At 65.8% G+C, this 57,671-nt stretch carries 47 protein-coding genes and 1 riboswitch (1 of these 48 running past the window's edge); of the genes, 24 read left to right on the forward strand and 23 right to left on the reverse strand.

The window, feature by feature from the left end; all coding sequences use genetic code 11:
* Positions 1 to 296: 296 nt before the first annotated feature.
* Positions 297 to 755 (forward strand): DUF192 domain-containing protein, encoded by a 459-nt coding sequence (locus tag ACW7G1_RS11555; protein ID WP_456979913.1) that lies wholly within the window; start codon positions 297 to 299, stop codon positions 753 to 755.
* Between the two features lie 103 nt (positions 756 to 858).
* On the opposite strand, the gene ACW7G1_RS11560 is transcribed toward ACW7G1_RS11555, so the two are convergent.
* Positions 859 to 1,050: a rubredoxin gene (locus ACW7G1_RS11560; protein ID WP_456963401.1), complete on the reverse strand. Its 192-nt coding sequence runs from the start codon at positions 1,048 to 1,050 to the stop codon at positions 859 to 861.
* Positions 1,051 to 1,121: 71 nt separating this feature from the next.
* Between ACW7G1_RS11560 and thiE the strand changes: the two genes are divergently transcribed.
* Complete coding sequence (thiE, locus tag ACW7G1_RS11565; RefSeq protein ID WP_456979914.1) at positions 1,122 to 1,766, forward strand: thiamine phosphate synthase; 645 nt, start codon at positions 1,122 to 1,124, stop codon at positions 1,764 to 1,766.
* Entirely contained in the window at positions 1,763 to 3,052 is a 1,290-nt protein-coding gene (hemL, locus tag ACW7G1_RS11570) for a glutamate-1-semialdehyde 2,1-aminomutase (protein WP_456979915.1), read from the forward strand. Before thiE ends, hemL begins: the two co-directional genes overlap by 4 nt.
* 83 nt (positions 3,053 to 3,135) lie before the next feature.
* On the opposite strand, the gene ACW7G1_RS11575 is transcribed toward hemL, so the two are convergent.
* The 3 genes from ACW7G1_RS11575 to ACW7G1_RS11585 all read right to left on the reverse strand — a co-directional run bounded on the left by ACW7G1_RS11575 (position 3,136) and on the right by ACW7G1_RS11585 (position 5,122).
* A complete protein-coding gene (locus ACW7G1_RS11575) occupies positions 3,136 to 3,558 on the reverse strand; it encodes a VOC family protein (RefSeq protein ID WP_456979916.1) in 423 nt (140 codons plus the stop codon).
* A gap of 15 nt (positions 3,559 to 3,573) precedes the next feature.
* The gene (locus tag ACW7G1_RS11580) at positions 3,574 to 4,389 is read right to left on the reverse strand and encodes an SDR family oxidoreductase (RefSeq protein ID WP_456979917.1); all 816 of its coding nucleotides are present in this window, start codon (positions 4,387 to 4,389) and stop codon (positions 3,574 to 3,576) included.
* A gap of 61 nt (positions 4,390 to 4,450) precedes the next feature.
* A complete protein-coding gene (locus ACW7G1_RS11585) occupies positions 4,451 to 5,122 on the reverse strand; it encodes a serine/threonine protein kinase (RefSeq protein ID WP_456979918.1) in 672 nt (223 codons plus the stop codon).
* A 145-nt stretch (positions 5,123 to 5,267) separates the two neighbouring features.
* Between ACW7G1_RS11585 and ACW7G1_RS11590 the strand changes: the two genes are divergently transcribed.
* Positions 5,268 to 7,259, forward strand: coding sequence for a bifunctional DedA family/phosphatase PAP2 family protein (locus tag ACW7G1_RS11590; protein WP_456979919.1), 1,992 nt, complete (start codon positions 5,268 to 5,270; stop codon positions 7,257 to 7,259).
* 2 nt (positions 7,260 to 7,261) lie between these two features.
* On the opposite strand, the gene ACW7G1_RS11595 is transcribed toward ACW7G1_RS11590, so the two are convergent.
* The 3 genes from ACW7G1_RS11595 to ACW7G1_RS11605 are packed head-to-tail and all read right to left on the reverse strand — an operon-like array spanning position 7,262 to position 9,887.
* The gene (locus ACW7G1_RS11595; protein WP_456980139.1) at positions 7,262 to 7,855 is read right to left on the reverse strand and encodes an LON peptidase substrate-binding domain-containing protein; all 594 of its coding nucleotides are present in this window, start codon (positions 7,853 to 7,855) and stop codon (positions 7,262 to 7,264) included.
* Position 7,856: 1 nt separating this feature from the next.
* Entirely contained in the window at positions 7,857 to 9,287 is a 1,431-nt protein-coding gene (gene mpl, locus ACW7G1_RS11600) for a UDP-N-acetylmuramate:L-alanyl-gamma-D-glutamyl-meso-diaminopimelate ligase (protein ID WP_456979920.1), read from the reverse strand.
* A 21-nt stretch (positions 9,288 to 9,308) separates the two neighbouring features.
* Positions 9,309 to 9,887, reverse strand: coding sequence for an adenylate kinase (locus tag ACW7G1_RS11605; protein ID WP_456979921.1), 579 nt, complete (start codon positions 9,885 to 9,887; stop codon positions 9,309 to 9,311).
* Positions 9,888 to 10,016: 129 nt separating this feature from the next.
* On the opposite strand from ACW7G1_RS11605, the gene ACW7G1_RS11610 reads away from it, so the two are divergent.
* Positions 10,017 to 11,282, forward strand: coding sequence for a 6-phosphofructokinase (locus ACW7G1_RS11610; RefSeq protein ID WP_456979922.1), 1,266 nt, complete (start codon positions 10,017 to 10,019; stop codon positions 11,280 to 11,282).
* A gap of 21 nt (positions 11,283 to 11,303) precedes the next feature.
* On the opposite strand, the gene ACW7G1_RS11615 is transcribed toward ACW7G1_RS11610, so the two are convergent.
* Positions 11,304 to 11,810, reverse strand: a complete 507-nt coding sequence (locus ACW7G1_RS11615; RefSeq protein WP_456979923.1) for a hypothetical protein — start codon at positions 11,808 to 11,810, stop codon at positions 11,304 to 11,306.
* Between the two features lie 145 nt (positions 11,811 to 11,955).
* Here ACW7G1_RS11615 and ACW7G1_RS11620 point away from each other — a divergent pair, with 145 nt between their 5' ends.
* Positions 11,956 to 14,031 (forward strand): sodium-translocating pyrophosphatase, encoded by a 2,076-nt coding sequence (locus ACW7G1_RS11620; protein ID WP_456979924.1) that lies wholly within the window; start codon positions 11,956 to 11,958, stop codon positions 14,029 to 14,031.
* Between the two features lie 107 nt (positions 14,032 to 14,138).
* Here the strand turns inward: ACW7G1_RS11620 and ACW7G1_RS11625 are convergent, their stop codons facing one another.
* Positions 14,139 to 15,998 (reverse strand): tetratricopeptide repeat protein, encoded by a 1,860-nt coding sequence (locus ACW7G1_RS11625; RefSeq protein WP_456979925.1) that lies wholly within the window; start codon positions 15,996 to 15,998, stop codon positions 14,139 to 14,141.
* A gap of 267 nt (positions 15,999 to 16,265) precedes the next feature.
* On the opposite strand from ACW7G1_RS11625, the gene ppa reads away from it, so the two are divergent.
* On the forward strand, positions 16,266 to 16,814 hold the full coding sequence (gene ppa, locus ACW7G1_RS11630) for an inorganic diphosphatase (protein ID WP_456979926.1): 549 nt from the start codon (positions 16,266 to 16,268) through the stop codon (positions 16,812 to 16,814).
* Between the two features lie 173 nt (positions 16,815 to 16,987).
* Here ppa and ACW7G1_RS11635 read toward each other — a convergent pair whose 3' ends face one another.
* The 5 genes from ACW7G1_RS11635 to thiC all read right to left on the reverse strand — a co-directional run bounded on the left by ACW7G1_RS11635 (position 16,988) and on the right by thiC (position 26,271).
* Positions 16,988 to 19,852 carry a TonB-dependent receptor domain-containing protein gene (locus ACW7G1_RS11635; RefSeq protein WP_456979927.1) on the reverse strand — a complete coding sequence of 955 codons (2,865 nt, stop codon included), beginning with the start codon at positions 19,850 to 19,852 and terminating at the stop codon, positions 16,988 to 16,990.
* A gap of 114 nt (positions 19,853 to 19,966) precedes the next feature.
* Positions 19,967 to 20,842, reverse strand: coding sequence for a helix-turn-helix domain-containing protein (locus ACW7G1_RS11640; protein ID WP_456979928.1), 876 nt, complete (start codon positions 20,840 to 20,842; stop codon positions 19,967 to 19,969).
* Between the two features lie 129 nt (positions 20,843 to 20,971).
* On the reverse strand, positions 20,972 to 23,293 hold the full coding sequence (locus ACW7G1_RS11645; RefSeq protein WP_456979929.1) for a winged helix-turn-helix domain-containing protein: 2,322 nt from the start codon (positions 23,291 to 23,293) through the stop codon (positions 20,972 to 20,974).
* Between the two features lie 232 nt (positions 23,294 to 23,525).
* Complete coding sequence (locus ACW7G1_RS11650; RefSeq protein WP_456979930.1) at positions 23,526 to 24,245, reverse strand: ion channel; 720 nt, start codon at positions 24,243 to 24,245, stop codon at positions 23,526 to 23,528.
* Between the two features lie 100 nt (positions 24,246 to 24,345).
* Entirely contained in the window at positions 24,346 to 26,271 is a 1,926-nt protein-coding gene (thiC, locus tag ACW7G1_RS11655) for a phosphomethylpyrimidine synthase ThiC (RefSeq protein ID WP_456979931.1), read from the reverse strand.
* Between the two features lie 89 nt (positions 26,272 to 26,360).
* Positions 26,361 to 26,467: riboswitch (TPP riboswitch) on the reverse strand.
* A gap of 479 nt (positions 26,468 to 26,946) precedes the next feature.
* Here thiC and ilvD point away from each other — a divergent pair.
* The 13 genes from ilvD (at position 26,947) to ACW7G1_RS11720 (ending at position 43,216) form a co-directional block, all read left to right on the forward strand.
* Positions 26,947 to 28,674 (forward strand): dihydroxy-acid dehydratase, encoded by a 1,728-nt coding sequence (gene ilvD, locus ACW7G1_RS11660; RefSeq protein WP_456979932.1) that lies wholly within the window; start codon positions 26,947 to 26,949, stop codon positions 28,672 to 28,674.
* Between the two features lie 120 nt (positions 28,675 to 28,794).
* Positions 28,795 to 29,838, forward strand: a complete 1,044-nt coding sequence (gene ilvC / locus ACW7G1_RS11665; RefSeq protein ID WP_456979933.1) for a ketol-acid reductoisomerase — start codon at positions 28,795 to 28,797, stop codon at positions 29,836 to 29,838.
* The gene (gene ilvG, locus ACW7G1_RS11670; protein WP_456979934.1) at positions 29,835 to 31,514 is read left to right on the forward strand and encodes an acetolactate synthase 2 catalytic subunit; all 1,680 of its coding nucleotides are present in this window, start codon (positions 29,835 to 29,837) and stop codon (positions 31,512 to 31,514) included. Before ilvC ends, ilvG begins: the two co-directional genes overlap by 4 nt.
* A complete protein-coding gene (locus tag ACW7G1_RS11675) occupies positions 31,493 to 31,732 on the forward strand; it encodes an ACT domain-containing protein (protein ID WP_456979935.1) in 240 nt (79 codons plus the stop codon). Before ilvG ends, ACW7G1_RS11675 begins: the two co-directional genes overlap by 22 nt.
* Positions 31,733 to 31,777: 45 nt before the next feature.
* Entirely contained in the window at positions 31,778 to 32,890 is a 1,113-nt protein-coding gene (locus ACW7G1_RS11680) for a threonine dehydratase (protein WP_456979936.1), read from the forward strand.
* Positions 32,887 to 34,512, forward strand: coding sequence for a 2-isopropylmalate synthase (locus ACW7G1_RS11685; RefSeq protein WP_456979937.1), 1,626 nt, complete (start codon positions 32,887 to 32,889; stop codon positions 34,510 to 34,512). Before ACW7G1_RS11680 ends, ACW7G1_RS11685 begins: the two co-directional genes overlap by 4 nt.
* Positions 34,513 to 34,588: 76 nt before the next feature.
* Complete coding sequence (leuC, locus tag ACW7G1_RS11690) at positions 34,589 to 36,037, forward strand: 3-isopropylmalate dehydratase large subunit (protein WP_456979938.1); 1,449 nt, start codon at positions 34,589 to 34,591, stop codon at positions 36,035 to 36,037.
* A complete protein-coding gene (gene leuD / locus ACW7G1_RS11695) occupies positions 36,037 to 36,618 on the forward strand; it encodes a 3-isopropylmalate dehydratase small subunit (RefSeq protein WP_456979939.1) in 582 nt (193 codons plus the stop codon). The genes leuC and leuD overlap by 1 nt, the downstream gene beginning before the upstream one ends.
* Positions 36,608 to 37,696: a 3-isopropylmalate dehydrogenase gene (leuB, locus tag ACW7G1_RS11700; protein WP_456979940.1), complete on the forward strand. Its 1,089-nt coding sequence runs from the start codon at positions 36,608 to 36,610 to the stop codon at positions 37,694 to 37,696. Before leuD ends, leuB begins: the two co-directional genes overlap by 11 nt.
* A gap of 3 nt (positions 37,697 to 37,699) precedes the next feature.
* The gene (gene thrA, locus ACW7G1_RS11705) at positions 37,700 to 40,255 is read left to right on the forward strand and encodes a bifunctional aspartate kinase/homoserine dehydrogenase I (protein WP_456979941.1); all 2,556 of its coding nucleotides are present in this window, start codon (positions 37,700 to 37,702) and stop codon (positions 40,253 to 40,255) included.
* Positions 40,252 to 41,202 (forward strand): homoserine kinase, encoded by a 951-nt coding sequence (locus ACW7G1_RS11710; RefSeq protein WP_456979942.1) that lies wholly within the window; start codon positions 40,252 to 40,254, stop codon positions 41,200 to 41,202. The genes thrA and ACW7G1_RS11710 overlap by 4 nt, the downstream gene beginning before the upstream one ends.
* Positions 41,199 to 42,485, forward strand: a complete 1,287-nt coding sequence (gene thrC / locus ACW7G1_RS11715) for a threonine synthase (RefSeq protein WP_456979943.1) — start codon at positions 41,199 to 41,201, stop codon at positions 42,483 to 42,485. The genes ACW7G1_RS11710 and thrC overlap by 4 nt, the downstream gene beginning before the upstream one ends.
* Positions 42,486 to 42,568: 83 nt before the next feature.
* Entirely contained in the window at positions 42,569 to 43,216 is a 648-nt protein-coding gene (locus ACW7G1_RS11720) for a hypothetical protein (RefSeq protein WP_456979944.1), read from the forward strand.
* Between the two features lie 120 nt (positions 43,217 to 43,336).
* Here the strand turns inward: ACW7G1_RS11720 and ACW7G1_RS11725 are convergent, their stop codons facing one another.
* Together ACW7G1_RS11725 and ACW7G1_RS11730 are read right to left on the reverse strand one after the other, a co-directional pair.
* Positions 43,337 to 46,522, reverse strand: a complete 3,186-nt coding sequence (locus ACW7G1_RS11725; protein ID WP_456979945.1) for an efflux RND transporter permease subunit — start codon at positions 46,520 to 46,522, stop codon at positions 43,337 to 43,339.
* A 35-nt stretch (positions 46,523 to 46,557) separates the two neighbouring features.
* On the reverse strand, positions 46,558 to 47,688 hold the full coding sequence (locus tag ACW7G1_RS11730; protein ID WP_456979946.1) for an efflux RND transporter periplasmic adaptor subunit: 1,131 nt from the start codon (positions 47,686 to 47,688) through the stop codon (positions 46,558 to 46,560).
* Between the two features lie 78 nt (positions 47,689 to 47,766).
* Between ACW7G1_RS11730 and ACW7G1_RS11735 the strand changes: the two genes are divergently transcribed.
* The 3 genes from ACW7G1_RS11735 to ACW7G1_RS11745 all read left to right on the forward strand — a co-directional run bounded on the left by ACW7G1_RS11735 (position 47,767) and on the right by ACW7G1_RS11745 (position 50,734).
* Positions 47,767 to 48,486 (forward strand): TetR/AcrR family transcriptional regulator, encoded by a 720-nt coding sequence (locus ACW7G1_RS11735; RefSeq protein ID WP_456979947.1) that lies wholly within the window; start codon positions 47,767 to 47,769, stop codon positions 48,484 to 48,486.
* A 154-nt stretch (positions 48,487 to 48,640) separates the two neighbouring features.
* Positions 48,641 to 49,291 carry a protein-L-isoaspartate O-methyltransferase family protein gene (locus ACW7G1_RS11740; RefSeq protein ID WP_456980140.1) on the forward strand — a complete coding sequence of 217 codons (651 nt, stop codon included), beginning with the start codon at positions 48,641 to 48,643 and terminating at the stop codon, positions 49,289 to 49,291.
* Between the two features lie 15 nt (positions 49,292 to 49,306).
* Positions 49,307 to 50,734: a TolC family outer membrane protein gene (locus ACW7G1_RS11745; protein ID WP_456979948.1), complete on the forward strand. Its 1,428-nt coding sequence runs from the start codon at positions 49,307 to 49,309 to the stop codon at positions 50,732 to 50,734.
* Here ACW7G1_RS11745 and waaA read toward each other — a convergent pair.
* Positions 50,688 to 52,067 carry a lipid IV(A) 3-deoxy-D-manno-octulosonic acid transferase gene (gene waaA, locus ACW7G1_RS11750; protein ID WP_456979949.1) on the reverse strand — a complete coding sequence of 460 codons (1,380 nt, stop codon included), beginning with the start codon at positions 52,065 to 52,067 and terminating at the stop codon, positions 50,688 to 50,690. The genes ACW7G1_RS11745 and waaA overlap by 47 nt on opposite strands.
* Before the next feature lie 74 nt (positions 52,068 to 52,141).
* Here waaA and lpxL point away from each other — a divergent pair, with 74 nt between their 5' ends.
* On the forward strand, positions 52,142 to 53,080 hold the full coding sequence (gene lpxL / locus ACW7G1_RS11755) for an LpxL/LpxP family Kdo(2)-lipid IV(A) lauroyl/palmitoleoyl acyltransferase (protein ID WP_456980141.1): 939 nt from the start codon (positions 52,142 to 52,144) through the stop codon (positions 53,078 to 53,080).
* A gap of 44 nt (positions 53,081 to 53,124) precedes the next feature.
* Here the strand turns inward: lpxL and ACW7G1_RS11760 are convergent, their stop codons facing one another.
* The 6 genes from ACW7G1_RS11760 to ACW7G1_RS11785 all read right to left on the reverse strand — a co-directional run.
* A complete protein-coding gene (locus tag ACW7G1_RS11760) occupies positions 53,125 to 54,504 on the reverse strand; it encodes an O-antigen ligase family protein (RefSeq protein ID WP_456979950.1) in 1,380 nt (459 codons plus the stop codon).
* The gene (locus ACW7G1_RS11765; RefSeq protein ID WP_456979951.1) at positions 54,485 to 55,624 is read right to left on the reverse strand and encodes a glycosyltransferase; all 1,140 of its coding nucleotides are present in this window, start codon (positions 55,622 to 55,624) and stop codon (positions 54,485 to 54,487) included. The genes ACW7G1_RS11760 and ACW7G1_RS11765 overlap by 20 nt, the downstream gene beginning before the upstream one ends.
* Positions 55,625 to 55,631: 7 nt before the next feature.
* Positions 55,632 to 55,829 carry a zinc-finger domain-containing protein gene (locus ACW7G1_RS11770; protein ID WP_456979952.1) on the reverse strand — a complete coding sequence of 66 codons (198 nt, stop codon included), beginning with the start codon at positions 55,827 to 55,829 and terminating at the stop codon, positions 55,632 to 55,634.
* A 35-nt stretch (positions 55,830 to 55,864) separates the two neighbouring features.
* Positions 55,865 to 56,584, reverse strand: a complete 720-nt coding sequence (locus ACW7G1_RS11775) for a pirin family protein (RefSeq protein ID WP_456979953.1) — start codon at positions 56,582 to 56,584, stop codon at positions 55,865 to 55,867.
* A 9-nt stretch (positions 56,585 to 56,593) separates the two neighbouring features.
* Positions 56,594 to 57,181 (reverse strand): YceI family protein, encoded by a 588-nt coding sequence (locus tag ACW7G1_RS11780; RefSeq protein ID WP_456979954.1) that lies wholly within the window; start codon positions 57,179 to 57,181, stop codon positions 56,594 to 56,596.
* Positions 57,182 to 57,252: 71 nt separating this feature from the next.
* Positions 57,253 to 57,671, reverse strand: partial view of a malonic semialdehyde reductase gene (locus tag ACW7G1_RS11785; RefSeq protein ID WP_456979955.1) — the 3' portion only. It continues 181 nt past the right edge of the window; the window shows 419 of its 600 coding nt (coding positions 182–600); its start codon lies off the right edge, out of view — the gene reads right to left on this strand; it ends in the stop codon at positions 57,253 to 57,255.

Consider the following 57,671-nt stretch of genomic DNA (forward strand, 5'->3'; position numbering starts at 1 on the left):
GCGGATCCGGAGAACGTCAACACCTTGTTCGCCTGATTTTTTCCCGCTGCCCCGACCCGGTGTTGCTGCGTCGAGCCGACCATCTTAACCGGTTTTCAGGGCACGTCAACACCTCGTGAACCCCGAAACCCATCAACCCGCTCCGCCGTCCTGCTCATCCGGGTCGGCGCGGCCGCGTAGTCTGCACCAGTGGGGATGAACAGGGAAGACCCGGCGCAGCATTTCGGCAACTTCCGGCTTGACGCATCTCCGGTGGTGCAGGAAGGTTTGCCGGGTAGGAATCAAAAGGACTGGCAATGACCCCGATACGAGACATTTCCGCCGGCGCGCTGCTGCTTTGTGCGCTGTTTTTGTCCGGAAGCGCCTTGGGCAATGGCTTGTGGGTTGAAGTGGGCGACGCCCGCTACGCGGTGGAGATTGCCGACGACGACGCCGAACGCGCCCGCGGACTGATGTTCCGGGACCATATGGCCGATGACCGCGGCATGCTGTTCATCCATGAGCGGCAGGGACCGCAAGCGTACTGGATGAAGAACACCAGGATCGCGTTGGACATCCTGTACTTCGACGACGACCGTCGCCTGGTGTCACAGCAACGTGATGTCCCGCCGTGTTCGGCGGGCAACGCCTGTCCGCCCTACCCCAGTGATGCTCCGGCGCGATACGTGCTGGAACTCAATGCTGGCCAGGCTGCTCGACTGGGACTGCAGAACGGTGCCGAACTCCGACTAGGCCCGGATATCCCGACACTCTGACGAAAAGCCGGCCTGTCGGTTGTGGGCGCGCCGTTCCCCAATGGAGCGGGCCTGCGACATCAACCAGTACAACTTCGATCGCGACGATCACCGGGCCTCGGTGTCACAGCTCCATCATCTCGAAGTCATCCTTGGTGACACCGCAATCAGGACAGGTCCAGGTCTCTGGAACGTCGTCCCAGCGGGTGCCCGGCGCGATGCCCTCTTCCGGAAGACCGGATGCTTCGTCGTAGATGAAGCCGCACACCACACACATCCAGGTGCGGAACTCCACAATGGAGGCGATCTCGGACATGGTCGGATAATGCTCAATTGAAGGGTGACGACCTCATTATCCCATCCCCCTACCTCAGGTGAAAGCTTCCCATGAACCCAGCTTGGCCGCGCAAGGGCCTTTACGCGATCACGCCCGACGAACCGGACACCGCACGACTGCTTGCCCGGATCGAACCGGTCCTGCGCGCCGGCGCGGGTTGGCTGCAATACCGCAACAAGTCCGCCGACGCCGTCTTGCGGAAGCAACAAGTGCTTGCACTGAAGCCGCTGTGCCGGCAATACGGTGTGCCACTGATCATCAACGACGATTGGCAGCTTGCGGTCGCGCTGGGGGCGGACGGCGCGCACCTGGGCCAAGGCGACGGCGACCTCGCGGCTGCTCGTGCGGCGCTGGGAGCGCATGCCATCCTGGGCGCCACCTGTCAGGACAGCCTGGAATGGGCCGTTGACGCCATAGCGCAGGGCGCCAGTTACGTCGCCTTTGGCGCCTTCTTCGTCTCGACCACCAAGCCGTTGGCTCGCCGTGCCCCGCCGGAACTGCTGCGTCGCGCGGCCCGGCTGGGAGTGCCCGTGGTGGCCATCGGCGGGATCACGCCGGACAATGGACGGGTACTGGTCGAGTCCGGCGCCGACCTGCTGGCGGTCGTGGGCGGGATATTCGATGCCCCCGACCCGGTCGCCGCGACCCGCGCCTACCTTTCCTGTTTCACTGTTGCTGGAGCACTTCCCGAATGAACCACGACCACTCGCATGCCTTGTTCGCCCGCGCGAGCCAATTGCTGCCCGGCGGCGTCAATTCACCGGTACGCGCGTTCAAGTCGGTGGGCGGGGAGCCGTTCTTCGCCCAGCGCGCGCAAGGACCCTATCTGTTCGATGTCGACGGTAACCGCTACATCGACTACGTCGGCTCCTGGGGGCCGATGATCGCCGGCCATGCGCATCCACAGGTGCTCGACGCGGTTGCGCGAACCATGCGCGACGGCCTCAGCTTCGGGGTACCCAACGAGCTGGAAGTGACGATGGCCGAGACCATCACCCGGCTCATGCCCAGCTGCGAGATGGTGCGGATGGTCAACTCCGGTACCGAGGCGACGCTGTCCGCCATCCGGGTTGCGCGCGGCGCTACCGGACGGTCGCGGATCGTCAAGTTCGAAGGCTGCTACCACGGCCACGGTGACAGCTTCCTGGTCAAGGCCGGCAGCGGCGCGCTGACCCTGGGCCTGCCGAACTCGCCCGGTGTGCCCAAGGCGCTCGCGGACCTGACCTCGACCTTGCCATACAACGACTTCGACGCCGCGACCGCGATGTTCGAGGAGATCGGCGACGAGATCGCCGGCCTGATCATCGAGCCGATCGTCGGCAACGCCAATTGCATCCTGCCGCGCGCTGGCTACCTGCAGCACCTGCGCGACCTGTGCACCCAGCACGGTGCGCTGTTGATCTTTGACGAGGTGATGACCGGCTTCCGGGTCGCACTGGGCGGCGCGCAACAGCGCTATCAGGTCAGTCCGGACCTGAGCACGTTCGGCAAGATCATCGGCGGCGGCATGCCGGTTGGGGCTTTTGGCGGCCGGCGCGAGCTGATGAGCCAGGTCGCGCCAAGCGGACCGATTTACCAGGCCGGCACACTGAGCGGCAACCCGGTCGCGATGGCCGCGGGACTGGCAACGCTAGGCCTGATCCAGGCGCCTGGTTTCCATGATGCGCTGGAAGCCAGCACCAACACGTTGTGCGATGGGCTGGAATCGGCCGCCCGTGACGCTGGCGTACCGTTCCACACCACCCGCGCGCCGGGGATGTTCGGCTTGTATTTCCGCGAAGGCCCGGTGGAATCGTTCGCGGATGCCACCGCATCCGATGCCGCCCGGTTTGGCCGGTTCTTCCATGCGATGCTCGAACGAGGCGTGTATTTCGCCCCGTCGGCCTTCGAAGCCGGTTTCATGTCCAGTGCACACGAGCAAGCCGATATCGCCGTCACCGTGAGCGCCGCGCGCGAGGCGTTTGCGGCATGCAAGGATTGAAACCGGCTGCCTGACGGCGCTGGCACCGAACTGCCAGAACGGTTCGAGTAAACGACCACTTGCATGCGGGCGGCCGCCGTCGGTCACCACTGCCCGGTGTTTGGCATCGAGGCCCACGGCTCGGCCACGGGCAGCGCCTCGCCCTTTTGCAGCAACTCGATCGAGATCAGGTCCGGAGAGAGCACGAAAGCCATCCGGCCGTCGCGCGGCGGCCGGTTGATCGCAATACCCCGCGATTGCAGGTGGGCACAGGTCGCGTAGATATCGTCGACCTGGAACGCAAGGTGGCCAAAGTTGCGCGCGTTCCCGTAGTCCTCCTGCGAACCCCAGTTGTGGGTCAGCTCGATCTCGGCTTCGGGGTTTTCCGGGGCGCCGAAATAGACCAGGGAGAACTTGCCTTCGGCATTATCCATCCGGCGTGTCTGCACCAGCCCCAACCCTTCGGTGAAGAATCGGCTGGTGGCGTCCAGGTCATGGACCCGAATCATGGCGTGCAGGTATTTCATCAAGCGCTCCTCAAATCACAAAAAAAGGTCCGGCAGCAACGGTTGCGCCGGATCCATCGCGTAGACGGAAAAGTCCTCGACGCCCGCCTCGACCAGCACCTGCTCATCGATCAGGAACTGGCCGTGGAAGCCGGCGGCCGGCCGCACCAGCACCGCGTGCGCGGCATCGGCGACGATCTCCGGCTTGCGACAGCCGGCTACATCGATACCCGGGATCATGTTGAGCGCATCGGTGGCAATGATCGTGCGTGGCCATAGCGCGTTGACCGCGACCCCTTGCGGCCCGAACTCCGCCGCAACTCCAAGCGTCACGAAGCTCATCCCCATCTTGGCCAGGGTGTAGCCGGTATGCGGTCCCCACCACTTTGGATCCAGGCTGGGCGGCGGCGCCAAGGTGAGGATATGCGGGTTGGATGCCTTCTGCAGGTGCGGCAGGCAAGCTTGCGCGCACAGGAAGCTACCGCGTGCATTCACCTGGTGCATCAGGTCGAATCGCTTCATCGGCGTATCCAACACCCCCTGTAGCCAGATCGCGCTGGCATTGTTGACCAGGATATCGATCCCGCCGAACGTCTCGACCGCGGCGGCGACGGCCGCATCGACCTGCGCCTCATCACGGATATCGCATTGGACCGCCAACGCTTTTCCACCTGACTCCTCGACTTCCGCGGCGACCGTGTGGATGGTGCCAGGCAACTTGGAATGGGCAGACGACGAGCGGGCCGCGATGACGATATTGGCGCCGTCGCGCGCCGCCCGCAATGCGATGGCACGACCGATGCCACGCGAAGCACCGGTGATGAACAAGGTCTTGCCTGACAAGGTGGGCATGAATGCTCCAGTCGTGGGGTCGGCCCATTGTAGGCAGTGACTCCGTGCCTGCACCGCGATCTCAGGGCTTCGGACCCATGCCCTCGTTATCCTCCCAATGCAGCAGCCGGCGGGTGATGAAGCGATATACCGGCTTTCCGGTGGCGAACCACGCTTGGCGCACCCAGGAATGGCGCTTCAACACGCGCAGCTCGACCGGGGTCAGCATTTCCGGGCAATAAGTGCGCTTGTGCTTGAGCAGATGGCGCAGGTCTTCGCGTGCAAGCAGGCGCATCCAGCGCGAGCGCGGATGGCCACGAACGGCCAGCTGGAAATCAATGATCGCCGGGCTCCCATCGACCAGCACCAACCAGTTGGCCTCCTTGGCCAGGTCGTTGTGGACCAGCCCGTGCCGGTGGAGCTGCTGCAACAAATGGCGGGCACCCTGGAAATACGCCAGGTCACCATGCGGCGGAGCCTGGTACATCGCCGCGCCCTCCATGTAGCTGCGCTCCAGGCGTCGGCCGTCCCAGCGTAACAAGCGCGGCGTGGCCGGCATTCCATCAATACATTGCAAGGCACGCGCTTCGCGTCGGGCCAGCCACCATGCCGGTAGCCGCAGGCATGCCGGCACATGGGCGAGGTCACGACGTATGAATAACCCGCTGTGGTCGCGCATCAGCGAAATCCGGCCAAAGCTGTCGGCTTTCAGCGCGGTGACTTCCAATGCGACAGCGGAATGCGAAGTGCTCATCACGCCACTTTACCGGCAGCCGCCTGGTTCGGCAGCTCCCGCCCGCCGTTGTTGGCACACAGGCGGGCGGTTGGTTCCTGAATCCCGTAGCCGCAGGCTTGCCCAACAGGCATCAAAACCAGCATGACACTGACATAATGAGCCGATGAATCCGGCTTGGATCGACAGCGTCACCGCGTGGATTGGCACGCACCCCGTAGCGGCCGGCGCCTTGATCTTCCTGATCGCCTTCTGCGACGCGCTGGTGGTGATCGGTATCGTGGTCCCGGCATTGCCGTTGCTGTTTGCCGCCGGCGCGCTGGTCGGTCTGGGGCATGTCAACGGTCCCTATGCAGTGATGTGCGCGGCCAGCGGTGCATTCCTCGGCGACGCACTCAGCTACTGGTTTGGACGCCACCTCGGGCCGCGCCGGCTGCGCCAGCACTGGCCATTCGTTCGCTACCCGCAATGGCTGGATCGCGGCGAGACCCTGTTTCGTCGCCACGGAATCAAAAGCATCCTGATTGCCCGATTCGTGGGCGCGGTGCGGCCGTTCGTACCGGTGATCGCGGGCATGCTGCAGATGCCGCTGCGGCGATACGCCCTACCCAGCGCATTCGCCAGTCTGGCCTGGGCGGCAGTATTCCTGGCCCCGGGTTGGGTGTTGGGAGCCTCTTACGATGCCGCAGCGGCGGTTGCTGATCGACTCGCATTGGCACTGGGTGGTCTGGCGGTAGCCATTGCCCTGGTCTGGGCCGCGGTGCTCTACACCTGGCGCTGGTTTGCCAACAACGCCGACCATCTGTTGGCGCGCTTGTTGCGCTGGATCCATGCCCATCCCCTGCTCGGTCGTTACGCCGGCGCGTTGGTCGATCCGAACCGGCCCGGTTCTGCGTCGTTGCTGATGCTCGCGGCGTGTTTGCTGGCGATCAGCTGGATCTGCTTCACCTTGTTGGCGTTGCTGCTGGCCAGCGGCGGTCCACTGGCGGTGGACCATCACCTGCAGGACCTGATGTGGCGCTTGCGCAACCCGTTGGCCGATCACCTGATGGCGGGCCTGGCAAGCCTGGGCGACATCCAGGTGTTGGGTGTGGCGGCAAGCGTGGCGCTGGCCTACCTGTTGTGGCGACGGCGCTGGATGGCGGCCGCCCACTGGATCGCGGCGCTCGCGTTTGGCCTGGCACTGACCAGTCTGCTTGAGGCGGTGATCGACATGCCGCGGCCGCCAACCGCCCCCCCGGGGTTTGGCTTCCCGTCCGTGGCGGTGACCATGACCACGATCATCTTCGGTTTTTTCGCGGTGTTGATTGCGCGCGAGCTGCCTGGGCGTAAACGTGTCTGGCCATACCTGCTGGCCGGCGTCATCACCACCGTGGTCGGGTTCGCCCGGCTCTACCTGGGCGCGCACTGGTTGAGCGACCTGGTCGGCGGCACATTGTTCGGCCTGATCTGGCTGTTGATCCTGGGCATTTCCTACCGCAGCCACGTGGCACGCTCGTTCTGGATGCATCCGCTGTCGGCGCTGTTTTACGGCAGCTTCGCGATCGCCGCGGCATGGCACGCCCCGCACGCGGCCGACGCGCTGCTGAGCCGCTTCCCAACCGCACCACCCAGCGTGCAGGTCAGCAACGACGACTGGTGGCACGACGGCTGGGCCGGACTGCCCGCGCAACGCAACGAGCATGATGCACGCCGACGCTGGCCGCTGGACATGCAGGTAGCCGGCCCACTGGCACCGCTGCAGACGGCGATGGAAGCCGCCGGGTGGCGGGTGCAACCGCAGGCCGACTGGACCGGCACGATTACACTGCTCGATGACGACACGCCGATAACGGACCAGGTCGTGCTCCCGGCAACGCTGGATGCGCACGCCGAGACCCTGTTGATGCTGCACCCCGGAGCCGAGCCGGGCGAGCAGTACGCGTTGCGCTTGTGGCCGGCGCCAGCCGCGCTGGACGACGCCACCCCCTTGTGGATCGGCACCACCCAGACCTTGCAGGCCAGCAAGCCACTCGGAGCGGCGGTGCTGTGGCTGCCCGCCCCCCACAACGGTGAGGCGCATGGGCGAGTAGCCGATGCACTGAAAGGGTTCGACTCGATCCAGGCGCAACACCCGCACAATGGCGTACCGGTGCTCCGGGTACGCATCAACCCTTAGGCTCAGCTGTCCGGAAGCAACGAGAGCATTTGGTCCAGTCGCTCGTGTGGATCATCGGTCTGGAGCAGTTGCTGGCGCTGCGGGTCGGACAACGGCAACATCTCGGCCAGTCGCCAACCGACCCACGCCGCGTCGTCCAGGTGCGCATCAGCCAGCTTCGCGTACTCGCCGCCGACCTGCTCGACCACCCCTTTCAGCAAGGTCGACAGCAAGCCGTGTTGCGGACGCAACGGCTCGACCGGATCGGGATCGCACCAGTCCACCTGGGCCACCTGCAGGCCGTTGGCACGGACGGCGACCTGACGCACGTGGAAACGCCGCGCGCCGCGTACCTGCAAGGTCAACAACCCATCGTCACCGGTGTCGAAATCCTCGATCAGCGCCTCGGTGCCGTAAGCCGCCGCGGAACCCATGGCGTCCTCTTCCAGGATCAGGCAAATACCAAAGCCGCAGCTGTTGCGGCCGCACTCCCGTACCAGGTCCAGGTAACGCGGCTCGAATACCCGCAGTCCCAGCGTGCCGCCCGGGAACAGGACAGCCGGCAACGGAAACAATGACAACGATGGGGGATCGGTCTGGTTCGACATTGTCACCAGCCTAGCGCAGTCCAGGTTGGCCCTGCAGCATCGCCATGAAACGCCGCGGCGCTCCGTCAAAACCACCGTTGGACATGAATACCACGTGGTCGCCGGACCGCGTCTGCTGGCCCAGTAACGCGAGCAAGGCGTCTGTATCGGCCGCGGCAATGCCCTCGCCGCGCAGGGCGGCAATCACCTTGCCGGCATCCCACGCCAACTCCGGCCGGTGCAGGAATACCACCACGTCGGCCTCGTCCAGCGACGGTGCCAGCGCGTCGGCGTGTGCACCCAGCCGCATCGAATTGCTGCGCGGCTCCATCGCCACGATGACACGCGCCTTGCCGACCTTGGCCCGCAACCCGGCCAGGGTGGTGGCGATCGCGGTGGGATGGTGGGCGAAGTCGTCGTAAACGGTGATGTCGGCGTCCTGGCCAATCAACTCCATTCGCCGCTTGACGCTGTGGAAGCTGGTCAATGCCGGCAACACGGCGGCGACATCGCCGCCGACCGCGTCCACGGCAGCGAGCGCCGCCAATGCGTTCATCACGTTATGCCGGCCCAACAGCGACCAATGCACTTCGCCCAGCTCGACGCCGTCGTGGATGACCATGAAAGCGCTGCCGTCCTGCGCCAGCAAACGGGCGGTCCAGTGGAATGGCTGGTCCGGGGTGACCGGACTCACGGCCAGCGAAGCATCCAGGCCGAAGCTCACCACCGGCGTCCAGCAGCCCATTGCAAGCATCTCCGCCAGATGCCGGTCCTCACCATTGACGACCAACCGGCCGCGGCGTGGCACCGTGCGCACCAAGTGGTGGAACTGGCGCTGGATCGCGGCCACGTCCGGAAAGATGTCGGCGTGGTCGAATTCCAGGTTGTTGAGGATCGCCACCAGCGGCCGGTAATGCACGAACTTGCTGCGCTTGTCGAAGAACGCGGTGTCGTACTCGTCGGCCTCGACCACGAACAAGGAGCCCGGCGCCGTGGATGAGGGCGCGCCGCCACCCACCCGCGCCGAGACCCCGAAATCCTCGGCCACGCCGCCGATCAGGAAGCCCGGCGCGCGGCCGGCCGCCTCCAGCAACCAGGCCAATATCGAGGTCGTGGTGGTCTTGCCGTGGGTACCGGCGACGGCAAGCACGTCGCGACCCGGCAATACATTCTCGGCCAACCACTGGGCACCGGAGATGTACTTCTGGTTATCGTCCAGCACCTGCTCCACGGCCGGGTTGCCACGCGAGAGCGCATTGCCGATCACGATCTGGTCGCAGTCGGCGGAGATGTTGGCCGGGTCGTAGCCTTGGCGCAGCTCGATGCCCAGTTCCTCCAGCAAGGTCGACATCGGCGGATATACCGCCTGGTCGCTGCCCTCCACCTGGTGGCCAAGCTCGCGCGCCAGCGCCGCGACGCCGCCCATGAAGGTGCCGGCGATGCCGAGGATATGGAGTTTCATGCGTTTACCGGTTCTGCCGGGCTAGCCGACCTGCGGGACCGGTGCCAGCGCCTCGATCAGCCGCGCGAACACCTCGTCCAGCGAGCCCACCCCATCCACCACGCTGAGCTTGCCGCGCTGACGGAAGAAATTGACCACCGGCGCGGTCTGGTCGACGTAGACCTGCAGACGGGTACGGACCGATTCGGGTGTGTCGTCGGCGCGACCTTCAGCCTGGGCCCGGCCGGCGATCCGTTCGACCAGCAACTCGGTCGGCACCTCCAGTTGCACCGCCGCATCCATCGGCTGGCCGATGCGCTCGAGCAACGTGTTCAGTGCGTCGGCCTGGGCCAGATTGCGCGGATAGCCATCGAGGATGAAACCGCCACGGGTGTCGGCCCGCGAGAAGCGATCCTCGAGCATGCCCAGCAGGATCGCGTCGCTCACCAGCTCACCACGAGCCATCACCTCTTTTGCCTCAAGGCCAAGCGGGGTGCCGGCGGCAACTTCCGCACGCAGCAAATCGCCGGTGGAGATGTGCGGTACCTGCAAATGATCCTTGAGGCGGGTGGCCTGTGTGCCCTTGCCGGAACCGGGCGGGCCGAGAAGTACCAATCGCATCACTGTCTCCTGAATCTGGGCCTCACGGGGCCGGCGCTACAATTGCAGCGACCTGTCAACCTGCCGGGGCAAACGGCGCCCAGCTTACCGCATCCTGGGGCTATCCCGGCACCTACCTCTGGAAGCCCCATGCCCTCGGGAACCCTGCTCTATGCCCAGTCCGGCGGTGTCACCGCCGTTATCAACGCCACCGCTTCGGCGGTGATCCAGACCGCTCGCGCCCACAAGGTCAAGGTACTGGCCGCGCGCAACGGGATCCTGGGTGCATTGCGCGAGGAGCTGATCGACACCTCGAAAGAGTCGATCGCCGCGATTCGCGCCCTCGCCCACACGCCCGGCGGCGCGTTCGGATCATGCCGGTTCAAGCTCAAGTCACTGGACGAGGACCGAGCCAGGTACGAGCGCCTGCTGGACGTGCTGCGTGCCCATGACGTGCGCTGGTTCCTCTACAACGGCGGCAATGATTCGGCCGACACCGCATTGAAGATGTCGAAGCTGGCGGCCGAGTTCGACTACCCGCTGACGTGCATCGGCGTGCCCAAGACCATCGACAATGACCTCGCGCTGACCGATTGCAGCCCCGGCTTCGGCTCGGCGGCGAAGTACACCGCGGTATCCGTGCGCGAAGCGGCGCTGGATGTGGCTGCCATGGCCGAGACGTCGACCAAGGTGTTCGTGTACGAGGCGATGGGCCGGCATGCCGGTTGGTTGGCTGCGTCGGCCGGACTGGCGGGCAACGGACCCGACGAGGCACCGCACATCATCCTGTTCCCGGAACGCGTGTTCGACGAGGCGGTTTTTCTCGCCAAGGTGGAATCGGTCGTCAAGCGCGTCGGCTATTGCGTGGTGGTCGCCAGCGAAGGCATCCGCAACGCCGATGGTGCGTTTGTCGCCGATGCCGGCGGCGGCAAGGACTCCTTTGGCCACGCCCAACTTGGCGGCGTGGCTTCCCATCTCGCCGGCCGGGTCCAGCGCATGCTGGACTACAAGGTCCACTATGCGCTGCCCGACTACCTGCAGCGCTCGGCGCGGCACCTGGCCTCCAGGACCGATCTGGACCACGCGCAGGCGGTGGGCAAGGCAGCGGTCGAGTTCGCCCTGAAGGGCATGAATTCGGTGATGCCGGTGATCGTGCGCACCGGCGACGCGCCCTATCGCTGGAAGATCGAGCCGGCACCGCTGTCGAAGATCGCCAACAAGGAAAAGAAGATGCCAGCGGGATTCCTGCGCCGCGACGGCTACGGCATCACCGAAAAAGCCCGCACCTATCTGGAGCCGCTGATCCGGGGCGAAGCACCGCCGCCATACGGACGCGACGGCTTGCCCAGGTACGTCACGCTGAAAAATATCGCGGTAAAGGCGCAACTGCCGCCGTGGGATGTCGAAACGGGTTGAAACTCGCCCGGATGAGGCAGCTCAGTCGTTGCAGGTCTTGCCTTCCACCTTCATCACCGCCGCAAACACACTGGCGGCCGCTGGCTTGTCGGCGCTGGATGCGGGCTTGGAGCCATCGAGGTACACCCGGACGCGACCCTGTGCGTCCAGCTCCGGCGTGGCGCCTTCGGCGGCATTGCGCCACACCTGCACGATGGCCTGTTGCGATGGACAGGCGGCGTTGGGCACGCTGATCAGGTCGTTGAGTATCCATCCGCCGGCAAGCGAAGGCTTCGCCTTGGCGGCGTCCACGAAACGCGCGCGTGGCTGGCAGTTCGGGCTGGTGCGAACGACCGCGAACCGGTACGGATCGGCGGTCTCACCGGTAAACACGCCTTCCAGGCGGGCACAGGCCTCCGGGATTGTGCGCAGGGTATGCGCCACCCCAACGGCCTGGGCAGTGGCAGCCGGGCGGTCAATCTCCGGCTTGGGGTCGGCGGCCATTGCGGGCAGTGCCGCAACGAGAAGTAACAAGGGCATCAGGCGCATGGGCGCGCTCCGGTCAGCTACAGGTTGAAGCGCAGGCTGCCACGACGCGCCTGAACGGCCGCCGGAATGTGCCATAGTCGTGGCGTTGTAAGGCGCGTAATCCGAAATTCCATGTTGTTGTCCACTTTCTATTGGGGAGGGGTCCATGCTGGAGCAGTACGGTTTGACCTTGGCGCTCGTGTGCGCCGTTATCGCGATCCTGTACGGGATCATCTCGGCGCGCTGGATCAGCGCGCAGCCCGCCGGCAATGAACGCATGCAGGAGATCGCCGGCGCGATCCAGGAAGGCGCTCGCGCCTATCTCAATCGGCAGTACCTGACGATCTCGGTCGCCGGGGTGGTGTTATTCGTCGTCATCGGCATCTTCCTGGGTTGGCCGACCGCGATCGGGTTTGCACTCGGCGCGGTGTTGTCGGGTGCCGCCGGTTATATCGGCATGAATGTCTCGGTGCGCGCCAACGTGCGTACCGCCGAGGCGGCGCGGCGCGGCATCGGGCCGGCGATGGATGTTGCCTTCAGGGGCGGCGCGATCACCGGGATGCTGGTGGTCGGACTGGGCCTGCTGGGGGTCGCCGGTTACTGGTTGGTACTGGAGAAGATCGGCATCGTTGGCGAGCCTGCACTGCATGCATTGCTCGGACTGGCGTTCGGCAGCTCGCTGATTTCGATCTTCGCCCGTCTTGGCGGCGGTATCTTCACCAAGGGCGCCGACGTCGGTGCCGACCTGGTCGGCAAGGTCGAGGCCGGGATCCCCGAGGACGACCCGCGCAACCCGGCGGTGATTGCCGACAACGTCGGCGACAACGTCGGTGACTGTGCCGGCATGGCCGCGGACCTGTTCGAGACCTACGCGGTGACGATCATCGCCACCATGTTGCTGGGCGGGTTGATGTTCGCCGCCGACACCAACGCGGTGTTGTATCCGCTGATGCTGGGCGCAGTGTCGATCATCGCCTCGATCATCGGCGCGTTCTTCGTCAAGGTGAAGGCCGGTGGCTCGATCATGGGCGCGCTGTACAAGGGCGTGATCGTGTCTGCCGTGTTGTCGGCGGTGGCGTTCTGGTTCGTTACCGCCGACATGTTCCCGGACGGGCTGACCTCGCTGGATGGCACGCTGTCGGTGTCCTCGACCAACATCTTCTACTGCGGCCTGATCGGCCTGGTGCTGACGGGCTTGATCGTGTGGATCACCGAGTACTACACCGGCACGCAATTCAAGCCGGTGCAGCACATCGCCGCGGCGTCCACCACCGGGCATGGCACCAACATCATTGCGGGCCTGGGCATCTCGATGAAGTCGACCGCCTGGCCGGTGCTGGTGGTCTGTGCGGCAATCTGGGGCGCGCACGCGCTTGGAGGCCTGTACGGCATCGCCATCGCCGCAACCGCCATGTTGTCGATGGCCGGCATGATCGTCGCCCTTGATGCCTACGGCCCGATCACCGACAACGCCGGTGGCATCGCGGAGATGGCCGACCTGCCGCCGGAGGTGCGCGATATCACCGACCCGCTGGATGCAGTCGGCAACACCACCAAGGCCGTGACCAAGGGCTATGCGATCGGTTCGGCGGCACTGGCGGCACTGGTGCTGTTTGCCGATTACACCCACAACCTCAACACCGCCGGTGAAGCCAAGGCGGCCCTCACCGGCGTCGCCTACGAGGCCATGCGTTTCGATCTTTCCGACCACATGGTGATCATCGGCCTGTTGATCGGCGGATTGATTCCCTACCTGTTCGGCGCGATGGCGATGGAGGCGGTCGGCCGGGCTGCGGGCGCGGTGGTGGAGGAAGTACGCCGACAGTTCCGCGAGATCCCCGGGATCATGGAAGGCACCGGCAAGCCGGATTATTCGCGCGCGGTCGACATGCTGACCAAGTCGGCGATCAAGGAGATGATCCTGCCTTCACTGTTGCCGGTGGCCGTGCCGATCGTGGTCGGTCTGTTGCTGGGACCGAAGGCGCTGGGCGGATTGCTGATCGGCACGATCGTGACCGGGATTTTCGTGGCGATCTCGATGACGACCGGTGGCGGCGCGTGGGATAACGCGAAAAAGTACATCGAAGACGGTCATCACGGCGGCAAGGGCAGCGACGCGCACATGGCGGCGGTAACCGGCGATACCGTCGGCGATCCGTACAAGGACACCGCCGGCCCGGCAATCAACCCGCTGATCAAGATCATCAATATCGTCGCGCTGCTGATGGTGCCGCTGCTGTAGCCACACCGGCATCACGGATATCCAGGGCGGCCTTCGGGCCGCCCTTTTTTACAGGTGGGCCATGGATTCCGTGGCGCCGGCACCACCCCCGACGTGATGTTCACCTTTCAGTGCCCGGACCCCATTGATGCCGAAGTGGCGCCTGGCGTCGGCAATCCAATCTTGCGGGCAAACGCAGAAAAACGCGGGTCATCCCGGTAACGCAGGATGAAGGGATCGTAGAGCAGGTAGGCGACTCCCGGGTCGCGGTTGACCCACGCGCGATCCAGCCATTCAAAGACCTTGTCCGCGTCATTGCGCAGGGCATACACGTCGGCGATCTGATACGCGGCAACATCGGCCTGGGCGTCAACCAGGGCCTGCAATGCGGCATCGGCGGCCTCACGGTCATCACCGATCTGCAGTGCCAGCGCGAGTGCAATGTCGTGCCAGACCCCTGCCGGCTCCTGTCGCGCTGAGATCAGCGCGGCCTTGGCGTTGCCGCGCAGGATTTCGATGACGGCCAGTTGCTCGTAATAGACCGCCGCCTCGGGTTGCAGCTCGATTGCCTTGCGGATCGCCTGCTCCGCCTCGTCGAGACGCCCGACCGGCGCAAGATAGGTGGCGAGCCAGTAGTACCAGCTCGCATGCAACGGGTCGGCTGCCAACGCTTGCCGGGTCAGATCGACCGCCTGCCCGGGATTACCCAGGGTTGCCAGCAACACACCGAGTGAAAACTTGACGTCGCCATCGTTGGGGGCCAGCTGTACCGCGCGGCGGTACTCGGTTTCTGCCTGCGCCCAGTTGAAGTCCGCGGTGGACAGCAGGCGGCCGCGCGCCACATGCACCGCCGCCAGATCCGGATTCAGCGCCAACGCACTGGTAGCCGCCGCGCGCGCTTGTGCATACGCCTGCTGGGCCGGCGCACCGCCGAGAAACTGCGTCGCAAGATCCGTCCACGCGTGGGAAATCATGGCGTAGGCCTGTGCGTAGCGCGGATCGATCCGGGTCGCGGTGGTGTAGGCATCAATCGCCTTGCGCAGGTCGGCCTGGGTGCCGCGTGTACGGTAGAACTTGCCCTGCAGGTACGCGGTGTACGCATCCATATTGCCGCTGGGTGGGTGATCACTTTGCATCGCGGCGTCGGGCCCGGTCAGCAGTTGGGCCTTGAGTGCACTGGCGACCGCACTGGTGATCTCATCCTGCAGTGCAAACAGGTCCTTGAATGGCCGGTCAAAATGTTGCGACCACAGGGTGCTGCCATCGGCCGCCTCGACCAGCTGCGCGGTGATGCGCACGGTATCGCCAGCCCGGCGCACGCTGCCTTCCAGTAAATGGGCGACGCCAAGCTTGGCGCCGATCACCTTGCTGCTGTCCTTGCTGTTGCGGAACTGGAACGCGGAGTTCCGGCCGATGACCTTCAACCCATCAAACTGCGACAACGCCGTGATCAGGTCTTCGGAAAGACCGTCGGAAAAGTACTGCTGATCCTTGTCCCCACTGCCGTTCACCAACGGCAGTACCGCGATGGATTTGGCGGGGATGGCGGCGACGGCTTTCCCCGCGACCCGCTCGGTGGCACGCGCCGCGCCCTGCTTCTCGGCTTCCAGTTGCAGCGTTGCTTCGCGTTGCGGGGAAAACACGAACTTGTCGACCCCGAAATACGTGAGCGCGAGCAACAGCACGGCGACAATGGCCAGATTCATGCGTTGAGCCGTGCGTGACCCGATCGAGTCCGCCGCAGCAACCACAGCATCCAGCTTGAAACCATCCGGCGTGAATGCAAACACCCAGGCAAACACCAGTGCGGGTACAAACCCGATCGCGAGCACGATGACGATGCTCCGCATCAGCCAGTCCGGAGCACCGAACATCGGGAAGATGGTGTCCACCACCTGGGTGATCAACCAGGCTCCCACCAGATACAGGCCCGCCATGCGGATGACATTGCGGCGTTTGAGTTCGGCGAACAGGTTGCTTCCGCTCATCACGATCCCTTGGCTGGACGGCCCTGTGTCGAGGCACAGTGGTGCGGGTGTGCCGGCTGAACGGCCGGCATTCGCCGTCCTACCGACGCAGGCACCTTGATTGGCCCAACGCCAGTTGCTGGAAATACAGGACGCCCGCCCCGTCCGCGCGAGTTTGCCCAGGTGCGCGACCACGCCGATGGTGCGACGCAGCAGCCTACGAGGTAAAATCGTCGGCTTCACCCGGCCGCCGGTTGGCGCGCCCCTCACACCGCTTCGGAGCAAACCATGGGTCTGGATCATGTCACCACCGGCAAGAACCCGCCGGACGAGATCAACGTCATCATCGAGATCCCCAAGGATGCCGAGCCAGTAAAGTACGAGGTGGACAAGGAATCGGGCGCGATCTTCGTCGACCGCATCCTGTCCACCCCGATGCGCTATCCGTGCAACTACGGCTATGTTCCGCGCACCCTGTGCGGCGATGGCGACCCGGCCGATGTCATGGTGATCCTGCCGTTGCCGCTCATTCCCGGCTCAGTGATCCGTTGCCGTCCGGTCGGCGTACTCAGGATGAGTGACGAGGCCGGCAGCGACGAGAAGATCCTGGCCGTACCGTCCACCGATGTATTCAGCGGTTATGCCCATATCAACGACCTAGACCAGGTCAGCCCCCACTGGTGCGAGCGGATCGGGCATTTCTTCCAGCACTACAAGGATCTGGAAAAAGGCAAATGGGTCAAGCTCGACGGTTGGGGCGGCGCCGACGAGGCGAAGGCCTTGCTGGTCGATGCAATGAAGCGTCATGACGCTGAGGGGCATCAACCCGGGGCCTGATTGCCAGCCGGGCTGCTACGCAGAGAAAGAAGGCCGCCCTCGGGTGGCCTTCTTCATGTGTGCCTCCCAGTGGAATAAACCCAGCTGCCATGACCACACGGGCGCATCAAAAAAGCGGCCCCGTTCCCGGGGCCGCTTTGATGTTACTCAGTGCAATTTGATCGACGGATCGATCAGAAGCGCTGCTGGTACTTCATGTACATGAAGCGACCGATGTCGAAACCACCGTAGTACGAGTAGTTCGAGTTCGGCTGGCTGAACATCGCCTGGCCCTGGTGGTCGAACACGTTGTTCGCACCCACCGAGACGGTGGCATTCCACGGCGCATCCCAGCTTACTTGCAGGTCGTGGAAGGTGTTCGAACCGACCTTGTTCATCGGTGTGATCTCGCCATAGGTGTCAGGCGCGGCATAGTCGGGAAGGTTGCAGCGATCGTCGAAGTAGCACTGCTCCTTCATCGACGAGTAGTAGCGCATGCCCCAGTTGACGGCGAAATCAGCATAGGACCAGTTGAGGTTCATGTTGGAACGGATCCGGAAGTTGCCGCCGAAGCCGACCGACGGGGATTCCGGCGTGTCTGCATCGTTGGTGGTCTTCAGGTTGTTCTTGCTGACGTAGGTGGAGTCCCAGTTGATGCCGAACTGGCCCAGGCTCGCGGTATCGAACCGGTACGCCACGCCGAAGTCGAAGCCTTCGGTCTCGACGTAACCCGCATTGCGCAGACCGTAGGTCAACTCGTTGACGATGCCGGTGACCGGATCACGCGAGAAGCCCTGGCAACGTGCTTCGATGCCTCGGACGTAGCAATCTTCCAACATCAGGTTCGGGCTGTCCGAGACCATGGTGTTGTCGATCTGGATGCTCCACCAGTCGAGGGTCATGCTGAGGTTGTCGACGTAGCTTGGGCTGTACACCAGGCCCAGCGACTTGGACTCGGAGGTTTCCGGGGTCAGCAGCGGGTTGGAGCCCGAGTTGAACGGAACCGGGGTCTGGGCCGCGACACTGTCGGTCGGAACGAAGCCCTGCTGCAGCTGACGGTAATTCTGGCCGACATCCGCCACGCAAGCCGCGCTGCCGCCAACGACACCATAGACGCTGTCACACACGTCCCGGAAACCGGTGTAGAAGGTCTCGGAACTGCCACCGTACAGATCGTCGATGGTCGGAGCACGGAAACCGTCGGCGAGGGTACCGCGAACCATCAAGTCATCGAACGGCTTCCACTTGAAGCCAAACTTGTTGTTGGTGGTATCACCGAAGGTGGTGTAGTCCGAGTAACGGCTGGCGACGTTGAAGGTCAGCTCCTGCGCGAACGGCAGGTCGGCCAGGACCGGAATGTTCAACTCCAGGTAGAACTCGTCCACGGCGTACTGGCCCTGGGTCGGACCGGATGCCAGGTTGGTGGAATCGCCGGTCTGGGCAATGGCATCGGGGCTGAAGCGCCCCGATTCCTTGCGGTACTCGTAACCGGCCGCGAACGCCAGGTCACCGGCAGGCAACGCAAACAGGTTGCCGGCAACGTTGGCGAAGTAGCTGGTGGTCTCGGTCTCGCCCAGCGCGTGCTCGGTCTTGTACAGGTAGTCCTGCACGGCCTTGTCGCCCAGCGAGTGCGCTGCGTCGCCGGTGCCGAAGCCCGCAAACGGGTTCCACGGCACGCAACCGGCAATCTCGTTGCCCGGAGTACCGCAAACGATCTGGCCCTGGTCATTCTGGAACGACGGACCCACTGCGTTGCGCACATTCGGCTTGTAGAGGTTGCCGGTGGAGACCGCCTGCAGGTTGTTCTGGTTGAACAGATAGCCGGCATCCCAGTCCAGGTAACGGCTGCCGTAGTCGATCGAGCCTTCCAGCGCGGCGGTGATGCGCCAGGTGGTCAGGTCGCTCTGGGTGGTACGCGGCAATTCCCAGCCACGACGACGCCAGTCGATCTCGGTGCCGGCCAGCGGATTGAAGTAGCTGTCGCCCGACATCGCCGCATCAATCGCACTTGATTGCACCGGGTAGCCGGCAATCTGGCGCTCGGACATGCGCTTGTTGTACGACATGTCCGCCACCAGGCGAATGTTGTCGGTGATGTCGTGGTTGGCATTGACGAACAACGTGCGGCTTTCGGTCGGGTTGATCAAGTGCATCTGATCGGAACCCTTGCTGGTGTCGTCGGCGTTCTGCGGGTGGAAGTTGCCCAGGCCGATGGCGTTGCCGTCACGGTCCGGTGCGTACCACTCGGGATCCAGCGGCTTGCCATCCGGACCTTTCTTGCCGCTGTTGATGTTGAAGTTTCCCCACTGGCCGACCACCGTGGTGCTGTGCTGCGGGTAACCGGGGTAGGTGTCATCGCTGAACCAGCGATCCTTTGCCCAGACCGCTTCTTCCTTGTGCTGCGCCGCACCGATGGTGACAGAGCCGCGGTCACCGGCGAAGCCGACTACGAAATCGTAGTTCTGCTTGACGCCGTCACCTTCGCCGTACTGGCCGATATAGGCGTTGATTTCCGCGCCTTCGAAGTTCTTGCGGGTGATGATGTTGACCACGCCGGCAATGGCGTCGGAGCCGTACAGCGACGACGCGCCATCTTTCAGCACTTCGACGCGCTCAACCATGGCGGTCGGGATCTGCGAGATGTCCTGCAGGCCGCTGGTGGTGATACCAAGGCGCTTGCCATTGACCAGCACCAGGGTGCGCGATGCACCGAGGTTACGCAGGTCGATGTAGGAACCGCCCACGTTCTCGCCGGAGGACAGCGGCTCGGAGCGGCTGATCGGCGGGGTGCCGGCGGCAGTGATGTTCTGCAGGATGTCGGCAACGGAGCTGAAGCCCTGCTTCTGGATGTCTTCGCGGCTGATGGTCAACACCGGCTGCGAGGTTTCCAGATCGACCTGGCGGATACGCGAACCGGTGACTTCGATCCGGTCCAGGGTGGTTGCCTGCTCAGCGGGAGCGGCTTCCTGCGCGCCGGCAAAGGCCGGCACAAGTGCCATCGCGATACCAGCCGGCAGCAAGCCGAGCCGCATCGCGGGGCGCAAATTGCGGTAATTCATGGATCTCTCTCCAATAACGTTATGAGCGTGTTAAACGCGTCGTCAACGCTACGTCCCGAGAGCTTTTACTGCTTTGCCGCACCCGCCGCCTGACTTTGCCGAATCCGGCCTGAGTCACGCCGCCATCTTTTTCCGGTAGCTGGTCGCAGACATCTGGTAGCGAGCGCGAAACGCCCGTGCGAAGCTGCAGCAGTTTTCGAAACCACTGGCGGCGGCGATCTCGCCAATCATCATCTGGCTGCTGCCCAGTAACTCGGCCGCATGCTCGATCCGCATCCGTGCAGACGCGGACTGCGGGCTTTCGCCATATAGCGCGTGGTAGGTCTTGGAGAAGTACCAGCTGGAGTAGCTGGTCAACTCGGCCAGTTCGCTGATGCGCACGATCCGGTCGCGGTTGCCGTCCAGATACATATGGGCGCGCTGCAGCCGCCCGAACACCTGGCGCTTGCGCGCCCGGGAGCGGCCGGGGCAGCGCGGTATGCCGGCCGTCATTTCACTCTGGATCAGCGTCAACTGCAGCAGAAGCGGACGCAGTGCGGCCATCAAGGCGGTAGCGTCGTCACCATCGACTGTGGCCAGACGCCGGCTGGAGGCGCGCCATAACCGCAACGCCATCCGCGCATCGTGCAACTCGATATGCCCACGGCCGGCGTACAAGCCCGGTTGTGCCAGCGCACCGGCGGCGCGCAATGCGTCATCCCCCAGGCTCAAGCCAACACAAACGCCGTGCCGGTCTGCCTGGATCAGCGGTTTGGAGTCGCGGTCCAAGGCAATCCAGTCCCCCCGACGTACCCGGAACCGGCCTTCGCGCCCCTCCACCCAGGAGCTGCCGCGAAGCTGCAGCCAGATCGTCAGTGTGCCGGCCGGCATTTGCATGCTGCCCAGTCGCGAAACGCCGATACAACTCGCCTGGGAGCTGACCACCGGCGTATCAATCCGCAGCTGCTGGCCCCGATCGGCCCACGATGTGTTGTCCAAGGTCTTGCCCATGTGCCTGTAGAGGTCCACAGGTTTGCCGAATCTGCCCACGAACTCCTGAAGGTTTGCGGAAACCTGGCCGAAATTGTGCCGACTCTGGCGGCGAAAGATTTACGAAAGGCTGTTTCCCTTTCAAATCAACTACTTGATAACGCCGGGCCACATCGTCTCCGGCGGCGTCTCGAAGGTCGCGAAGCCGATGTTGCCGCCGTCGGATTCGGCAAGGGTGATATACAGCCGGCGGCCACTCCCATCAATGCTGAACCCGTGGGTCGCCGCGCGGCGGTCCCGGTCCAGGCAGCGCGACTGGACGATTGCGCCACCCGACTGCGGACCGTCTTGTTGTGTCGCTTGACCAAGCAAAAGCGCGGGACACCGCGCCGTGCGGCGACGAACATAGACCCCGCGATCGCCGGCCAGGGCCCAGGAGCGGTCGGATACGGCAAGCGAGCGTAGCGAGTCAACCGCCCTGACGCTATCCGCATCAAGGCGGAGATCAGCCTGCCATAAGCCTCTCTCGCCCGGCCGCGAAAACACCACCCGTTTATTCGCATTGTCGACCTGGACACTGGACACGCCATCCAGAAACGCCGTCAGCCGCCATGGCTGCTCGTCCCGGTCATACAGGTACAAGCCCAGATGGCCTTCACCACCATTGGCCAGCACCAATAACCGCTCGTCGTTATTCCCGCCCGACGCCGGCAGATATACGGCCTGCACTGGATGGGCCACAGGAACCGGGAGTCGTGTGACGGTGCCCCGTTTCGGAATTACCTCATACACCCCGTTTTCCTGGGGACGCTGGTCGTCGGAACGTCCGACTACCAGCACTCGCCGGTTGTCTGCATTCCATGATGGCAAATAGCGGGATTCCGGTTGCAAGCCTTCGATCAGGCGCAGGGAGTCAGGTTTATCCAACTCCGCCCACCACAGGCCGAACTTTCCGGATCGGTCAGAAGTAAACACCAATTGCCGCCCGTCCGGTGCGATCGCGGGCAACCGGTCACGACCGGAAGACGCGAACAAACGCTTGCCCGGGCTGCCTGCATCCAGGTCAAATTGGTAGATGCCAAAGTAGCTGCGTCGCACAACATAGGCCAATGACGACACGTTGGCCGCGGTCACTGGCTGCTCGCCATCCTCGACTCCCAGGCTGGTATGCGTTCCGGTGTCCAGGCCATAACGGTAGAGTCCGCTGCTGCTGTGATCGCGTCGCCCATAGATCAGTGCCCGACCGGTTGAGCTCCAGTCCCAACCGCGAATCTCGGCATTGATCCGGGTCAGTCGCTCGGCAATACCGCCGGTTGCCGACAAGCGCCAGAAATCACCCAACGGCGAATTGCGCACGAAGATGATCCAGCGTCCGTCAGGCGAGTAACGCGGGGCAAAGTCCTGATGGTCCGGGTCAGCATCGTATTCCAGCGCCTGAACCTCACCACTGGCGAGGTTCAGGACCTGCAATCCGGCTCCCCCATTGACCAGGCCCCGGCCACCGAAGATCAGGCCACGACCATCCGGGGTCCAGTCGAAACCGGGAGGATCGGACGGGTCGCACGTGCCCACGACGCGTTCCACACCGCCAGTGGCTGGCACCACGAGCACGTGACAGCTCTGTCCGGGCACGATTCGCAAAAACGCGATCTCGCGACCGCTGGGCGACCATTCTGGGCTGTGGTCGTCGGCCACGCCAACGGGATGGGTCAATTGGGTCGGCACCGTAGGCGCAGTGGGCTGGACCATGATCGCAATGTTGCGCTGCCCGGCAGGCACCGCGATATAGGCCACCATCCCTCCGTCCGGGCTGAGCGTAGGCGAGAACTCGAAGCCCGGCGCCGAGGTGATCAGTCGGGTGTCCAATTGGTACCGGGATGGTGATGGCTGCGTCGCGACAGAAGTCGCCACGTCACCGGAAGGCCAGGTCCACCACACCAGCGCCGTAACCAGGCTTGCCACCAGTATCAACACGCCAAGAATCACGCCCGGATTGCCGCGCACGGCCACAGGAGTACCGTCGGCGCGATCCCGCCGTGGCTCCCCGGCCGTGACCGCCACCGGCACAAGCAGACTGGGCACGGCAGGCGTCTTCGCCGCATCAACCTGGGAGAACTCCCGGGTGCTCGCGGCGTCCGGCGCCAGCCCAGGGGCTGGGACTGTGGCGGTTTCCACGCCGTCGTCCAGCCACTCCACTTCTGCCAGCAGCCGGTAACCGCTTTTTGCGATCGTCTCGATGTACTGGGGGCTTTCCCGAAGCTCGTTGAACGCCTTCCGCAGCAGGGTTATTGCCTGGGTGACCACGTCGTCACCGGGCAAGGTGTCCGGCCAGACCTGGGCCAGCAGGGCATCGCGGCTGACTACCTTGCCGGCGTTGGCAACCAGCACCAGCAGTACGCTCAGAGACTTGGGCGTGATCCTGCGTGGCCGGCGTGCTCCCGGCGCCGTCACCTCGCGCAGGGAGATATCCACCGTACATTGGCCTACGCGCAGTCGTTCAGACAAGGGTGCTGCCACAAGAAAAACATCAGAGCAGGCAAGTCTGACCTGCCGCGCCCCAACTGTCCCATGTCGAAAGTCGAATACCTGCCCGCTTGCGCAAAGCCATTCGCCCGTTAGCACCAAGCAACGCGGGTTGCAGCGTCCGTCGGCCCAGAAACCGATCCGCTTCGCGCTCAGGGATGGTTCAGTCCGGGGGCTCGGTTTAGTCCTCGGGGAACTCCTTGGCGACTGCGGCCATGTCTTCCCTGTGTCGCCTTACGGTCAGCGCGATCAACCGCGACACTACCACCGCGATATAAGCCAGTCCGACGAACTGCTCCAGCATCACCAGTACCCGCGCCCATGAACTGACCGGGGCGACGTCGCCCAGCCCGGTAGCGGTCAGGTTGGTGAAGCTCAGGAACAGCAGCTCGATCCATGGCCGCGACTGCGCCGGGTTGATGGAACTGCTGAAAGACCCCGGCGATACCGCTTGGCAGACCATGTAGGCGAAGGCGAAACCCCACGCGAGCAGGGTGAAAGTCGCCCCCGCGGCAAACAGCTCGTCGGCGCTGACCAGGTGATCGTTCATCATGTAGACGATCAGGCTGCCTGCGGTATAGAAATACAACACCGATTCCAGCGCCGATGAGATCACCAGCAAGTCGCTGCTGCCCAGCACGATCGAGGCCATCGAGATCCCAATCGCCGGCACCGCAACCAGCCACGCCACCCACTTGATGGCCGGACTGCGCCACACCACCCAGACCGCCAGCAGCGGCACCAGCACGCCGAACGCACCAAACAGCACCCGTTGGCTGTGGCGGCCGTCGAACACCGGATACAGCAACAGGCTGAGCAACTGGGCCGCCAGCAGGAATGCCGAAGGGTGGCGTTTGGCGATCAACTGCCAACGCCGATACAGATAGCCGTAATTTCCCATTGCGCGAGTGTGCCGCACCATCGACTCACCGCCAATCCCTGGCGTCTGGCAAGGTGCCCGGGCGATCGCGTATTCCGCGCGACCGTCCGGGCAGCGGTGATCAGCTCTTGCGGTAGACCTCGGCGCCGGCGGCCCGGAACTGGGCTGCCTTCTGCGCCATGCCGTCTTCGATTACCTGGTCCTGACCCGGCCCGGGTTCGGCGGTGCTACCGTCCCCGAACGTCGTGCGCACGTCGTGGCTGATTTTCATCGAACAGAACTGCGGGCCGCACATCGAGCAGAAATGCGCCGACTTGTGCGCGTCCTTGGGCATGGTTTCGTCGTGGTATTCGGTCGCACGTTCAGGGTCCAGGCCAAGGTTGAACTGGTCTTCCCAGCGGAACTCGAAGCGCGCCTTGCTCAGTGCGTTGTCGCGCGCCTGTGCACCGGGGTGGCCTTTGGCGAGGTCGGCGGCGTGGGCGGCGATCTTGTACGCCATCAGGCCTTCGCGCACATCGTTCTTGTTCGGCAGCCCGAGGTGTTCCTTGGGAGTCACGTAGCAGAGCATCGCGCAGCCGTACCAGCCGATCAGCGCCGCACCGATCGCGCTGGTGATGTGGTCGTAGCCCGGCGCGATGTCGGTGGTCAGCGGGCCCAGGGTGTAGAACGGCGCCTCGCCGCAGACTTCCAGCTGCTTGTCCATGTTCTCCCTGATCAGGTGCATCGGCACGTGGCCGGGGCCTTCGACCATGGTCTGGACGTCGTGCTTCCACGCGATCTTCGTCAGCTCACCCAAGGTTTCCAGCTCGGCGAACTGGGCGGCGTCGTTGGCGTCGGCAATGCTGCCCGGACGCAGGCCGTCGCCCAGCGAGAACGCCACGTCGTAGGCCTTCATGATGTCGCAGATGTCTTCGAAGTGCTCGTAAAGGAAGCTCTCCTTGTGATGCGCCAGGCACCACTTGGCCATGATCGACCCGCCGCGGCTGACGATGCCGGTCACGCGATTCGCGGTCAGCGGCACGTAGCGCAGCAACACCCCGGCGTGGATGGTGAAGTAGTCCACGCCCTGCTCGGCCTGCTCGATCAGCGTGTCGCGGAAGATCTCCCAGGTCAGCTCCTCGGCGCGGCCGTCGACCTTCTCCAGCGCCTGGTAGATCGGCACCGTGCCGATCGGGACCGGGCTGTTGCGGATGATCCACTCGCGGGTCTCGTGGATGTGCTTGCCGGTCGACAGGTCCATGACGTTGTCGGCGCCCCAGCGGATCGCCCAGACCAGCTTCTCGACTTCCTCGGCGATACCCGACGACACCGCCGAGTTGCCGATGTTGGCGTTGACCTTGGTCAGGAAATTGCGGCCGATGATCATCGGCTCGCTTTCGGGGTGGTTGATGTTGCACGGGATGATCGCGCGGCCGCGGGCAACCTCATCGCGCACGAACTCCGGTGTGATGAGCTTCTGGATGTTGGCGCCGAAGCCCTGCCCCGGATGCTGCTTGAGCAGGTGCGTCTCGGTGATTGCTTGCAGCCGCTGGTTCTCGCGGATCGCGATGTATTCCATCTCCGGAGTGATGATGCCGCGCCGCGCGTAATGCATCTGGGTGACGTTGGCGCCGGCGACAGCACGACGCGGCAACGGACGGGTGCCGAAGCGCACCGCGTCGAGCTTCGCGTCGCCTTCGCGTCCACGACCGAACTGCGATGACAGGCCATCCAGCGCTTCGGTATCGCCGCGCTCGGCGATCCAGGCGGCACGCAACGGTGCCAGCCCACGCGACAGGTCGATGGTGGCCGACGGATCGGTGTACGGCCCGGAGGTGTCGTAGACGGCGAGTGGCGCGTTGTCCTCGCCGCCAAACAGGGTCGGTGTGGCGGCGAGCACGACCTCGCGCATCGCGACCTGCAGGTCGGGGCGCGAACCGGGCATGTGGATCTTGCGCGAGCCCGGCATCGGCCGGGTCACGTCCGCTGACAACTTGTCGGTTTGCTGCACCAGCTCGCGCTGGTCGACAGCCTGGCCAGAGGGGCCAGTTCGGGGAAATGCATTCATGGGCTTCGTCCGCTTCATGTGGACAGCCCGCGCTGGGCGGACTGCTGCGAGGATTCGCTTTGGCGCACGAAGCGGCGGCGCACGGACGCAACACGTCCGGCGAAGCTTCCCTACGGCGGTATCAACCGCGTCAGGTTCGAAGGGACTATCTCAACCGTGCTCTGTCTTACGACACACGGTACCCCCGCTTCAGTCGCACATTGAAGCACGGACGCCGCGTCGCAACCACCGGTGGAGCTGCGAATCGGCGCACTCGGGACCAGTCAGGCTGTCCGGACAAAGGCGATGACCTCGGCGCCGGCCATGCGCATCAGGCAGTTACCGAGCCATGACAAAAATATAGTTGACGCCGCAATAGCGACTGTGCTTATGTCGGTCCATGACGCAGCGCACCATCACTTCGCCGTTCCAGCCGGAACTCCAGCCGGAATTCCAGCCGACCATTCCTACCGGATCGGTTGCCGGCCAGGCCGCGCTCGCAACCACCGTACTCGTACTTATTACCCTCCTTATTACCGTCCTTACAGGCGCGGGGTTCGGGTACGTGTAGACCAACACAAACCCAGGTAACAAGAACCGGACCCCGCGCCCCAAAAAGGCGCGGGGTTTTTCGTTCTTGCGACCCGGGTTTCCCTGATCAAGCCGGATTTTTCCGGATCCACAAGGAAGCCACTCGTGAGAAGCAACGCCATCAAGTCAGGTCCTGCCCACGCTCCCGCACGCGCCATGCTGCGGGCGACGGGAATGGACGATGCCGCTATCGCCAAGCCTCTGGTCGCGATCGTCCACACCTGGACCGACGTCTCACCTTGCAACATCAACTTGCGCGAGCTCGCCCAGCATGTGCGCGAAGGCATACGCAGCGGCGGCGGTACGCCGGTGGAGTTCAACACCATCGCCGTCACCGACGGCATTGCGATGGGCAGCGACGGGATGCGCGCGTCGCTGGCATCGCGCGAGACGATCGCCGACTCGATCGAACTGGCGGTCACCGGCCATTGCCTGGACGCGATGGTGCTGCTGGTGGGTTGCGACAAGACCATTCCCGCAGCGGCAATGGCGGCGGCACGGCTGGATATCCCGACCGTGATTCTTTACGGCGGCACGATCATGCCTGGCCACTGCCCCAGCGAGGACGGCAATGACCACCCGCTGACGGTGCAGGACGTGTTCGAGGCGGTGGGCGCGCATGCCGCTGGCCATATCGATGACGCGGCACTGTACGAGGTCGAGCGCCACGCCTGTCCCGGCGCCGGTGCCTGCGGTGGCCAGTACACCGCCAATACCATGGCGATGGTGCTGACGGTGCTGGGCCTGTCACCACTGCAACTCAACGACATTCCGGCAATCCACCCCGACAAGGCCGCCGCCGCGCGCACCTGTGGTGAGTTGGTGATGCGGCAGTTCCACGCTGGCGGTCCCACCCCACGCCAGATCCTGTCGGCGGTCGGGTTGCGCAATGCCGCACGTGCGGTATCGGCCACCGCCGGCTCGACCAACTGCGCGATGCACCTGTTGGCGATCGCGCATGAAGCCGGCATCCCGTTCACCCTGGAGGAGTTCCAACAAGCCTCGAGCACGCCGGTCATCGCCGACCTGAAACCCGGCGGTCGCTATACCGCAGCGGAGATGTTCACCGTCGGTGGCGTCGCGCTGGTGGCGCACGAGCTGCGCACCGCCGGCCTGATCGACGACATCCCGACGGTTACCGGCCGCAGCCTGTTCGAAGAGCTCGACGCACTGCCGGCACCCGGCCCGCAGGACGTGGTCCGGCCGGTGACGAACCCGATCAAGCCGGTGGGCGGGTTCTCGATCCTGTACGGGGATCTCGCCCCGGAAGGCTGCATCGTCAAGCTCGCTGGCCACGGCCACGCCCATTTCGAAGGCCCGGCGCGGGTATTCAATTCCGAACAGGCCTGCTTCGCGGCCGTGCAGGCGCGACAGATCAACGCCGGCGAAGTGATCGTGATCCGCTTCGAGGGACCGGCCGGCGGTCCCGGCATGCGCGAGATGCTGGCCGTCACCGCCGCGCTGGTCGGCCAGGGTCTGGGCGATGACGTGGCATTGATCACCGACGGTCGCTTCAGCGGCGCCACCCGTGGATTCATGGTCGGCCACGTCTGCCCCGAAGCCGCACGCGGCGGACCGATCGCGAAGCTGCGCGACGGCGATTTCGTTCGCATCGACGTGGCGACCCGCCGCATCGACGTGGACGCCGACCTGGCATCGCGGCCGGTGACGCGGATCGCACCGCGGGTAACCACCGGGGTGCTGGCCAAGTACGCGCGCGATGTCGGTTCGGCGTCGAAGGGCGCGGTGACGGCACCCGGCCCGCTGGATGCCGTGCCGGCACGCGCGATCGCCGCGACCCTGGTCGATGCACGCACGGCGGAACCCGCCTGACGCCACTGCCCCACCCACCTCATGGAAACGACGCAAGTCGCGACCTGCCACCACCAGGTCGCGACTTGCGTCGCCCCCCCCTGCAAACACCCCCTTCGATCACTCACAGGAACCATCGCAATGACCAGCTCCGATACCTCCACCCACCGCCCCCACGTCGCCGTCATCGGTTACGGCAGCCAGGGGCGCGCGCATGCACTGAACCTGCGCGACTCCGGCTTCGATGTGACCGTCGGCCTGCGTCCGGGCGGCCCTACTTCGATCAAGGCGACCGCTGACGGCTTCCACGTCAGCACTCCGGCCGAAGCGGTCGCGGGCGCCGAGATCGTCGCGGTCCTCACCCCGGACATGGTGCAACCGCAGCTGTATACGGAGGTCATCGAACCGAACATCACCCACGGCGCGTGCCTGCTGTTCGCACACGGCTTCAACGTGCATTACGGCCAGATCACCCCGCGCTCGGACCTCGATGTGGTGCTGGTCGCGCCGAAGGGGCCGGGTGCGCTGGTGCGCCGCGAATACGAGATCGGCCGTGGCGTGCCGGCGGTGTATGCCGTCCACCAGGACCGGAGCGGCAAGGCCGAAAAGTTCGCACTGACCTATTGCGCCGGCATCGGTGGTGCGCGCCAGAACGCGATCAGGACCACGTTCAAGGAAGAGACCGAAACCGACCTGTTCGGCGAGCAGGCGATTTTGTGCGGCGGCGCCACCAAGCTGGTGCAGGCCGGTTGGGAGACGCTGGTGGAGGCCGGTTACCAGCCCGAGGTCGCCTACTACGAATGCCTGCATGAGCTGAAATTGATCGTCGACCTGTTCTACGAGGGCGGCATCACCCGGATGCACGAATTCATCAGCGAGACGGCCCAATACGGCGCGTTGACCCGCGGCTCCTACGTGGTGGACGACAGCACCCGCACGCAGATGCGCAAGGTGCTGGCGGAGATCCAGGACGGTACGTTCGCGCGGCAGTGGATCGCCGAGTACCAGTCGGGCAATGCCAACTACCTGGCACTGAAGCAGGCCGATCTGGACCATCCGATCGAAGCCACCGGCCGCAAGCTGCGCGCCGCGATGCCGTGGCTGTCCACCGCCCCGCAGGCTGCCGCCGAGCCCGTCCCCCATCGCCCGGCCACCACCGCCAAGGCCGAGACGGCCGCGGCATGAACGCAGCCCGCTGGCTGGTGCAAGCCTTGGCGGCGGAAGGCGTGGACACGCTGTTCGGGTATCCCGGTGGCGCGATCATGCCGTTCTACGACGCCTTGTATGGCAGCGGACTCAAGCACGTGCTGGTCCGCCACGAGCAGGGTGCCGCATTCGCCGCCAATGGCTATGCACGTTCCAGCGGACGGGTCGGCGTATGCGTCGCGACCTCCGGTCCGGGCGCCACCAACCTGGTGACCGGCATCGCCGACGCGATGCTTGACTCGGTGCCGATGGTGGTGATCACCGGCCAGGTGGCCACCACGTTGATGGGCACCGACGCGTTCCAGGAACTCGATGTGTTCGGCATGACCTTGCCGGTGGTCAAACACAGTTTCATCCCGCGCGATGTCGACCAGTTGCCGGAGATGGTGCGCGAGGCGTTCCGGCTGGCGCGCAGCGGACGTCCCGGGCCGGTGCTGATCGACCTGCCCAAGGACGTCCAGTTGGCCGACGCGATGCACCTGCCTGCGCATGTTCCTGCGCCGGTGGATGTCTTGCCGGTTGCCGGCACCGTCGCCCTGGTCGCTGCGCTGGAACTGTTGTCGAAGGCACGCAAACCGGTGGTCTATGGCGGCGGCGGGATCGCGCTGGGCGACGCGGTGGCCGAGTTCCGTACCTTCGTCGAGTCGATCCAGGCACCCACTGTGCTGACCCTGCGTGGCCTGGGCGCGCTGCCGGACGGGCATCCGCTGAACCTGGGAATGCTGGGCATGCATGGCACCTTGGCTGCCAATCTGGCGGTGCAGGAGGCCGACCTGCTGGTGGTGGTGGGCGCACGTTTCGATGACCGCGCGACCGGTCGGCTGGACCAGTTCGCGCCCTTGGCCAAGGTAATCCATCTCGACCTGGACCCGGTGGAGTTCAACAAGCTGCGTCACGCCGAAGCGGTCCTGCATGGCGACCTGCACCACAGCCTCAACCACCTGGCCACGGCAATGCCGGAATGCTCCGCGTGGCGGGTCACCTGCCTGGCACGCAGGCAATCGCACGCGGCGCGTTACGACGCTCCCGGCCCAAACGTTTACGCCCCGGCGTTGCTGAGGCGATTGTCCGAACTCGCGCCGGCGGCGGTGGTCGCCTGCGATGTGGGCCAGCACCAGATGTGGGTGGCCCAGCACTGGGGTTTCAACGATCCACGCAAGCACCTGACCAGCGGCGGACTGGGCGCGATGGGGTTTGGCCTGCCGGCCGCGATCGGTGCGCAAATGGCCGACCCGCACGGACAGGTGATCTGCGTCAGCGGCGACGGCTCGTTCCTGATGAACGTGCAGGAGTTGGCAACGGTGGCGCGCTATCGCCTGCCGGTGAAGATCGTGCTGCTCGACAACCAGCGCCTGGGCATGGTCCGGCAGTGGCAGGAACTGTTCTTCGAGAACCGCTATTCGGAAACCGACCTGTCCGACAACCCGGACTTCGTCGCCGTCGCCACCGCCTTTGGAATCCCCGGCTTCCACCTGGACCGCGCCGACAACTGCGAAGACGCCCTGCGACGCCTGCTGGCAATGCCCGGCCCCGCGCTGCTGCACGTCTCCATCGACGCCCACGCCAACGTGTGGCCGCTGGTTCCGCCCAACCACAACAACGCCCAGATGCTCCATCCCGAGGAACGCCCGCAATGCGCCACGAATTTGAGCTGACCCTGCGCCAGGCCGAAGGCGCGCTGGCGCGTGTGATCGGCACGGCGGAGCGCCGCGGCTTCCGGCCGGTGAGCTTCAACGGCCACGCCACCGCCAACGGCGACCACTGGCGGATGCGCCTGGCGGTGGAAGGTGAGCGGCCGGCGGAGTCGCTGCGCGCACAGCTGGAGAAGCTGTACGACTGCCTGGCCGTGGAGGTATCGCCATGCCGGCAATAAACCTCCACTGGCGCGCGCCTGACTACCAACATGGGCGCGCACGCCATGCATGAATCCGCTCACGTGGATGCCAGCGCGGTGCTGGCAGCGCAGGCGCGCTTGCGTCCCTACCTGGCGGCGACGCCGCTGCATTACGCCGAACGTTTCGGTTGCTGGTTGAAGCTGGAGAACCTGCAGCGCACCGGTTCCTACAAGGTGCGCGGCGCAATGAACGCCCTACTGGCCGGACGCGAACGCGGCGACCTGCGCCCGGTGATCGCCGCCTCTGCCGGCAACCACGCGCAGGGCCTGGCCTGGGCCGGCTATCGCCTGCGGACGCCGGTCATAGCAGTGATGCCACGCAACGCGCCGCAGACCAAAATTGCCGGCGTTGCCCATTGGAGCGCGACGGTGCGTCTGCATGGCGACACCTACGACGAAGCCAAGGCATTCGCCAGCGAGCTGGCCGAGCAGAACGACTACCGGCTGCTGTCGGCCTTCGACGATCCCGACGTGATCGCCGGCCAGGGCACGGTCGGTCTGGAGATGGCCGCGCTGGCGCCCGACGTGGTGTTGGTGCCGATTGGCGGCGGCGGGCTGGCGTCCGGGGTCGCACTGGCGTTGAAGTCGGCGCGTTTGTCCGGGATGAAATCATCCCGGCGCGTGCGCATTGTCGGTGCGCAGGTCGAAGGCGTGGACTCGATGGCGCGCGCCTTGCGCGGCGACCTGGAACTGCGCGACACCGCCGCCACCCTGGCCGATGGCGTGCGGGTCAAGGAACCCGGAACGCTGACCCGTAAGCTGCTGGCCGAACTGCTCGACGACATCGTGATCGTGCGCGAGGCCGAGCTGCGCGAGACCCTGGTGCGGCTCGCGCTGGAAGAGCACGTGATCGCCGAAGGTGCCGGTGCGCTGGCCCTTGCGGCCGGTCGACGCGTGGCTGGACGCCGCAAGTGCGCGGTGGTCTCGGGCGGCAACATCGACGCGGCCGTCCTGGCGCAACTGCTGTCGGACGTGCGCCCACGCGCGCCGCGACGTCCCCGCCGACGCAGCCGTGAACTGGTGGTTCCCGTCGCCGACATCCACCCCCTTTCCAGCCCCGCCAATACGGCCGCCGCGCCGTCAACCCGCGTGGTCGCTTCCACATCCGCATCCATCAACGAGGACTTCCACCCATGAGTACTGTCGAACCCGAGGTAACCCCTGCAAGCACCGCTGACACCGGCGACCCGGCGCACGTGCGCATCTTCGATACCAGCCTGCGCGACGGCGAACAGTCCCCCGGCTGCAGCATGAGTGCGCCACAGAAGCTGCGCTTCGCCCACGCCTTGGCCGAACTTGGGGTCGATGTGATTGAAGTGGGCTTCCCGGCCAGCTCCGACGCTGAAGTCGAAGCCACCCGCGCGATCGTGCGGGAGGTGCGGGGCTCCACCCTGGCAGCCCTCGCTCGCTGCCACGTCGGCGATATCGAGGCCTGTGCACGGGCGCTGGAGCACGCTGACGACGCACGCCTGCACGTGTTCCTGTCCACCAGTCCATTGCACCGCGAGCACAAACTCGGCCTGAGCCGCGAGCAGGTGGTCGAGCGCGCGGTAATGGGTGTGGAGTTGGCGCGCCGCCACTTCGATGACGTTGAGTTCTCCGCCGAGGATGCGCTGCGCACCGAGCCCGAATTCCTGGTCGAGATCTGCAGCGCCGCGATCGCCGCGGGCGCGACCACGCTCAACATCCCCGACACCGTCGGCTACACCACTCCGGCGGAGATCCGCGCGCTGTTCGAGTACCTGCGTACCAACGTGCGCGACGCGGGGCGGGCGGTATTCAGCGCCCACTGCCACAACGACCTCGGCCTGGCCGTGGCCAACAGCCTGGCCGCCATCGAGGGCGGCGCGCGCCAGGTCGAATGCACCGTCAACGGCATCGGTGAGCGCGCGGGCAACTGCGCGCTGGAAGAGCTTGTCATGGCCCTGAACGTGCGCCGCAGCTACTTCAATGCCCGCACCCGCATCGACACCCGCCGGCTGGTGCCGACCTCGCGCCTGCTGTCGCGCATCACCGGCATGCAGGTGCAACGCAACAAGGCGATCGTCGGCCAGAACGCGTTCGCCCACGAATCCGGGATCCACCAGCACGGGATGCTCAAGCACCGCGGCACCTACGAGATCATGCATCCGCAGGATGTGGGCTGGGAGCAGTCGCAGATGGTGATGGGTCGCCACAGCGGCCGCGCCGCGCTGAGGGACCGTTTGCAGACGCTGGGACTGGCGGTGGACGAGGCCCGCTTGAACCAGGTCTTCGCCACCTTCAAGGCACTGGCGGAAAAGAAGCGCGAGGTGTTCGACGCCGACCTGGAGGCGCTGGTGCTGGGCGCGGATGCGCAGGCATCGCGCGGCTACCGGCTGGCGCATATCCACGCCAGCACCGGCGGTGGCGATGCCAACCTGCCGACCGCCAGCGTGCGGGTGATCGATCCCGACGGCGACGTGGTCGAGGAAGCCGCGGTCGGCGATGGCCCGGTGCACGCGTTGTTTGCCGCCTTGTCGCGTGCCACCGGCATCGCGCTGGCCATCGACAGCTACCAGGTCTCCAGTGTCACTACCGGCGACGACGCACAGGGACAAGCCAGCGTGATCGCACACGTGGACGGGGTCGAACACACCGGCTCGGGCACCAGCACCGACATCCTGGAAGCCAGCGCGCAGGCCTGGCTGGAAATCGCCAACCGGCTCTACCGCGCGCGAACAGCTACCGGGTCGGCGCGGCTTGCTTGCCGGCCGCTTGCCGCAGCCGCAGTGGGCTGACTTCATTTCAGCCTCCGTGTTTCCGCCCTTATCCGGCGCTCCCTTTACCGAGTGCCACGCATCCAGAGTCCGCGCCATGCCTGCCCCAACCACCCTGCTCGACAAGCTGTGGGATGCCCACCGGGTCACCGCCGAAAGCGATACCTCGCCGGCCGTGCTCTACATCGACCTGCACCTGATCCACGAGGTCACCACGCCGCAGGCCTTCGCCGAACTCGACGCGCGCGGGCTGAAGGTGCGTTGCCCCGAGCGCACCAAGGGCACCCTGGACCACGCTACCCCGACCCTGCCGCGCCATGCCGATGGCACGCTTGCCTATGCCAACCCCGAGGCCGAGGCGCAGGTGGCATGCTTGCGCAGGAACGCCGCACGCCACGGAATCGAACTGTTTGATTTCGACAGTCCACACCGCGGCATCGTCCACGTGATCGGCCCGGAGCTGGGCCTGACCCAGCCGGGCATGACCATCGTTTGCGGCGACAGCCACACCGCGACCCACGGCGCATTCGGCGCCCTCGCGTTTGGCATCGGCACCAGCGAGGTCGGTCACGTGCTGGCCACCCAATGCCTGCTGCAACGCAAGCCACGGACGCTGGCGATCACCATCGACGGCGAACTCGGCGCCGGCGTCACTGCCAAGGATCTGATCCTGCATGTGATCGGCGTGATCGGCGTCAACGGCGGCACCGGCTACGTGATCGAGTACCGCGGCTCGACCATCCGGGCACTGTCGATGGATGAGCGCATGACGGTCTGCAACATGTCGATCGAGGCGGGTGCGCGCGCCGGCTTGATCGCCCCGGACGAGGTCACTTTCGCCTTCCTGCGCGACAAGCCGCGCGTACCACGCGGCCCGGCATTTGAGCAGGCGGTCGGGCGCTGGAAGCAGTTCCGCAGCGACGACGATGCGCGCTTCGACCACGAGGTCCGCATCGATGCGCGCGACATCCCGCCGACCGTCACCTGGGGCACCCACCCCGGGCAGGTCACCGCCATCGATACCGTCCTGCCTCCGGCCGGCAACGATGACGACGCGAAGGCGCTGGCCTACATGGGCTTTGCCGGTGGCCACCCGCTGGCCGGACAGCCGGTGGACGTGGTGTTTATCGGCAGCTGCACCAACTCGCGGCTGGACGATCTGCGTCAAGCGGCCGGCGTGTTGCGCGGGCGCCAGGTGCATCCACGCGTGCGGATGCTGGTGGTACCCGGCTCGATGCAGGTCAAACGCGACGCGGAAGCAGAAGGGATCGACGCGGTCGTGCGTGCGGCCGGCGCGGAATGGCGTGAGCCGGGCTGCTCGATGTGCATCGCAATGAACGGCGACCTGGTCGCTCCCGGTCAGCTGGCGGTATCCACCAGCAACCGCAACTTCGAGGGCCGCCAGGGACGGGGCGCGCGCACCGTACTTGCCTCGCCACTCACTGCCGCGGCATGCGCCATCCAGGGCGAGATCACCGACCCTCGCGCGTTCCTGCGGACGGTGGCCCATCCCACCCAGCAGGCAGCGGCAACGGAGAGCGCGTAATGACGGCCATCACCGAACTGCACTCGCGCACCGTGGTGTTGCGTGATCGCAACATCGATACCGACCAGATCATCCCCGCACGCTTCCTCACCACCACCCAACGCGAGGGATTGGGCCGCTACGCCTTCCACGATTGGCGCGCGGGACCGGACGGCCAGCCAGACCCGGGCTTCCCCTTCAACGACCCGGCCAACGCCGGCGCACAGATCCTCGTCACCGGTCGCAACTTCGGCTGCGGCTCCTCGCGCGAGCACGCGCCCTGGGCACTGCTCGAGCTTGGCCTGCGTGCGGTGGTCAGCGCCCAGATCGCCGATATTTTCCGCAGCAATGCGCTCAAGAACGGCCTGCTGCCGATCGTGCTGCCCGAGGCGGTCGTGGATGAACTGCTGGACCAGCCCGGCATCGCGCTGCACATCGATGTCGTCAGTTGCCAGGTGACGTTGCCTGACAACCGGCGGATCGACTTCCCGCTGGATGCGTTCGCCCGGACCTGCCTGCTGGAAGGCGTCAACCAGTTGGGCTACCTGCTCAAACAACAACCCGCCATCACCCGTTACGAGGAGTTGAACCATGCACGCTGACATCGTTGTCCTGCCCGGTGACGGGATCGGCCCGGAAGTAACCCGCGCTGCCGTGCGCGTACTACGCGCGGTGGAGCACAGCTACGGCCACCGTTTCGACATCCAGCAACACCTGCTTGGCGGCGCAGCCATCGACACCACCGGTCAGGCGCTGCCCGACGAAACCCTGGCGGCATGCCGCCATGCCGATGCCGTGCTGCTGGGCGCGGTCGGCGGGCCGAAGTGGTCCGACCCCAAGGCCGCCGTACGCCCGGAGCAGGGCTTGCTCGCACTGCGAAAAGCGTTGGGGCTGTACGCCAACCTGCGACCGGTAAAGCCGCACCCGGCCGCACTGGGCGCATCGCCAATCAAACCGCACCTGCTCAATGGCGTCGATCTGGTGGTCGTCCGCGAACTCACCGGCGGCATCTATTTCGGCGAAAAGCAGCGTCATGCCGATTGCGCCAGCGACCTGTGCGAATACAGCGTCAGCGAGATCGAGCGCGTCGTCCGGCGCGCCGCGACACTGGCGCGCCAACGCCGCGGCCACCTGGTATCGGTCGACAAGGCCAACGTGCTGGAAACGTCCCGGTTGTGGCGCGAGGTCACCAGCCGGGTCGTCGCCGACGAGTTCCCCGACATCACCCTGGAGCACCAGCTGGTCGACTCGATGGCGATGCACCTGTTGGCACGCCCGCGCGAGTACGACGTGATCGTCACCGAGAACATGTTCGGCGACATTCTCACCGACGAGGCCTCGATGCTGGCCGGCTCGCTCGGCCTGCTGCCGTCGGCCTCGCTGGGCGATGACGGCGCGGGCTTGTACGAGCCGATCCACGGCTCGGCGCCTGACATCGCCGGACGCGGCATCGCCAATCCTTACGCCGCGATCCTCAGTGTCGCCCTGCTGCTGCGCCACTCATTGGGGCTGGAGGGCGAGGCGACCTGCATCGAGCTGGCGGTATCGCATGCGTTGGACTCCGGTGCGTTCACCGCCGACATCGCCGGCCCGGGGGCAGCCTTCAGTACCGACGCGGCGACCGCTGCCGTGCTGGAGCACCTGCAGGTCCGGTGTTACGCCGTGACCATGCGCGACTGATCCATGTCATCCACCCTCGTCCTGCCTCGCGCGGAATCGGCCCACCTCGATGCTGCGTCGCTCAAGCCCGCCAGACTGCACAAGTTCGGCGGCAGCAGCCTCGCCGATGCGGCGCACTACCGCCATGTCGCCCAACTGCTGACGCAGCAACATGTCGCCATGCAGGGCATCCAGTACGTGGTTGTCTCGGCGATGCACGGCGTCACCGATGCCCTGATCGCGCTGGGCAATACCGCCGTGACCGGTGGAGACTGGCGAGCGGCGCTGGCCGCGCTGCGTGAGCGCCACCTCGTTGCCGCTGCCGGTCTGGACCTGGACCTGGGCTTGGACCAGGACGATCTGCACCACGACTTGTCCGCTTGGCTGGGCATGCAACTGGATGCCGTGCACACCCTGCTGGCGTCACTGGCGACGGACGGAACATCCGCCGATGTCGAACTCGCGGGCCTGCACGGGCTGGGCGAGGTGTGGTCGGCGCGGTTGCTGCAAGTCGCACTCGGTGGCGAGGCCGCCGGCTGGGGCCGGATCGATGCGCGCGACGTGCTGGTCGCCAACCCCGGCGAACTGGGGGTCGCGATCGACTGGGACGCCAGCCAGACGCTGCTGGCGGTCTGGCAAGCCAGGCAGCCTTCGTGCGCACGTGGACGCGTCATCACCGGCTTCGTGGCGCGCGACGCGCAGGGCCGTGCGACCACCCTGGGACGCAACGGCAGCGACTATTCCGCCGCCGCATTCGCGCGCCTGCTCGATGCCCGCGAGTTGACGATCTGGACCGATGTGGATGGCGTACTCAGCGCCGATCCGCGGCTGGTACCGGACGCGGTGTGCCTGGCGTCGATGTCCTACGCCGAGGCCAACGAACTGTCGTACTTTGGTGCCAGCGTGCTGCACCCACGCACCATCGCGCCGGCGATGCAGGCCGGATTGGCAATACGCATCCGCAACACCCACAAACCCGATGCACCCGGCACCGTGATCAGCGTGCGCTCCTCACCCGCCGCCTCGCCGGTCAAAGGCCTGAGCCTGGTGGACGGGATGGTTTTGCTGGAGCTCAGTGGCGCCGGCCTGATCGGTGTACCCGGCACCGCCGAGCGGATGTTTGCCGCACTGCACACCGCCGGGGTGTCGGTGACGATGATCTCGCAGGGCTCCAGTGAACATTCGATCTGCTGCGTGGTGCCCGAAGAACAGGCCCGGCCTGCACGCACCGCCGTCGCGGCCGCATTCGCCAATGCCATTGCGGACGGTCAAGTGGCCGGCGTGGAAATCACGTCCGGCATCGCGGTGCTCGCGGCGGTCGGCGATGGCATGGTCGGCGCACCGGGCGTCGCGGCGCGGTTGTTCAACGGACTCGCGAAGGCACGCGTCAACATCCGCGCGATCGCCCAGGGCGCCAGTGAGCGCAACATCTCCGTGGCGCTGGCCGCTCAGGACGCCGTCCGGGGCTTGCGCGCGGTGCACGCCGCGTTCTGGCTCTCACCGCAAACCCTGTCGGTCGGGTTGATTGGCCCAGGCAAGGTCGGTCGCGCCTTGCTCGCCCAGCTGTCCGACGCGCTGCCACGACTGGCAGGTGAAGCCAACCTCGGCCTGGACCTGCGCTTGCGTGCAGTTGCCGACAGCCGCCGGATGCGGCTGGTGCCACGCAGTCTGGACCCCGACACCGCGGTTGCCGCGCTGGAAGGCGCCGAAGTCCTCGATCTGGAGCAGTTCGCCGACCACGTCCGCGCCAGCCACCTGCCCCATGCGCTGATCGTGGATTGCAGTGGCAGTGATGCAGTGGCCGATCACTACGCCGACTGGCTCGCCGCCGGCATCCATGTGGTCACGCCGAGCAAGCATGCCGGCAGTGGCGATCTGGTTCGCTACCGCGCGATCCGCGCCGCGACCCGGCATGGTGGCCACTTCCGTTACGAAGCCAGCGTCGGTGCCGGGCTGCCGGTGATCCAGACCTTGCGCAACCAGCTCGACACCGGCGACGAGCTGACCGGTTTTGAAGGCGTGCTGTCGGGCACGCTGGCCTGGCTGTTCAACCGTTACGACGGCAGCGTGCCGTTCTCGGCCCTGGTACGCGAGGCGCTGGCACTGGGTTACACCGAGCCAGACCCGCGCGATGACCTGTCCGGCATCGATGTCGCCCGCAAGCTGGTGATCCTTGCCCGCGAAGCCGGACGTGCGCTGTCGCTGGATGACGTGGAGATCGAGAACCTGGTGCCGCCGGCGTTGCGCGGGATCAGTCGCGATGATTTCCTCACCCGCCTCGAGGAGCTGGATGCACCGCTGCAGGCACGGTTGGATGCCGCACGGCGCGAGGGCGGTGCGCTGCGCTATCTGGCCCACCTCGACCGCGACGGTCGTGCAAGCGTTGCGCTGGTCGTTCCGCCTCCCGGCCATGCCAGCTTGTACAGCCGGTTGACCGACAACCTGATCCAGTTCCACACCCGTCGGTACGCGGATAATCCGCTGGTGGTACAAGGTCCCGGAGCAGGCCCTGAGGTCACCGCCGCAGGCGTGTTCGGCGATCTGCTCGGCATCGCACAGGCTTTGGGAGCGCGGTTATGAGTCACGGCACGGCAGGCGCAACGCGCGAGGCGACCGCGTTTGCACCCGCCAGCGTGGGCAATATCGGAGTCGGTTTCGACCTGCTCGGCCACAGCATCGAAGGGCCGGGTGATCGCGCCACCGTGCGCAGGATCGAACCGCCCGTAGTGCGCATCAGCGCGATCGTCGGCAACGTCGCGGGAGTCGCGCAGCTGCCGATGGATGCGGTGCGCAACACAGCCGGACGCGCCTTGATCGAGCTGCGTGAGCAGTACGGCATCGCCCACGGTTTTGAGTTGCAGCTGCACAAAGGCATCGCGCTGGGCTCCGGGCTCGGCGGTTCGGCCGCGTCCTGCGTAGCCGCCCTCATCGCCGCCAATGCCCTGCTCGACGTCCCGCTCAGCCGCGACCAGTTGTATCCGCTGGCCCTGCTTGGCGAGTCCGTCGCCAGCGGCAGCGTGCATGGCGACAACGTCGCGCCGATGCTTTTTGGCGGTGTGGTCCTGGCCACCCCGACGCGCGCGATCCCGCTGTCGGCGCCGCCCCTGCATTGTGCGGTGGTGCACCCGCATTACATGGTCGAAACCCGGTACGCACGCGAAGCACTCGCAGCGCCTTACCGGATCAGCGAGTTCGTGCAGCACAGCGAATACCTCGCGCTGTTCCTGACCGGCCTGGCGCGCGGTGACAGCGAACTGATCGCCGCCGGACTGCACGATGTGCTGGTCGAGCCGCGCCGCGCGGTACTGGTTCCCGGTTTCGCCCAGGTCAAGGCGGCGGCGTTGGCCCACGGCGCGCTGGGCGCGAGCATTTCCGGCGCTGGGCCCAGCGTGTTTGGCTGGTTCCACCACGCCGCACAGGCGCAGGTTGCCGCGACCGCCATGCAGGCTGCGTTTGCCGAAGCCGGTTATGAGAGCGACGCGTACCTCTCACCCATCAACGGCCCGCGCGCAGAGTTGATTGCATGAATTTCGTCAGCACCCGTGGCCACTCTCCAGCGGTCGATATCGACACCGCACTGGCGTCCGGCCTGGCACCCGATGGCGGTCTGTATGTGCCCAGCGAGATACCCGGCCTCGCCATGGATCGCGCCGGTGAAACCCTCGCGATAACCGCGCACGCCCTGCTTGCGCCGGACTTCGCCGGCTCCCACCTGGCGCAACAACTGGGTGATATCTGCGCCGCCGCGTTCGACTTCCCGGCGCCGCTGCGTGGGCTTTCCAGCCCCAACGATCACCTGCTGGAGCTGTTCCACGGGCCAACCGCGGCATTCAAGGACTTTGGTGCGCGCTTCCTTGCCGAATCCCTGGCGCGCTTACGCACGCCCGAATCATCGGTAACCACCATCCTGGTAGCGACGTCCGGCGACACCGGTGCCGCGGTGGGCGCCGCCTTCCACCACCGGCCTGGATTCCGGGTAGTGATTCTGTACCCCGATGGTCGCGTGTCGCCGCGCCAGGCGCATGGGCTGGGTTGCCTGGGCGACAACGTGCAGGCCCTACGCGTGGCTGGCAGCTTCGATGACTGCCAGCAGCTGGTGAAGCAAGCCTTGTCGGATGCCGCGCTGCGCGAACGGCTACCGCTGAGTTCGGCCAACAGCATCAGCCTGGGCCGGCTGCTGCCACAGATGGCGTACTACGCCCATGCCTCGCTGGGCTACCGCGCCGAGCATGGCGAGAATCTCAACTTCATCATCCCCACCGGCAATCTGGGCAACGCGCTGGCTGCCTGGCTGGCACGCCGGATGGGGCTGCCTGTGGGCGATCTCGTGTTGGCGAGCAATGCCAACGACGTGTTGCCGCGCTACTTCGCCGGCGCCGACTATGCCCCGCAGCCGGGCATCGCCACCTTGGCCAACGCGATGGATGTCGGCGCGCCCAGCAACTTCGAGCGCCTGCGCTGGTGGCATCACGACGATGCCCAGCTACGTGCGGCGATGAGTGCCTGCAGCGTGGACGATGCGCAGATCCGGCAGGCCATCCGCGCGGCACCGGCCCGCCACGGCATCGTGCCGTGCCCACATACCGCGGTGGGCCTGCATGCATTGGCGCAGTTGCGTCAGCGAGGCGACGCCCGCGCGTGGGCGGTGGTGGCGACGGCACATCCAGCCAAGTTCGAGACCGTAGTCGAACCGCTGGTGGGCCACGTGGTGGAGCCGCCACCAGCCCTTGCCGCCGCCTTGGCAAGACCCGCATCCGCAACACCTTTGGCGGCCGACTACGACGTGTTCCGCGACTGGTTGCTGGCATAAGCGCGAAGAGGATGCATGCCCGTAGACCGGACGTTCCGATCACCGGCTTGGCAACCCGCGTCGATAACGGCTAGCTTCACCGAATGAAAATTAATCCAATAGCCTTCGCCGCGACCCTCGCTGTCGCCCTGTCCGCCTGCAACCCCGCACCGCCGGACGCTCCCGCCAGCGCTGCCGAGCCCGCCCCGGCAGCGCCAGCCGCCAACGCACAAGACGCGTTCTTCGAGCGCATCAGCGCGTTGTGCGGCCAATCGTTCGCCGGCACCATCACTGCAGAAGAACCCGCCCCCACCGGTCCCGACGCTTTCAGCGGCCAGCCACTGGTGATGCATGTGCGCGACTGCAACGAGCAGGAAATCCGCATCCCGTTCCATGTTGGCGATGATCGTTCGCGGACCTGGATCGTGACCCGTACCGACGATGGCCTGCGCTTGAAGCACGACCACCGCCTGGCCGACGGCAGCGAGGACCCGGTCACCATGTACGGCGGCGACACCGCCAGCGAAGGCACCGCCAGCCGGCAGGAATTCCCGGTGGACACGTTCTCGCAGGAGATGTTCACCCGCGAGGGCATGCAGGTATCCAACAGCAACGTCTGGGCGATCGAGATCGAGCCGGGCGCGCACTACACCTACGAGTTGGCGCGCCCCGACACCGACCGCCTGTTCCGGGTGCGCTTCGACCTCACCAACCCCATCGACACGCCCCCGGCACCCTGGGGCGCCGAGTAACCGCAGCCGTTCGTTCCCGTAGGGCGCAATAAGCAAAGCGCGTTGCGCCGGAATGCGAACGCCGCGGCGACCTCGACATCCGGCGCAATACGCCTTCGGCTATTGCGCCCTACGTTGGTTTCATTGGAGTTTTTGCGGCACCTTGACCCGGAACCACGCCGCGTACAGCGCGGGCAGGAACAGCAGGGTCAGCACCGTGGCCACCAGCAGGCCGCCCATGATCGCGGTTGCCATCGGCCCGAAGAATGCGCTGCGCGACAGCGGAATCATCGCCAGGATCGCCGCCAGCGCGGTCAGCACGATCGGCCGGAAGCGGCGCACCGTCGCCTCCACGATCGCATCCCAGGTTTCATGCCCGTCGCGACGATCCTGCTCGATCTGGTCGACCAGGATCACCGAGTTGCGCATGATCATGCCCGACAGTGCGATCGTGCCCAGCATCGCCACAAAGCCGAACGGGACCCGGAACACCAGCAGGAACAGGGTCACCCCGATCAACCCCAGTGGCGCGGTCAGCAGCACCATAACGCTCCGCGAAAAACTCCGCAGCTGCAGCATCAGCAGGGTGAACACGACGAACAGGAACAGCGGCACGCCGGCGGTGATCGAATCCTGGCCGCGGGTAGAGTCTTCCACGCTACCGCCGATATCCACCGAATAGCCATACGCCAGACCGGCACGGATCTCGTCCAGGGTCGGGGAGATCTGCGCCATTACCGTCGCCGGCTGGGTGCCGTCGTAGATGTCGGCGCGCACGGTCATCGTCGGCTTGCGGTCGCGGTGCCAGATGATGCCTTCCTCGAGCCCGTATTCCAGGGTCGCGATCTGGCTCAGCGGCACGCTCTGCCCGCTGGCGGTCGGCACCATCAGGCTGCCCAGTTGCGACAGATCGACCTGCTCGGCATCGCCACCGCGCAGGATCACCCCGATCAGCTCGTTGCCTTCTCGATAGGTGCTGACCTGGATTCCCGACAATGATCCGCTCAGTACCTGCGCCAGTTGCGCCGAGGTGATGCCCTGTGCCCGCGCGCGGGCCTGGTCGACCTGCAGGCGCACCACCTTGCCCGGTTCATCCCAGTCCAGGTTGACGTTGGCCACATGCGGGTTGTCGCGGATCTTCGCACGCACCGCGTAGGCGATCTTCCGCACCTGGTCGATATGCTCGCCCGAGACCCGGAACTGCACCGGGTAGCCCACCGGTGGGCCGTTCTCCAGGCGGGTCACGCGCATCTGCAGCTCGGGGAAACGCGGCACCACTTCCTCGATCATCCAGCGGCGGACCTCCTCGCGCGCGGCCAGGCTTTCCGGCATCAGCACGAACTGGGTGAAGTTGGCGGCGGGCAGTTGCTGGTCCAACGGCAGGTAGAACCGTGGCGACCCGGTGCCAACGTACGCGGTGTAATTGACCAGGTCGTCGCGGCTGGCAAGCATCTGCTCAAGCCGCTCGGCCTGCGCCTGGGTCGCGCGTAGCGAACTGCCTTCGGCCAGCTCCATGTCGACCATCAGTTCCGGCCGTACCGAATCGGGAAAAAACTGCTGGGGCACGAAGCGGAACATCATCAGCGAGACCACGAACGCCGCTGCGGTGGCCCCGATCACCAGCCAGCGATGGCGCACGCACCAGACCACCCAACTGCGGAAGCGCTGGTAGAAGCGGGTCGCGTAGGGATCATGCTCGCCGGCGTCCGGATTGTCGGATGGCAACGGGGCGATCCAGTCGGCAAATGCGGGATGTCGGTCCGCCCAGCGCTGGCGTCGAATTTGCCAGCGCGCCGCCAGCGAGCCGGGTTTGGGCGCACTGCCGCGCCCGCCTTCATCGCGCTCGATGTGCGGCAGCAGCTTGTCGCCCAGGTAGGGGACAAACAACACCGCTGCGACCCACGACACCAGCAACGCGATGGTGACCACCTCGAACAGCGACCGGGTGTACTCACCGGTGCTGGAGGCGGCCATCGCGATGGGCAGGAACCCGGCGGCGGTGATCAGGGTGCCGGTCAGCATCGGGAACGCGGTCGACTCCCACGCAAACGCCGCCGCACGCAGGCGATCGAAGCCCTGCTCCATCTTGATCGCCATCATCTCCACCGCAATGATCGCATCGTCGACCATCAGTCCCAGCGCGAGCACCAACGCGCCCAGCGATATCTTGTGCAGGCCGATGCCGAACACGTCCATGACGGTGAAGGTCATCGCCAGCACCAGCGGGATCGACAACGCCACCACCAGACCAGTGCGAAAGCCCAACGACAGGAAGCTCACCAGCAACACGATCGCGACCGCCTCGGCGAGCACGCGCACGAACTCGCCCACCGAGTCCTCCACCGCCGCCGGCTGGTCGGACACCTGGTGCAATTCCATCCCGGCCGGCAGGGTTTGTTGCAGCTGCCCGAACTCGGCTTCCAGCGTCTCGCCCAGGGCGAGGATGTCGCCACCGTCGCGCATGGCCACGCCGATGCCGATCGCGTCCTTGCCCATGAAACGCATGCCCGGTTGGGGCGGGTCGGAGAAGCCGCGATGGACCTCGGCCACGTCGTCCAGCCGGAACGTGCGATCACCAACCCGGACCGGGAAGCGGCGGATCTGTTCGACCGATTCAAACTGCCCGCTCACCCGCAGCGGCACCCGGGTACTGGCGGTCTCGAAGAAGCCCGCCGGCACCACCGCATTCTGCTGTTGCAAGGCCTCGCGCACCGCCGCGGCCGACACTCCCAGCGTGGCCAGCTTGGTGTTGGACAGCTCGATCCAGATCTTCTCGTCCTGGACCCCGAACAGCTGGATCTTGCCCACGTCCGGCACGTCCTGCAGCGCGAGCTGGACGCGGTCGGCGTAGTCCTTCAGTACCGCGTAATCAAATCCTTCCCCGGTCAATGCATAGATGTTGCCGAACGTATCGCCAAACTCATCGTTGAAGAACGGCCCGACGATGTCCTCCGGCAGCTCGGGGCGCAGGTCGCCGATCTTCTTGCGAACCTGGTAGAAAAGCTCGGGCACTTCGGCCGAGCGCATCGAGTCGCGCGCCGCGAAGATCACCTGCGACTCGCCGGCGCGCGAGTACGACCGGATGAAGTCGTATTCACCGGTTTCCATCAGCTTGCGCTCGATCCGCTCGGTGACCTGCGATGCGATCTGGTCGGCGGTCGCACCCGGCCATACGGTGTGGATCACCATCACCTTGAAGGTAAACGCCGGGTCCTCGCTGCGCCCGAGATTCAGGTAAGAGAACGCACCGGCGATGGCGAGCACCAGCATCGCGTAGACCACCAGGCTGCGATGCCGCAAACCCCACTCGGAAAGATTGAAACGCATGGTCTGGGAGATCCTCGGTTCGGTATCGCGTGCGGTCAGTGGCGCGCGTCGGCCGTCGCCACGTCGCGGTTATCGCGATCCACCGGGCGCACCGTCTGGCCTTCACGCAACAGATGACCACCGGCGGCGACGACCCAGGCGTCCGGGGCCAGCCCGTCCAGCACCGGAACGGTCTGACTACCGTAGGCGCCGACGCTGACCGGCAGCAGTTTCAAGGTCGAGGTCTGCGGATCAACCACGAATACCGCAACCTCGCCGTCGCCCCCCGGTTGCAGCGCGGTGAGCGGAATGCTGAGCGCGTCGGTTTCCTGGCCCGGGAGGAATACGCGTGCGCTCTGGCCCAGCGCGAGCACCCCGGTGGGTGCATCCACGGTCGCGCGTACGGCAAAGGTACGCGAAGCGGGGTCGGCCACCGGTGCGATCTCGCGCACCACACCAGGCCAGCGCTCGCCCGGCCTGGACCAGACCTCGACCTGCACCGCTTGTCCCGGCTTGATGGCCGCCACCTGCCCTTCGGAGACCGCGAAAGCCACCTCGCGGCCACCATCGGCAGCCATGGTAAATACCGCTTGTCCGGCAGCCACTACCTGCCCCGTTTCGGCCTGTCGCTCGGCGATCACCCCGTCGGCGGGTGCCCGCAGCTGACTGTATTGGGCCTGATTGCTGGCGACCTCGAGCTCGGCCCGCGCCGCATCCACCTGGCCCTGCGCGGCGGTGGCGGCGGCATTTTGTGCATCCATGCTGGACCGGCTGACCAACTGGTCCTTCGCCAGTGCGGCGTAGCGCGCCTGATCCGCGCGCGCACGCCCCAGCTCGGCCTGGGCGGCGGCCAGTTGTGCCTGGGCTGCATTCGCCCGCGCCTTCAAATCATCGGGGTCGAGCGTTGCCAGCACATCGCCACGGCTGACGTGATCGCCCACGTCCGCCTTGCGTTCGATCATTTGGCCGCCGACCCGGAACGACAGCTGGCTCTCCTCGCGGGCACGGATCGCCCCCGCCAGCGAGGCGTGCACCGCGTCGGCGGCAACCGGTTGGGTCACCAGCACCGGCCGCGCCGACACGTCGGCCGTTTCGCTGGGACCGCACCCTGCAAGCAGGCCAGCCAGAAGCGCACCGGCCACCAGTGAACGGGCACCGATCCCCTGGATCGCAAAGCGGCTGCGCATGGGAAGCACCTCTTTGGGGAATTATTGGACCGAATGGTATTGTATAAATACAACACTCCTTAGTCTAATATTTAATTCATGCCTGAGCGCAAGCCCATTGACGATCACCGTGCGCCGCCAGGCACCAAGGCCGGCAGCCACGACGGCGCCCCGCTGCCTGCAAAGCCGGCCGGACCGGGCCGGCCGAAGGACATGGCCAAGCGCACGGCCATCCTCGACGCCGCCAAGCGGATGTTCGTCGAACACGGCTACGCCGGCACCAGCATGGACCAGATCGCCTCCGGTGCCGGCGTCTCCAAGCTCACGGTATACAGTCACTTTGGCGACAAGGAATCGTTGTTTTCGGCGGCCGTGGTGTCGTACTGCGACCAACAGCTCCCGCCTGCACTGTTCATGCCCTCACCACAGACGCCCCTGCGCGAGCGGTTGCTGGACATCGCCCACGCGTTTCATGCCCTGATCAGCAGCCCGCAGGCCATTGCTGCTCACCGCATGCTGTGCACCCCCCAGATGGCCGACGCGGCGCTGGCGCGCAAATTCTGGGAGGCCGGGCCACAACGCATCCACGACGCGGTGGCCGAGCTGTTGCGACGTCGCGTCACTACCGGCGAGCTGGTGATCGACACGGCCGATGCCGACCCGGTCAATCACGCGGCGAGCCAGTTGATCTCGCTGCTCAAGGGCGAACCGCACGCACGGTTGCTGCTGGGTTGCAAGGACGTCGATCCGGCGTTGACACACGCCCACCTGGTCGCCGCGGTGGATGTATTCCTGCGCGCCTATGCCGCCCGCCCATGACTTGCGTCGCGGTGACTTCCGGCACTCAAAACCGGCCCCCGGGAGGGCGATCCTGTGTTTGGTCGCACCGATGCTTCAACCGATCCTGATTTGTTCGCCGCGCACGCCGCTACAATAGTCAGTTGACACCAGCAATCCTTGAGACCCCATGAGCATGATTGATTACGCCAAGGCCCGCGAACTGATGGTAGAACAGCAGGTCCGGCCCTGGAACGTGCTGGATGCACGCGTACTCGACGTATTGGTGAAGATTCCGCGCGAGGACTTCGTACCGGACATCCACCGCAACCTGGCCTATTCCGATATCACCCTGCCGCTGGCCCATGGCGAGGTCATCATGAAGCCGGTCGTGCAGAGCCGCACGCTGCAGGAGCTGCTGGTAACGGCGGGCGAAGACGTGCTGGAGATCGGCACCGGCAGCGGCTACCTGACCGCGTGCCTGTCGCGGCTTGGCCGTGAGGTGCTCAGCCTGGAACGGCATGCCGACCTGGCCGATGCCGCGCGCGCGCGGCTCGAGGCCCGTGGCCTGGCCAACATCCAGGTACTGCATGCCGACGCATTTGAATACCGGACCGAGCGCCGCTTCGACACCGTTTGCGTCACCGGCGCGGTCGACACCATTCCCGATGCCTTCCTGCAGTGGCTGAAACCCGGCGGCCGCATGTTCATCGTGCGCGGCCGGGCACCGGCAATGGAGGCCGTGCTGGTATACAACGAGGCCAACGGACCACGGATTGAATCGTTGTTCGAGACCGACCTTCCCTATCTTGCAGGCGCAGCTCCGGTGCCCGCCTTCGAATTCTGATTGAAAGGACTCCGCATGATCCACCGCCCACTCGTTCTCGCCCTCGCCTTCGCCCTGTTGCCGGCCACCGCCGCCGCGGAGGATCTGTTGCAGACCTACGAGCTGGCGCGTGCCGGCGACCCGCAGTTCTCCGCGGCTGAGTCGAACCGCCTGTTCACCCGGGAAGGCTCGGTCCAGGCACGTGCGGCGATGCTGCCGCAGATCGACGGCAGCGCCAGCATCCGGCGCTCGCGCAGCGAAGGTCCGGCGACCCAGAACCAATTCAATGACCAGGGCGAGCCGGTCCAGTTCAGTGGTGACATCGAAAGCGAGACCACCACCCGCAGCGTCGGCATCAACGGCACCCAGATGCTGTTTGACATGTCCCGCTTCAGCACGCTGCGCAGCCAGAACGCATTGAGCCGGGCCAGCGACTTCCAGCTCGAGGCCGCCGGTGACAATCTGATCACCCGCACCTCGGCCGCCTATTTCAACGTGCTGGTCGAGTTGGAGACCCTGGCCGCCGCAGAAGCCGCCGAGACAGCGCTTCAGAAGCAGTTCGACTTCGCCTCCAAACGACTGGAAGTCGGTCTGGCACCGATCACCGACGTCCATGAGGCCCGCGCCCAGTACGACAGCGCGCGTGCCAACACCATCCTGGCGCGCACCCGCGTGGCCGATGCCTACCAGGCCCTGGCCGAGATCACCGGCACGCCGGTCAACAACGTCAAGGGCCTGCCCGCGGACTTCCAGCCACAGTTGCCGGTCAGCGAGGGCGTCGATTCCTGGGTGCAGACCGCGTTCGAGACCAACCCGGCTCTGCAGGCCAAGCAACTCCAGGTCGAATCGGCCGAGGCCAACGTCCGCACGGCGCAGTCCGCCCACCTGCCGACCCTGTACCTCAGCGGCGGCTACAGCAAGGGCAAGACCACCGGCGACCGCACCTTCAGCAGCAGCGACCTGCCCGACTCGGTCAACAGCCCGATCGAGAGCGAAAGCCGGGGCCCGGAAATCGGCATCACCCTCAACGTGCCGATTTTCTCCGGCGGCGCTACCCAGTCACGGGTTCGCCAGGCCATCAGCCAGCGCGACATCGCCACCGACGAGCTGGAGCAGCAGAAGCGCGCGCTTGAGCGCAATACCCGCAATGCCTACCAGACCCTGGTTGCCGGCATCAGCGAGGTCGAGGCACGTCGCCTGGCGCTGGTCTCGGCCCAGGCCGCGTACGACGCCTCGCAGGTCGGCCTGGAGGTCGGCACCCGCACCGTCCTGGACGTGTTGAACAACCAGCAGAACCTGTTCCAGGCACAACAGGCGTATGCACTGGCACGCTACAACTACCTGCAGCAGCGCCTGACCCTGGAACAGGCCGCCGGCACCCTGGACATCGACGACGTGCAGGACATCAACCGCCTGCTCACCGCCGACGCCGAGGCGCAGGTCCAGTCTCCAATCCGGCAATAGCCGACGCGGGCCGATCCTCGGCCGGATCGTCCCGCTCCGACGCGACCGGCGCCAGCGTCGGCTGCAGCAATGCCATCGTCCGTGCCAACGCGCCGCGCCCGGTCTCTACCAGCTTGCGACCATTGTCGGCCATGGCGCGACGCAATGACGGGTCATCCAGCAGCATCGACAGCGCCTGTTGCACGCCATCGACATCTGCACCGATACGCAAGGCGCCGGCGTTATCGAGTTGGCGGGAAATTTCGGCAAAGTTGTGCAGGTGCGGACCCGTCACCACCGGGGTGCCCACCGCAGCTGGCTCCAGCAGGTTGTGGCCACCAATGGGCTGCAGGCTGCCGCCGACGAAGGCGACGTCGGCGCAGGCATAAAAGTGCACCAGCTCACCCATGGTGTCGACCACGAACACCACATCGTCCGCTCCTGGCAGCACTCCGCGCGAGCGTGTCGATACCTTCCAGCCGGCGGCGCGCGCATGATCGGCGACCACCCGGAATCGCTCCGGATGCCGCGGCCCCCACACCAGCAGCAGATCCGGAAACCGCTCGCGCAAGTGACGATGGATGGTGATCACCGCGGCCTCCTCGGCCTCGTGGGTACTCGCCGCGATCCACACCGGGCGATCCCCGCACTGCTCGCGGAACCCGGCCGCAAACTCGTCCAGTCCCTCCGGCACGGTCACGTCGAACTTCAGGTTTCCGACCTCGACCACCTGCTCGCTTCGCGCGCCCAGTCGCACGAAGCGCACCGCATCGGCCAATGACTGCGTCGCCACCATGGTCACCGTTCGCAGCGCCCGCCCCACCAGTGGTGCCAACACCCGATAGCCGCGCAACGAGCGCTCCGACAACCGCGCATTGAGGACGTAGACCGGTACGCCATGGTCACGGCAGCCGAACAGCAGGTTCGGCCACAGCTCGGTTTCCATGATCAGGCCCGCGCGCGGCCGGTGGTGGCCGATGAACCGCGTCACCGCGCCGGGCAGGTCGTATGGCAGGTAGACATGCTCGACATCATGGCCCCACAACGCGCGCACCCGCTCCGAGCCGGTCGGGGTAATGGTAGTCACCAGCAGGTGCAGGTCGGGGCGGCCACGACGCAGCGCATTGACCAGCGGTACCGCCGCGTTGACCTCGCCGACCGACACCGCATGCACCCACAATGTTTCCCGGTGGGGATCATCGTGGTAACGCGCATAGCGCTCGTTCCAGCGCAGCAGATAGCTGGGCTGGCGGAAACCACGCCAGATCAGGTGGTACACGGTGAGCGGCACCAACAAGTACAGCACGGCCGAATACAGGCCGCGCAACAGGCGCTCGGTCAGCTCGCTTCGCATCGGCTCAGGATACTGCACAGGCAGCCTGATCCGCGCTGCGCCGGTAGAATCGGGCCATGTCCACGTCCGCTCCCATCCGTTCTCCCGCTTCCCCTGGCGCCCCCCCTCTCGGTCCGCGCCACTGGCCAACGTGGTTGCTGCTGGGCGGCCTTTGGCTCGTGGCGCGCATACCGTGGACAGTGCAACGCGTCCTGGGTGCCGGCATCGGGGCCATCGCGTTGCGGCTGGCAACCGAGCGCCGGCGCGCGGCGGCCATCAATCTGCAGCTGTGCTTTCCCGAGCTCGATGCAGCCAGTCGCGACGTGCTGCTGCGTGAGGCCTTTCGCGACCTGGGCATCGGGTTGTTCGAGTTTGCCCGTGCCTGGTGGGGGTCGGCGAGGCCGATGCGAAGTACCGTCCGGATCGAAGGCGTCGAAGCCATCCAGGCACTGCGCGCCCAGGGACGCGGCGTGTTGCTGGTATCGGGCCACTTCCTGACCCTGGAAATGTGCGGCCGGTTGATGTGCGATCACCTGCCGCTGGCCGGTATGTACCGCCCCCATCGAAACCCGGTAATGGAATGGGCGGTCAAGCGCGGGCGGTTGCGTTATGCCACTGCCATGTTCGCCAACGGCGAGTTGCGTCCAGCGATGCGCCATCTCAAGCAGGGCGGGATCCTGTGGTACGCACCCGATCAGGACATGCGCGGCAAGGACACCGTGTTCGCGCCGTTCTTCGGCGTGCCGGCGGCCACGATCACCGCGACCCACCAGTTCGCCCGCCTGACCGGCTGTGCCGTGGTGCCGTTCTTCCATCGTCGCGAGGGTGGCGACTATGTGTTGCGGCTGGGTACGCCGCTGGAGGATTTTCCATCGGCGGATGCGACCACCGACAGTGCCCGGGTCAATGCCGCAATCGAGGCCATGGTCCGCGAAGCACCCACCCAGTATTTGTGGATCCATCGGCGATTCAAGCGGCGCCCGCCCGGAATGCGGTCACCGTACCTGCCACCGCAGACCAGCGAATCGTCTTGAGCCGGGACGCGGCCGCGCGCGACAGCCCAATCAGGGTCGTACAATCAGCGTCGTAGCGATCGATCGTGCTGGTCACCCACCGACAGCAAGCTGCCGGCGTACAAGGCGGCCAGCAGCAGGGTCAACCCGCCCCAGAAGGTCGAGTAGAACGCCAGGTGGGTGTTGATCGGGAACACGGTCACCACCAACGCCAGCATCGCCGGCCGGGCACGCTCGCGCGCAGCCGCATCGGCAAAGCTCCACGCGCGCCAGGCCAAGGCGACGCCGGCCAGCCATAACAGCAGGCCCAGACCACCGGTCTCGCTGAGTATCTCAAGCACGATCTGGTGCGCATGCAGCGCCGGACCCTCGCCCCATTGCGCGACCTCGCCGCTTTGCGGGTCGCAGGCCGGGAACGCCTCGCGAAAACCACGGGCGCCCACGCCGTTGACCGGATGGCGGCCGGCCATGCACACCGCCGCACCCCAGATCCGGGTACGTCCCGACAAGGCACGATCAACGCCCTCCTGGTCGGCGGCAAATACGTGGGTGGTCCGCACCACCCGCTGCCGCACATCCGGTGACGCAATCCCCAACACCACCAGCATGAGCGCACCGAAGGCGAATACGCCGAAGAGTTTCTTCCACCCAAGCAGGCGCCAGCCCGAGAGCACCAGTACCAACGCGTAGGTGAGCCACGACGCGCGCGAGCCAGCCAGTACCACCACCACCCCAACCGCTGCCGCCGTGACCAGCCAGCCACCTGTGCCGAACCGGCGACCGGCGGCGTACAAAAGAAACGGCGACAAACTGGCGATGACCAGGCCGAGCTTCAGGTTGCATGGCCCCAGGACGCCGCTCAGGCGATCCAGCCCCGCGACCTCCTTCGCGCTGCACATGCCGTAACCGCTGATGGCGTGCTTGATGGTGTCGATCCCAAAGAACAGCGGGCTGGTACCCGTCAGCGCCTGTGCCAGCGCATCCACGGTCCAGACTCCGATGATGATTGCCAAGCCACCAAAGGTGATCCGGCGGCCGCGCTCGTTGGCCACCGCCGACGCCACCAGCCACAGGAACGGCAAGTAGCGAAGATCGACAGCGGCTTCACGCATCGCGCGTCCCGGGTCGACCGCATCGAACGCGGAAAACAATTCCGGCAACCAGTAGGCGAAGAACAGCACACTGGTCAGCGCCCAGGCCTGTCCGCTCAACAACGCGCTGCCGCCACGGAACCGGGAACCTACCAGCTTGATGATCGCGACCAGGGCGCCCAGCACCAGCACCCCTTCGGCATAGCCAGGCGCGGGCCACAAGATGACATAGGCCAGGATCCACGCGGGCGCCCAGCGCCAGCCCTGGACGGGCCCTTGAGCGGGGCCGGAATGACCGGCGCGACCGGATTGGGACGGCGTATCGATGGGGGTGTCAGTCAATGAGTTCGGCATAGACGGCCAAGGTGGCTTGCTGCATAGCGCGCAGCGTGTAGTGCGACAGGTCGTCCATCGTAACCTCTGGCATCGCGGCGGCTGCTGCTGGCGACCGCGCGAGCTGACACCGGGTCCGCTGAAACAGCTCGCGCTCATCGAACGCCGGGACCGCACCCCCCGGTTGCAGTTGCTGCAGCAACTCGCCAACGCCGCCATGTGCCCAACCCAGCACAGGCCTACCGATCGACAGTGCTTCGATCACGGTGCGGCCGAAGGCTTCGGGCTTGCGCGACAGCTGCAACACCAGGTCACTGGCCGCGTACGCACGCGCGATGGCATCGGTGGGAGCGGTAAAGGCGATCGCTGCGCCGATACCCAGCGCAACGGCCTTTGCTTCCAGTTCCGCGATGTAGGCCTCCCGTCCCGGCTGACGTGCGCCGGCACACCACAGCCGCGCGTCCAGACCGTCACCACGCAGCTGCGCCAATAGCGCCAGTGCGTCCGCGTGGCCCTTCAACCGGGTGCCGCGGCCGGGTAGCAACAGCAGCGGGCCCTCGCCCGCCAATGCCGGATGTTGCTTGGCCACCCATTCACGCGATGCCGGATCGGGCTGCGGCGCGCGCGGGAACCGGGCCGGGTCGATCCCGCGCGGGATTACCCGCAACCTGTCCGGATCGGTACCCGGATAATGCCGCAACACGTGCTTGCGCACCGTATCGGAGACGCAGATGACACGCTCGCCCCGGGTCATCACCTGGCTGTAGCGCGACGGCGAGTTGAGGCCATGCACGGTGCTGACCAGATGTGGCCGGCGGTCTGGCGGCACGCGGCGCAGCGCGAGCCGGGCCACCCAGCCCGGCAGGCGCGAACGCACATGGACAATATCCACATGCTGCCGGCTCAACAATGCCCGCAGCGGGCGCACCTGGCCCAGGGTCGATAATGATTTCCGCCCGATATCCAGGCTCACGTGTTCCGCCCCCAGCGCCTGCAAACGCGGCACCAGGCGCCCGCCAGCGGAGACGACTATCGCCCGGTGGCCCGCGTCTACCAGCGCGCCGGCAACTTCCAGCGCCGACAACTCGACCCCACCCGATTCCAGCGCCGGCAACAGCTGGACGACGGTCAACGGGCGCATGGGAGGATCAGTCGACCAGGACGAAGTGCGCGCCGCAGTAGGGACAATCGGTCTCCAGCTCTTCCTCGATCGGCATGTAGACCCGGGGGTGCGAGTTCCACAGCGCCATGGACGGCAACGGGCAACTCAACGGCAGGTCGGCCCGGGTGACGTTGTAAAGCCGCTCGGCGTTGGCCTGTGTGGGGTGGTCCTGGACTGCAGTCATGGCGGATTCAAGCCGATGCGAAATGGAAGGCCAGTTTACCAGTCAGCTGCGCCGGGCAAGTCGAACAGCAGCACATCGGCCGTCCGTGCGCCGCTCCCGACCAGTTGCAACAGCACCGATTCCTGGCTGAAACCCAGGGCATCCCCCGGGCCGAGTTCGCGACCATTCGCCACCACCTCGCCGCTGGCCACATGCAGCCAATAGCGACGTTTGGGATCAAGCGCATGCGACGCCGCCAGGCCTGGCTCAAGCTCGATCTTGTACAGTCGAGCGTCCTGGCGGATCGCGATACTGCCACTCGCACCATCGGGCGAGGCCAGCAGTTGCCAGCCTTCGCCGCTGGTCTCTTCCCGCAACGCGTGGCCCGGTGCCGCGTTGACCCGGTCAGGCTGCAGCCATATCTGCAGGAAATGCACCGGCTCGGTCGAGGAGTGGTTGTACTCACTGTGATCCACCCCGTGGCCGGCACCCATCCACTGCAAGCCACCTGCCGGGACCACGCCCTCGGCGCCGCTGCTGTCGCGGTGCGCCAGCGAGCCCGACAACACGTAACTTAGGATCTCCATGTTGCCGTGGTGATGGGTCGGGAAACCCGCACCGGGCGCGACGCGATCCTCGTTGATGACCCGCAGGACACCGAAGCCCATCCACTCAGGGTCGTAATAACTGCCGAATGAGAAGGTGTGCCGGCTGTCCAGCCAATCCACCTGCTCCGGCCCGTGGCCACGACTGTCGGAAGGGCGTTCGATGATCATGCGCGGAGGTTACTCCGCTGTTTCGATTTTGGGCACCGACGCCTCGGTGGTGATGCGGATGCGCACCTCATCGCTGACCGCCGGGGCGTACATGCCGACACCGAAATCGGTGCGCTTGATCACGGTGGTGGCATCAAAACCAATCGCCTGTTGCCCGCCCATGTTCTCGCCGGCCTTGTTGAGGGTCACATCCAGCACCACCGGCTTGGTGATGTCCTTGATGGTCAGCTCACCGGTGACCTTCAGTTTGCCTTCGCCGGCGGCTTCGACCTTGGTGCTCTTGAAAGTGGCCGCCGGGAAGGCCGCCATATCGAAGAAATCGGCGCTGCGCAGGTGCTCGTCGAAGTCGGCGGTGAAGCTGTCCAGGCCCGACATCGGCAGGGTCACCTGCACGCTGGATGCGGCAACGTTGTCGGCGTCATACACCAGCACGCCATCGGCCTGTCCGAAGTGCATGCTCGGATTGGAGAAGCCGAAATGGCTCCATTGCGCGATCACGTCGGTATGCGCGGGATCGAGCTGGTAGGTCACAGGAGCGGCAAAGACGGCGGTGCTGGCGGTGGCCAGGGCGGCAACAAGGATCAGTCGCTTGAACATGATGTAATTCCTCAAAATATCGGGTGGTATTGGGGGGGTATTGAAGCTATCGGCGCGCAGGACGTGCCGACTCACAGAATCCGCGCCGCCTCATCGAAGGGCAGTCGCGGCGAACGGGGAAACAACGCGTCGGTGTCGCCATGGCCAAGGTTGACCAGGAAGTTGGACTTGATCGCCGTGCCCTTGAAGAATGCCTCGTCGACCTTCGCGTTGTCGAAACCCGACATCGGGCCGGTGTCCAGGCCCAGCGCGCGCGCGGCAAGTATCAAGTAGGCGCCCTGCAAGCTGCCGTTGCGGAACGCCGCCGGGCTGCGGTTCTCGCGCGGGCCGTCGAACCAGCCCTTGGCGTCGGTATGCGGGAACAGGTACGGCAGCTTCTCGTGGAAGTCCTCGTCAAAGGCGACGATCACCGTGACCGGCGCGGCCATGGTCTTGGCGTGATTGCCCTCATCCAGCGCCGGGCCAAGCTTGGCCTTGGCCTCGGTCGATT

Source organism: Lysobacter sp. A378 (assembly GCF_054052125.1).

Coding starts and splice junctions, on each gene's coding strand:
- ACW7G1_RS11555 (WP_456979913.1), top strand. CDS start 297: ATGACCCCGATACGAGACATTTCCGCCGGCGCGCTGCTGCTTTGTGCG.
- ACW7G1_RS11560 (WP_456963401.1), bottom strand. CDS start 1,050: ATGTCCGAGATCGCCTCCATTGTGGAGTTCCGCACCTGGATGTGTGTG.
- thiE (WP_456979914.1), top strand. CDS start 1,122: ATGAACCCAGCTTGGCCGCGCAAGGGCCTTTACGCGATCACGCCCGAC.
- hemL (WP_456979915.1), top strand. CDS start 1,763: ATGAACCACGACCACTCGCATGCCTTGTTCGCCCGCGCGAGCCAATTG.
- ACW7G1_RS11575 (WP_456979916.1), bottom strand. CDS start 3,558: ATGAAATACCTGCACGCCATGATTCGGGTCCATGACCTGGACGCCACC.
- ACW7G1_RS11580 (WP_456979917.1), bottom strand. CDS start 4,389: ATGCCCACCTTGTCAGGCAAGACCTTGTTCATCACCGGTGCTTCGCGT.
- ACW7G1_RS11585 (WP_456979918.1), bottom strand. CDS start 5,122: ATGAGCACTTCGCATTCCGCTGTCGCATTGGAAGTCACCGCGCTGAAA.
- ACW7G1_RS11590 (WP_456979919.1), top strand. CDS start 5,268: ATGAATCCGGCTTGGATCGACAGCGTCACCGCGTGGATTGGCACGCAC.
- mpl (WP_456979920.1), bottom strand. CDS start 9,287: ATGAAACTCCATATCCTCGGCATCGCCGGCACCTTCATGGGCGGCGTC.
- ACW7G1_RS11605 (WP_456979921.1), bottom strand. CDS start 9,887: ATGCGATTGGTACTTCTCGGCCCGCCCGGTTCCGGCAAGGGCACACAG.
- ACW7G1_RS11610 (WP_456979922.1), top strand. CDS start 10,017: ATGCCCTCGGGAACCCTGCTCTATGCCCAGTCCGGCGGTGTCACCGCC.
- ACW7G1_RS11615 (WP_456979923.1), bottom strand. CDS start 11,810: ATGCGCCTGATGCCCTTGTTACTTCTCGTTGCGGCACTGCCCGCAATG.
- ACW7G1_RS11620 (WP_456979924.1), top strand. CDS start 11,956: ATGCTGGAGCAGTACGGTTTGACCTTGGCGCTCGTGTGCGCCGTTATC.
- ACW7G1_RS11625 (WP_456979925.1), bottom strand. CDS start 15,998: ATGAGCGGAAGCAACCTGTTCGCCGAACTCAAACGCCGCAATGTCATC.
- ppa (WP_456979926.1), top strand. CDS start 16,266: ATGGGTCTGGATCATGTCACCACCGGCAAGAACCCGCCGGACGAGATC.
- ACW7G1_RS11635 (WP_456979927.1), bottom strand. CDS start 19,852: ATGAATTACCGCAATTTGCGCCCCGCGATGCGGCTCGGCTTGCTGCCG.
- ACW7G1_RS11640 (WP_456979928.1), bottom strand. CDS start 20,842: ATGGGCAAGACCTTGGACAACACATCGTGGGCCGATCGGGGCCAGCAG.
- ACW7G1_RS11650 (WP_456979930.1), bottom strand. CDS start 24,245: ATGGGAAATTACGGCTATCTGTATCGGCGTTGGCAGTTGATCGCCAAA.
- thiC (WP_456979931.1), bottom strand. CDS start 26,271: ATGAATGCATTTCCCCGAACTGGCCCCTCTGGCCAGGCTGTCGACCAG.
- ilvC (WP_456979933.1), top strand. CDS start 28,795: ATGACCAGCTCCGATACCTCCACCCACCGCCCCCACGTCGCCGTCATC.
- ilvG (WP_456979934.1), top strand. CDS start 29,835: ATGAACGCAGCCCGCTGGCTGGTGCAAGCCTTGGCGGCGGAAGGCGTG.
- ACW7G1_RS11675 (WP_456979935.1), top strand. CDS start 31,493: ATGCGCCACGAATTTGAGCTGACCCTGCGCCAGGCCGAAGGCGCGCTG.
- ACW7G1_RS11680 (WP_456979936.1), top strand. CDS start 31,778: ATGCATGAATCCGCTCACGTGGATGCCAGCGCGGTGCTGGCAGCGCAG.
- ACW7G1_RS11685 (WP_456979937.1), top strand. CDS start 32,887: ATGAGTACTGTCGAACCCGAGGTAACCCCTGCAAGCACCGCTGACACC.
- leuC (WP_456979938.1), top strand. CDS start 34,589: ATGCCTGCCCCAACCACCCTGCTCGACAAGCTGTGGGATGCCCACCGG.
- leuD (WP_456979939.1), top strand. CDS start 36,037: ATGACGGCCATCACCGAACTGCACTCGCGCACCGTGGTGTTGCGTGAT.
- leuB (WP_456979940.1), top strand. CDS start 36,608: ATGCACGCTGACATCGTTGTCCTGCCCGGTGACGGGATCGGCCCGGAA.
- thrA (WP_456979941.1), top strand. CDS start 37,700: ATGTCATCCACCCTCGTCCTGCCTCGCGCGGAATCGGCCCACCTCGAT.
- ACW7G1_RS11710 (WP_456979942.1), top strand. CDS start 40,252: ATGAGTCACGGCACGGCAGGCGCAACGCGCGAGGCGACCGCGTTTGCA.
- thrC (WP_456979943.1), top strand. CDS start 41,199: ATGAATTTCGTCAGCACCCGTGGCCACTCTCCAGCGGTCGATATCGAC.
- ACW7G1_RS11720 (WP_456979944.1), top strand. CDS start 42,569: ATGAAAATTAATCCAATAGCCTTCGCCGCGACCCTCGCTGTCGCCCTG.
- ACW7G1_RS11725 (WP_456979945.1), bottom strand. CDS start 46,522: ATGCGTTTCAATCTTTCCGAGTGGGGTTTGCGGCATCGCAGCCTGGTG.
- ACW7G1_RS11730 (WP_456979946.1), bottom strand. CDS start 47,688: ATGCGCAGCCGCTTTGCGATCCAGGGGATCGGTGCCCGTTCACTGGTG.
- ACW7G1_RS11735 (WP_456979947.1), top strand. CDS start 47,767: ATGCCTGAGCGCAAGCCCATTGACGATCACCGTGCGCCGCCAGGCACC.
- ACW7G1_RS11740 (WP_456980140.1), top strand. CDS start 48,641: ATGATTGATTACGCCAAGGCCCGCGAACTGATGGTAGAACAGCAGGTC.
- ACW7G1_RS11745 (WP_456979948.1), top strand. CDS start 49,307: ATGATCCACCGCCCACTCGTTCTCGCCCTCGCCTTCGCCCTGTTGCCG.
- waaA (WP_456979949.1), bottom strand. CDS start 52,067: ATGCGAAGCGAGCTGACCGAGCGCCTGTTGCGCGGCCTGTATTCGGCC.
- ACW7G1_RS11760 (WP_456979950.1), bottom strand. CDS start 54,504: ATGCCGAACTCATTGACTGACACCCCCATCGATACGCCGTCCCAATCC.
- ACW7G1_RS11765 (WP_456979951.1), bottom strand. CDS start 55,624: ATGCGCCCGTTGACCGTCGTCCAGCTGTTGCCGGCGCTGGAATCGGGT.
- ACW7G1_RS11770 (WP_456979952.1), bottom strand. CDS start 55,829: ATGACTGCAGTCCAGGACCACCCCACACAGGCCAACGCCGAGCGGCTT.
- ACW7G1_RS11775 (WP_456979953.1), bottom strand. CDS start 56,584: ATGATCATCGAACGCCCTTCCGACAGTCGTGGCCACGGGCCGGAGCAG.
- ACW7G1_RS11780 (WP_456979954.1), bottom strand. CDS start 57,181: ATGTTCAAGCGACTGATCCTTGTTGCCGCCCTGGCCACCGCCAGCACC.